Source organism: Sphingomonas sp. ATCC 31555, assembly GCF_000282895.1.
GTDB lineage: Bacteria > Pseudomonadota > Alphaproteobacteria > Sphingomonadales > Sphingomonadaceae > Sphingomonas.
This window is the reverse complement of record NZ_ALBQ01000009.1, coordinates 1-57671: the sequence shown is the minus strand read 5'-3', so window position 1 is coordinate 57671 and position 57671 is coordinate 1. Positions and strand designations below refer to the sequence as shown.

The 57671-nt window shown below is 66.7% G+C and carries 49 protein-coding genes (1 of these 49 running past the window's edge); 25 read left to right on the top strand and 24 right to left on the bottom strand.

Going from position 1 to position 57671, the window contains the following annotated elements; translation table 11 throughout:
• Nucleotides 1–727: the 3' portion of an MFS transporter gene (locus B215_RS0104025; RefSeq protein WP_019368341.1), read on the top strand. Its footprint begins 521 nt before the window's first position; 727 of the gene's 1248 nt are visible here — the last part of the coding sequence; its start codon lies off the left edge, out of view; its stop codon occupies nucleotides 725–727.
• Between the two features lie 19 nt (nucleotides 728–746).
• Here the strand turns inward: B215_RS0104025 and guaA are convergent, their stop codons facing one another.
• A complete protein-coding gene (guaA, locus tag B215_RS0104020) occupies nucleotides 747–2306 on the bottom strand; it encodes a glutamine-hydrolyzing GMP synthase (RefSeq protein ID WP_026008922.1) in 1560 nt (519 codons plus the stop codon).
• A gap of 193 nt (nucleotides 2307–2499) precedes the next feature.
• Between guaA and B215_RS21495 the strand changes: the two genes are divergently transcribed.
• The 3 genes from B215_RS21495 (at nucleotide 2500) to B215_RS0104005 (ending at nucleotide 3550) form a co-directional block, all read left to right on the top strand.
• Nucleotides 2500–2673 carry a hypothetical protein gene (locus tag B215_RS21495; protein ID WP_019368339.1) on the top strand — a complete coding sequence of 58 codons (174 nt, stop codon included), beginning with the start codon at nucleotides 2500–2502 and terminating at the stop codon, nucleotides 2671–2673.
• A gap of 43 nt (nucleotides 2674–2716) precedes the next feature.
• Nucleotides 2717–3004, top strand: coding sequence for a hypothetical protein (locus tag B215_RS0104010; RefSeq protein ID WP_019368338.1), 288 nt, complete (start codon nucleotides 2717–2719; stop codon nucleotides 3002–3004).
• 90 nt (nucleotides 3005–3094) lie between these two features.
• Complete coding sequence (locus B215_RS0104005) at nucleotides 3095–3550, top strand: hypothetical protein (protein WP_019368337.1); 456 nt, start codon at nucleotides 3095–3097, stop codon at nucleotides 3548–3550.
• Between the two features lie 21 nt (nucleotides 3551–3571).
• Here the strand turns inward: B215_RS0104005 and B215_RS0104000 are convergent, their stop codons facing one another.
• The 6 genes from B215_RS0104000 to B215_RS0103975 all read right to left on the bottom strand — a co-directional run bounded on the left by B215_RS0104000 (nucleotide 3572) and on the right by B215_RS0103975 (nucleotide 11069).
• Complete coding sequence (locus tag B215_RS0104000) at nucleotides 3572–5719, bottom strand: prolyl oligopeptidase family serine peptidase (protein ID WP_019368336.1); 2148 nt, start codon at nucleotides 5717–5719, stop codon at nucleotides 3572–3574.
• A gap of 180 nt (nucleotides 5720–5899) precedes the next feature.
• The gene (locus B215_RS0103995) at nucleotides 5900–6550 is read right to left on the bottom strand and encodes a DUF1013 domain-containing protein (protein ID WP_173644861.1); all 651 of its coding nucleotides are present in this window, start codon (nucleotides 6548–6550) and stop codon (nucleotides 5900–5902) included.
• A gap of 130 nt (nucleotides 6551–6680) precedes the next feature.
• Nucleotides 6681–7703 (bottom strand): glycosyltransferase family 4 protein, encoded by a 1023-nt coding sequence (locus B215_RS0103990; protein ID WP_026008919.1) that lies wholly within the window; start codon nucleotides 7701–7703, stop codon nucleotides 6681–6683.
• Between the two features lie 23 nt (nucleotides 7704–7726).
• A complete protein-coding gene (locus tag B215_RS0103985; protein ID WP_019368333.1) occupies nucleotides 7727–8605 on the bottom strand; it encodes a UDP-2,3-diacylglucosamine diphosphatase in 879 nt (292 codons plus the stop codon).
• Nucleotides 8606–8748: 143 nt separating this feature from the next.
• Complete coding sequence (locus tag B215_RS0103980) at nucleotides 8749–10410, bottom strand: flotillin family protein (protein WP_019368332.1); 1662 nt, start codon at nucleotides 10408–10410, stop codon at nucleotides 8749–8751.
• A 38-nt stretch (nucleotides 10411–10448) separates the two neighbouring features.
• Nucleotides 10449–11069, bottom strand: a complete 621-nt coding sequence (locus tag B215_RS0103975) for a YqiJ family protein (protein WP_019368331.1) — start codon at nucleotides 11067–11069, stop codon at nucleotides 10449–10451.
• Nucleotides 11070–11178: 109 nt separating this feature from the next.
• Here B215_RS0103975 and B215_RS0103970 point away from each other — a divergent pair, with 109 nt between their 5' ends.
• Entirely contained in the window at nucleotides 11179–11610 is a 432-nt protein-coding gene (locus B215_RS0103970) for a hypothetical protein (RefSeq protein WP_019368330.1), read from the top strand.
• Nucleotides 11611–11643: 33 nt separating this feature from the next.
• Nucleotides 11644–12066, top strand: coding sequence for a hypothetical protein (locus B215_RS0103965; RefSeq protein WP_019368329.1), 423 nt, complete (start codon nucleotides 11644–11646; stop codon nucleotides 12064–12066).
• On the opposite strand, the gene B215_RS0103960 is transcribed toward B215_RS0103965, so the two are convergent.
• Nucleotides 12067–13077 carry an NAD(P)H-quinone oxidoreductase gene (locus tag B215_RS0103960; protein ID WP_019368328.1) on the bottom strand — a complete coding sequence of 337 codons (1011 nt, stop codon included), beginning with the start codon at nucleotides 13075–13077 and terminating at the stop codon, nucleotides 12067–12069. It abuts the gene before it with no gap.
• Nucleotides 13078–13155: 78 nt separating this feature from the next.
• Here B215_RS0103960 and B215_RS20790 point away from each other — a divergent pair, with 78 nt between their 5' ends.
• Complete coding sequence (locus tag B215_RS20790; protein ID WP_082664393.1) at nucleotides 13156–13353, top strand: DUF1192 domain-containing protein; 198 nt, start codon at nucleotides 13156–13158, stop codon at nucleotides 13351–13353.
• Nucleotides 13354–13491: 138 nt separating this feature from the next.
• Nucleotides 13492–15813 carry an ATP-dependent Clp protease ATP-binding subunit ClpA gene (clpA, locus tag B215_RS0103950; protein ID WP_019368326.1) on the top strand — a complete coding sequence of 774 codons (2322 nt, stop codon included), beginning with the start codon at nucleotides 13492–13494 and terminating at the stop codon, nucleotides 15811–15813.
• An 81-nt stretch (nucleotides 15814–15894) separates the two neighbouring features.
• Here the strand turns inward: clpA and B215_RS0103945 are convergent, their stop codons facing one another.
• Nucleotides 15895–17016: a DUF418 domain-containing protein gene (locus B215_RS0103945; RefSeq protein WP_236704394.1), complete on the bottom strand. Its 1122-nt coding sequence runs from the start codon at nucleotides 17014–17016 to the stop codon at nucleotides 15895–15897.
• Nucleotides 17017–17201: 185 nt separating this feature from the next.
• On the opposite strand from B215_RS0103945, the gene B215_RS0103940 reads away from it, so the two are divergent.
• The 3 genes from B215_RS0103940 (at nucleotide 17202) to B215_RS0103930 (ending at nucleotide 20954) form a co-directional block, all read left to right on the top strand.
• Nucleotides 17202–18893 (top strand): GGDEF domain-containing protein, encoded by a 1692-nt coding sequence (locus B215_RS0103940; RefSeq protein WP_019368324.1) that lies wholly within the window; start codon nucleotides 17202–17204, stop codon nucleotides 18891–18893.
• Nucleotides 18894–18946: 53 nt separating this feature from the next.
• Nucleotides 18947–19153 carry a hypothetical protein gene (locus B215_RS0103935; RefSeq protein WP_050990130.1) on the top strand — a complete coding sequence of 69 codons (207 nt, stop codon included), beginning with the start codon at nucleotides 18947–18949 and terminating at the stop codon, nucleotides 19151–19153.
• Between the two features lie 121 nt (nucleotides 19154–19274).
• Nucleotides 19275–20954, top strand: coding sequence for a long-chain-fatty-acid--CoA ligase (locus tag B215_RS0103930; protein ID WP_026008915.1), 1680 nt, complete (start codon nucleotides 19275–19277; stop codon nucleotides 20952–20954).
• 40 nt (nucleotides 20955–20994) lie between these two features.
• On the opposite strand, the gene B215_RS0103925 is transcribed toward B215_RS0103930, so the two are convergent.
• Nucleotides 20995–21816 (bottom strand): glutaminyl-peptide cyclotransferase, encoded by an 822-nt coding sequence (locus tag B215_RS0103925; RefSeq protein ID WP_019368321.1) that lies wholly within the window; start codon nucleotides 21814–21816, stop codon nucleotides 20995–20997.
• A 208-nt stretch (nucleotides 21817–22024) separates the two neighbouring features.
• Between B215_RS0103925 and B215_RS0103920 the strand changes: the two genes are divergently transcribed.
• From B215_RS0103920 to B215_RS0103900, 5 genes are read left to right on the top strand one after another with little or no spacing between them, the layout of a single operon-like run.
• A complete protein-coding gene (locus B215_RS0103920) occupies nucleotides 22025–22900 on the top strand; it encodes a glycosyltransferase family 2 protein (protein ID WP_082664397.1) in 876 nt (291 codons plus the stop codon).
• Nucleotides 22875–23678 (top strand): ChbG/HpnK family deacetylase, encoded by an 804-nt coding sequence (locus tag B215_RS0103915; RefSeq protein WP_019368319.1) that lies wholly within the window; start codon nucleotides 22875–22877, stop codon nucleotides 23676–23678. The genes B215_RS0103920 and B215_RS0103915 overlap by 26 nt, the downstream gene beginning before the upstream one ends.
• Before the next feature lie 23 nt (nucleotides 23679–23701).
• The gene (locus tag B215_RS0103910) at nucleotides 23702–24259 is read left to right on the top strand and encodes an RNA polymerase sigma factor (protein ID WP_037513022.1); all 558 of its coding nucleotides are present in this window, start codon (nucleotides 23702–23704) and stop codon (nucleotides 24257–24259) included.
• Nucleotides 24249–25208, top strand: coding sequence for a FecR family protein (locus B215_RS0103905; protein WP_037513019.1), 960 nt, complete (start codon nucleotides 24249–24251; stop codon nucleotides 25206–25208). Before B215_RS0103910 ends, B215_RS0103905 begins: the two co-directional genes overlap by 11 nt.
• Nucleotides 25209–25236: 28 nt before the next feature.
• The gene (locus tag B215_RS0103900) at nucleotides 25237–27573 is read left to right on the top strand and encodes a TonB-dependent receptor domain-containing protein (protein ID WP_019368316.1); all 2337 of its coding nucleotides are present in this window, start codon (nucleotides 25237–25239) and stop codon (nucleotides 27571–27573) included.
• On the opposite strand, the gene B215_RS0103895 is transcribed toward B215_RS0103900, so the two are convergent.
• Both B215_RS0103895 and B215_RS0103890 read right to left on the bottom strand, forming a co-directional pair.
• Nucleotides 27557–28921: a sensor histidine kinase gene (locus tag B215_RS0103895; protein ID WP_019368315.1), complete on the bottom strand. Its 1365-nt coding sequence runs from the start codon at nucleotides 28919–28921 to the stop codon at nucleotides 27557–27559. The genes B215_RS0103900 and B215_RS0103895 overlap by 17 nt on opposite strands.
• Entirely contained in the window at nucleotides 28918–29619 is a 702-nt protein-coding gene (locus tag B215_RS0103890) for a response regulator (RefSeq protein ID WP_026008914.1), read from the bottom strand. The genes B215_RS0103895 and B215_RS0103890 overlap by 4 nt, the downstream gene beginning before the upstream one ends.
• A 111-nt stretch (nucleotides 29620–29730) precedes the next feature.
• Between B215_RS0103890 and B215_RS0103885 the strand changes: the two genes are divergently transcribed.
• From B215_RS0103885 to B215_RS0103875, 3 genes are read left to right on the top strand one after another with little or no spacing between them, the layout of a single operon-like run.
• A complete protein-coding gene (locus B215_RS0103885; RefSeq protein ID WP_236704393.1) occupies nucleotides 29731–30969 on the top strand; it encodes an efflux RND transporter periplasmic adaptor subunit in 1239 nt (412 codons plus the stop codon).
• On the top strand, nucleotides 30966–34136 hold the full coding sequence (locus B215_RS0103880; protein WP_019368312.1) for an efflux RND transporter permease subunit: 3171 nt from the start codon (nucleotides 30966–30968) through the stop codon (nucleotides 34134–34136). The genes B215_RS0103885 and B215_RS0103880 overlap by 4 nt, the downstream gene beginning before the upstream one ends.
• Nucleotides 34133–35566 (top strand): efflux transporter outer membrane subunit, encoded by a 1434-nt coding sequence (locus tag B215_RS0103875; RefSeq protein WP_019368311.1) that lies wholly within the window; start codon nucleotides 34133–34135, stop codon nucleotides 35564–35566. Before B215_RS0103880 ends, B215_RS0103875 begins: the two co-directional genes overlap by 4 nt.
• Nucleotides 35567–35572: 6 nt before the next feature.
• Here B215_RS0103875 and B215_RS0103870 read toward each other — a convergent pair whose 3' ends face one another.
• Together B215_RS0103870 and B215_RS0103865 are read right to left on the bottom strand one after the other, a co-directional pair.
• Entirely contained in the window at nucleotides 35573–36850 is a 1278-nt protein-coding gene (locus B215_RS0103870) for a YceI family protein (RefSeq protein ID WP_019368310.1), read from the bottom strand.
• A gap of 170 nt (nucleotides 36851–37020) precedes the next feature.
• Nucleotides 37021–37698, bottom strand: coding sequence for a c-type cytochrome (locus B215_RS0103865; RefSeq protein WP_019368309.1), 678 nt, complete (start codon nucleotides 37696–37698; stop codon nucleotides 37021–37023).
• 102 nt (nucleotides 37699–37800) lie between these two features.
• Here B215_RS0103865 and B215_RS0103860 point away from each other — a divergent pair, with 102 nt between their 5' ends.
• Entirely contained in the window at nucleotides 37801–38691 is an 891-nt protein-coding gene (locus tag B215_RS0103860) for a prephenate dehydratase (protein WP_019368308.1), read from the top strand.
• An 83-nt stretch (nucleotides 38692–38774) separates the two neighbouring features.
• On the opposite strand, the gene nudC is transcribed toward B215_RS0103860, so the two are convergent.
• The 3 genes from nudC to B215_RS0103845 are packed head-to-tail and all read right to left on the bottom strand — an operon-like array spanning nucleotide 38775 to nucleotide 41952.
• Entirely contained in the window at nucleotides 38775–39644 is an 870-nt protein-coding gene (nudC, locus tag B215_RS0103855; protein WP_019368307.1) for an NAD(+) diphosphatase, read from the bottom strand.
• Nucleotides 39641–40912 (bottom strand): serine hydrolase domain-containing protein, encoded by a 1272-nt coding sequence (locus tag B215_RS0103850; protein ID WP_019368306.1) that lies wholly within the window; start codon nucleotides 40910–40912, stop codon nucleotides 39641–39643. The genes nudC and B215_RS0103850 overlap by 4 nt, the downstream gene beginning before the upstream one ends.
• The gene (locus B215_RS0103845) at nucleotides 40909–41952 is read right to left on the bottom strand and encodes an A/G-specific adenine glycosylase (RefSeq protein WP_019368305.1); all 1044 of its coding nucleotides are present in this window, start codon (nucleotides 41950–41952) and stop codon (nucleotides 40909–40911) included. The genes B215_RS0103850 and B215_RS0103845 overlap by 4 nt, the downstream gene beginning before the upstream one ends.
• Before the next feature lie 28 nt (nucleotides 41953–41980).
• On the opposite strand from B215_RS0103845, the gene B215_RS0103840 reads away from it, so the two are divergent.
• From B215_RS0103840 to smc, 4 genes are read left to right on the top strand one after another with little or no spacing between them, the layout of a single operon-like run.
• Nucleotides 41981–42514 (top strand): DUF721 domain-containing protein, encoded by a 534-nt coding sequence (locus B215_RS0103840; protein WP_019368304.1) that lies wholly within the window; start codon nucleotides 41981–41983, stop codon nucleotides 42512–42514.
• Nucleotides 42515–42539: 25 nt separating this feature from the next.
• Nucleotides 42540–43214: a DsbA family protein gene (locus B215_RS0103835; RefSeq protein WP_236704392.1), complete on the top strand. Its 675-nt coding sequence runs from the start codon at nucleotides 42540–42542 to the stop codon at nucleotides 43212–43214.
• Between the two features lie 27 nt (nucleotides 43215–43241).
• Nucleotides 43242–44003 (top strand): thioredoxin domain-containing protein, encoded by a 762-nt coding sequence (locus B215_RS0103830; protein WP_019368302.1) that lies wholly within the window; start codon nucleotides 43242–43244, stop codon nucleotides 44001–44003.
• An 18-nt stretch (nucleotides 44004–44021) separates the two neighbouring features.
• On the top strand, nucleotides 44022–47429 hold the full coding sequence (smc, locus tag B215_RS0103825) for a chromosome segregation protein SMC (RefSeq protein ID WP_019368301.1): 3408 nt from the start codon (nucleotides 44022–44024) through the stop codon (nucleotides 47427–47429).
• 6 nt (nucleotides 47430–47435) lie between these two features.
• On the opposite strand, the gene B215_RS0103820 is transcribed toward smc, so the two are convergent.
• From B215_RS0103820 to truB, 4 genes are all read right to left on the bottom strand, one after another.
• Entirely contained in the window at nucleotides 47436–47873 is a 438-nt protein-coding gene (locus tag B215_RS0103820; RefSeq protein WP_152997727.1) for a hemerythrin domain-containing protein, read from the bottom strand.
• A gap of 159 nt (nucleotides 47874–48032) precedes the next feature.
• Entirely contained in the window at nucleotides 48033–50360 is a 2328-nt protein-coding gene (gene pnp / locus B215_RS0103815) for a polyribonucleotide nucleotidyltransferase (protein ID WP_019368299.1), read from the bottom strand.
• Between the two features lie 182 nt (nucleotides 50361–50542).
• The gene (rpsO, locus tag B215_RS0103810; RefSeq protein ID WP_010544825.1) at nucleotides 50543–50812 is read right to left on the bottom strand and encodes a 30S ribosomal protein S15; all 270 of its coding nucleotides are present in this window, start codon (nucleotides 50810–50812) and stop codon (nucleotides 50543–50545) included.
• A gap of 24 nt (nucleotides 50813–50836) precedes the next feature.
• Entirely contained in the window at nucleotides 50837–51730 is an 894-nt protein-coding gene (gene truB, locus B215_RS0103805; protein WP_026008911.1) for a tRNA pseudouridine(55) synthase TruB, read from the bottom strand.
• 216 nt (nucleotides 51731–51946) lie between these two features.
• On the opposite strand from truB, the gene B215_RS0103800 reads away from it, so the two are divergent.
• Complete coding sequence (locus tag B215_RS0103800) at nucleotides 51947–54205, top strand: TonB-dependent receptor (protein WP_019368297.1); 2259 nt, start codon at nucleotides 51947–51949, stop codon at nucleotides 54203–54205.
• Nucleotides 54206–54282: 77 nt separating this feature from the next.
• Here B215_RS0103800 and B215_RS0103795 read toward each other — a convergent pair whose 3' ends face one another.
• The 3 genes from B215_RS0103795 to infB all read right to left on the bottom strand — a co-directional run.
• A complete protein-coding gene (locus tag B215_RS0103795; protein ID WP_019368296.1) occupies nucleotides 54283–54867 on the bottom strand; it encodes a thymidine kinase in 585 nt (194 codons plus the stop codon).
• 57 nt (nucleotides 54868–54924) lie between these two features.
• The gene (gene rbfA, locus B215_RS0103790) at nucleotides 54925–55326 is read right to left on the bottom strand and encodes a 30S ribosome-binding factor RbfA (RefSeq protein WP_019368295.1); all 402 of its coding nucleotides are present in this window, start codon (nucleotides 55324–55326) and stop codon (nucleotides 54925–54927) included.
• 350 nt (nucleotides 55327–55676) lie between these two features.
• Nucleotides 55677–57671: translation initiation factor IF-2 (infB, locus tag B215_RS0103780; RefSeq protein WP_019368293.1), on the bottom strand; the 1995-nt coding region annotated here is incomplete at its 5' end.

The following is a 57671-nucleotide window of genomic DNA, read 5'->3' as shown; positions in this document are numbered from 1 at the left end:
CCTGGCGATCCTGGCCATCGGTCTGACCTTCCTGCGCTCGCGCATGCAGGAGTCGGAACGCTGGGAGGAAGCACAGGCCGCGCGCCGGGCAGGCACCGCCAGCATCGACTGGCGCGCGCTGTTCGCCCCGCGCTACCTGGGCGCGATTGCCTTCCTGGCGGGTATGTACGGCCTGTGGAACCTGTGGGCCGGCTATAACGGCTTCTTCACGCCCTATCTGATCGCGCAGAACCATCTTCCCGAATGGACAGCGACGATGCTGCCGGCGAGCTATTTCCTGATCGGCATGCTCTCGATCCTCGGCATTTTCATGACGCTGGCAGACCGGGTGAACCAGCGGCTGCTGTTCGGCATCTCGGCGGCCCTGCACGTGATCGGCATGGCGGTGCTGGCAATCTTCGGCTTTCGGCTTGAGATCGTGATCCTGCACATCGTCATCATGGGGGTAGCGGGCGGCTTCGGCGCGCAGAGCTTCTTCCAGCTCTGGTCGGCCGAGCTGTTCCCCACCGCGATCCGCTCGACCGCGCAGGGCCTTACCTTTGCGATCGTGCGCATCAGTCTCGGCATCTGGAGCCTCGCCGTGCCCAGCCTTGCCGCGCAGGATTTCACCACGCTCGCCTGGATCCTCACCGGCTTCCTGGCCGCTTCCGGCGTGATCGGCGTCGTCTGGGCCCCGCGCAACGAAGGCAAGTCGCTCGAAGCAATCGAGCGGGACCGGGCCGGCTAGGCGCTTGGGGGATTCGGGATCATTCCCACTCGATCGTGCCGGGCGGCTTGCTGGTATAGTCGTACGTCACCCGGTTCACGCCGCGCACCTCGTTGACGATACGGGTCGCCACGCGTGGCAGGAAGCCGCCGGGAAATTCGAACGCCTCGGCGGTCATGCCGTCGATCGAGGTCACCGCGCGCAGCGCCAGCACGCTGTCATAGGTACGCCCGTCGCCCATCACGCCTACGCTGCGCACCGGGGTGAGCACCGCGAAAGCCTGCCAGATCGCGTCGTAGAGCCCCGCGTTGCGGATTTCCTCGAGATAGATCGCGTCTGCCTTGCGCAGGATGTCGCAGCGTTCCTTGGTCACTTCGCCCGGGATGCGGATCGCCAGGCCCGGCCCCGGGAACGGATGGCGGCCGACGAACACGTCCGGCAGGCCCAGTTCGCGGCCCAGTGCGCGGACTTCGTCCTTGAACAGTTCACGCAGCGGCTCGACCAGCTGCATGTTCATCCGCGCGGGCAGGCCGCCGACATTGTGGTGGCTCTTGATCGTCACCGACGGCCCGCCGGTGAAGCTCACGCTTTCGATTACGTCCGGATAGAGCGTGCCCTGCGCCAGGAAATCGGCGCCGCCGATCTTCTTGGCCTCGTCCTCGAACACGTCGATGAAGGTCTTGCCGATGAACTTGCGCTTCGCCTCGGGATCGGTGACTCCGGCAAGGCCGTTCAGGAACAGCGTCTCGGCATTCACATGGACGAGCGGGATGTTGTAATGGCCACGGAACAGGCTGACCACCTGATCGGCCTCGCCGGCGCGCATCAGGCCGTGATCGACGAAAACGCAGGTCAGCTGGTCACCGATTGCCTCATGGATCAGCACGGCGGCGACGGCGGAATCGACACCCCCGGACAGGCCGCAGATCACCTTGCCGCTGCCCACCTGCGCGCGGATCTCGGCGATCTTGGCGGCGCGGAACTCGGCCATCGTCCAGTCGCCGGACAGACCGCAAACGTGCCGCACGAAATTAGCGAGCAGCTTGGCACCATCGGGCGTGTGGACCACTTCCGGGTGGAACTGCATCGCGTAGTAGCGGCGCTCGTCATTCGCGATCACCGCATAGGGCGAGCCGGGGCTGGTGGCGACCGGGCGGAAGCCGGGGGCGAGCTGGACGACCTTGTCGCCATGGCTCATCCACACCTGATGACTCTCGCTTTCCTGCCAGAGCCCGTCGAACAGCACGCAGCTGTCCTGAATCTCGATAAAGGCACGGCCGAACTCGCCGCTGTCGCCCAGCACGACTTCGCCACCGAGCTGGTGCATCATCACCTGCTGGCCATAGCAGATGCCGAGGACCGGCAGGCCGCTGTCGAAGATCTCCTGCGGCACCCGCGGCGAGCCGTCTTCCAGCACCGATGCGGGCGATCCGGAGAGAATCACGCCCTTGGGCTTCATCCGGGCAAAAGCCTCGGCAGCGGTGGTGAAGGGCGCGATCTCGGAATAGACCCCGGCTTCACGAACGCGGCGCGCGATCAGCTGGGTCACCTGGCTGCCGAAATCGACGATCAGGATTGAGTCGGTGTGCTGGAGCGTCATGGCCGGCGGATAGGGAGCCATCGCCGGGCTGTCAAAGGGGGTCGACGCCAGAAACAGTCATAGCCGCCGCACGCGGGGGTTACGCCGGCGCCGCTCAATCCCCATATCAAGCGTATCGCAGGCAAGACGGTTCCGTAAGCGCCAGCGGCTGAGAGACGGATGCGCTCCCGCTTACGCAAGCCGGAGACCCGTAATGGACCTCAACGATCTTCTTTCGCGCCACCAGACTTCGCTGATGCGGGCGGGCACCGCCGGATGCGTCGAGGCGCAGGCGGCGCACCGCGGCCTTGCCCGCGGCTATGCCGATCGCATCCGAGCGCTTCAGGCAAGAACGGGCACTGGCGGGGTGCTGCCCACACCGTTCTGATCGGCGCCCTGCCCCTGCTCCCCTCTGCCAAGGAACCTGCCGAATGACCGAACCGTCCGCCGACGTCCCGCAGTCGCTGCCCGCCAAGCCAACCCGGCAGGGCCCGTTCCGCCGCAAGTTCACCGCCGTGCGCCTGGCCCCGGAAAGCGCCGAGCGGCAAAGCCGCGTCGCGCTGCTCGCCTGGAACGTGCTGGGCGGCGAGCAGGCCATGGCGTTCCTGAACGCGCATGACGAAGCGCTGGGCGGCCGCCCGCTCGACCTCGCCGTGGCAAGCGCCGACGGGTGCGCCGCCGTGGAGCGCGCCATTGCGGCACGCGCGCCGGCTGGCTGAGGTCTGCGCCGATCTCTGCCCCCGGTACGGGACGAGTTCGCCCGTGCCCATGCTACGCTCTGCGCCGGTGCGGCCTTCTTTGCCGGATGGATGCTGGCGCAAGACGCACGTGCCGGGCAAGGCTGCCCACAGGCGCATCGCCGCCGATCGCGCGTGATCGCCAATGGCCTGCGCGAACTGGATCGATTTCTGAACATCCTGATCGACGAAGCCTGCTGGCGCCACGGCTTCGCCGCACAGCCCCGGCAGCGCAACACCGCCAACAAGCTCGCCGCCTTTCATGCGCAGCGAGGGCAGCGGCAGAACGAGCGGCCGCGGCTTGAGGCGCTGGCTCGCGCCCGCGACGCGCTGTTCCACTGCAACGGCATGGCGCTGCGGGGCGATCGGCGCGGCGGCGCGGTGCTCACGCTCGGCTGGCCCGCCGCGGCTGACGCTGCGAGCCTGGCGACGATCGCCGTCGGCGCGGCGATCGTCGTGACGGGGGGCGACATGGCCAGCGTCTGCGGCTATTACCGGCGACTGGCCGACGCCCTGCTGGAAGGCTGAAGCGCCCCCCGGTCGCTCGCCTCACGGCCGGATCGCCAGCCCCGTCCACTTCGCCGCGAACGCCCACAGGTCGGCGGTTTCCTCAATCACCTTGTCGGTCGGCTTGCCAGAGCCATGGCCGGCGCGCGTCTCGATCCGGATCAGGTGCGGCTTGTCGCCGATCTCGGCATGCTGGAGCGCGGCGGCGTATTTGAAGCTGTGGCCCGGCACGACCCGGTCATCGGTATCGGCGGTGGTCACCAGGATCGCCGGATAGGCGGCACCGCTCTTGATATTGTGATACGGCGAATAGGCGTAGAGCCGCTTGAAATCGGCTTCCTTCGCCGGATAGCCATAATCGTCTACCCAGTAGCGACCGGCGGTGAACCGATCGAACCGGGTCATGTCCATAACCCCCACCGCCGGCAGTGCGGCGGCGAACAGATCCGGCCGCTGGTTGGTGACGGCACCGACCAGCAGGCCGCCATTCGATCCGCCCTGGATCGCCAGTTGCCCCTTGCCGGTGATCCCCTGCGCGATCAGCGCTTCGCCGGCGGCGATGAAATCGTCGAACGCGTTCTGCTTGTTGGCTAGGCGCCCGCCATCGTGCCACGCCTTGCCATATTCCCCACCGCCGCGGATGTTCGCCACCACAAACGCTCCGCCCTGTTCCAGCCAGGCGAGCCGGCCGGCGGAGAAGCCCGGCGTGATCGGGATGTTGAACCCGCCATAACCGTAGAGGATGGTCGGCGCGGGGCCGGTCACGCTCTTCTTGCGGACGATGAACATCGGCACGCGGGTGCCGTCCTTGGAGGCGTAGAAGCGCTGCTCGACTGCATAGTCCTGCGGATCGAACGCCACCTTGGGGCTGGCCCAGGGCTGCGCCTCGCCGGTCTTCACGTCGTAGCGGAAGATCGTCGTGGGATAGTTGAAGCTGGTGAAGGCGAAGAAGGTCTCGCCCTTCTCCGGGTCGCCGCCGAAGCCGCTGGCGGTGCCGATTCCCGGCAGCGCGACCTTGCCGTCGGGCGTGCCATCGAGCTGATAGCGGCGCACTTCGGTGGCGGCATCGACCATGTAGCTCAGGATCAGCCGCCCACCGACGATCGATGCGCCGGCCAGCGTCTCCTTTTGCTCGGCCACCACTTCGTGCGGGGTGAGCGACGGATCGGCGAGATCGATCGTCACGACGCGCTGGCGCGGAGCCCCGGCATCGGTGGTGAACCAGAATTTGGTCCCGACATTGCCGATCGCCGACCAGTCATGCTCCAGCGTGCCGATCACCGTCTTCGCCTTCCACGCCGGATCGGCAAGATCGACGATATGGACGAGGTTCTTGTTGTCCGTCCCCTCGCTGGTGGAGATCACCAGATATCGGCCATCGTCAGTAATGCCGGCATAGTGGCTCTGCTTCGGCGCCGCGGGCGTTTCATAGACGAGGCGATCGGCCGACTGGTCGGTACCCAGCTTGTGGAAATAGACCTTGTGGTTCTCGGTCAGCGCCTGGAACTTGGCGTCGGCCGGCGGCTCGGGATAGCGCGAATAGAAGAAGCCGCTCCCGTCCTTGGCCCAGGAAAGGCCCATGGTGTATTTCGCCCAGTTCACCGTGTCGCCGGTTTCCTTGCCGGTCGCCACGTCGAGCACCTTCACCGTGCGCCAGTCCGTGCCGCCATCCTGGATCGAATAGGCGAGCAGCTTGCCGTCTTCGCTGGGCAGCCATTCGGCGAGCGCGGTCGCCCCGTCCTTCGACCAGCCATTGGGATCGAGCAGCACGCGCCCCTCGCCGTCCAGCCCGTCGCGCACGAACAGCACAGCCTGGTTCTGCAGGCCACTATTGTGCGCGTAGAAATAGCGGCTGCCCTTCCGCTCGGGCAGGCCGAAGCGCTCATAATCGAAAAGCTGCTTGATGCGCGCCTTCAGGGCGTCGCGGCCGGGCAGCGTCGCCAGATAGGCGTCGGTCACCTTGTTCTCGGCCTCTACCCAGGCAGCGACCTGGCTGTCGTTGCGCACGTCGTTTTCCAGCCAGCGATAGGGATCGGCGACCTTCACCCCGAATTGTTCGTCCACCACATCGACACGGCGGGTTTCGGGATAACGGATCTGGGTCATCGGCGCGGTGGTCTCCGGCGAGGTCTGGGCATGGGCGATGGCAGGTGAGGCGAGCAGGAATGGCAAAATGAAAGCGCGACGCATCAAGGAGAGCTCCTTCAGGATGCGCGGACCTTAGGCACGCCGGGGCCTGCGCTCAAGCGCGCGAAACCATTGATCTGGTAGGGGTCGAGCGCCGGCGTCGATCGGCGCGGATTGCAAACCGCCGCACGCGACCGGCGCCGGGCGAACCGGCGCTGCCACGCGCGGCGCAGAATGCGGCAATCAGCGCTTGAACAGATTCTCGGCCGTGCGCTCGATCGGCGCTTCATAAGCCTCGGGCGCGTGGCTGGCGGCGTCGCGCTCGGCGCGCAGCTGCTCGATCAGCGCCTCGCGATCGCCTTCCAGGCGAGTGTCGGTCGGGGCTTCGATCCCGGCGGCCTTGGCTGCCTTCGACACCAGCGCGTCCAGCTCGCGCTGCGAGCACAGGCCCAGCGTCACCGGATCCTTCGGCACGATGTTGCCGATATTCCAGTGGGTGCGGTCGCGGATCGCGGCGATGGTGGTGCGGGTGGTGCCGATCAGCTTGCTGATCGCGCCGTCCGAAACTTCGGGATGATTGCGCAGGATCCAGGCGATGCCGTCGGGCTTGTCCTGCCGCTTCGAAACCGGCGTATAGCGCGGCCCCTTGGTGCGGCGGACCTGCTCGGGGCCCTTCTGCATCTTCATCACATAGTTCGGGTTCTGCTGGCCTTTCTCGATTTCTTCCATCGTCAGCTCGTGTGCGCGAACGGGATCGCGGCCGGTGAGCTTGGTGGCGGCGGTGTCGTCGGCGATCGCCTGCACTTCGAGGATATGGAGCCCGCAGAACTCGGCGATCTGCTCGAACGACAGCGACGTGTTATCGACCAGCCAGGAAGCGGTCGCGTGCGGCATCAGCGGCTGGGCCACGGTCAAATCTCCGGAACTTGAAACAATAAGGGCCGCCCATCACGGGCGGCCGCATTGGTTCTTGATGTAGGCAAGGTTGCCCGCCGGAGCAAGCTTTTCCACAAACGCGTCCGTTTCAGGCCGCCGCCTTCTCGTCGCCGATCGGCACCAGCGCGTTCAGGAACTGGTGCGCGCTGGCCTCCCAGGTGAAGCTGCGGCCATAAGCGGCGCATGTCGCGCGATCGAGAGTCAGCGCGCGATCGATGGCGATACCCAGATCCTCGTCCATCGCTCCCGTCTCCGGGGTCAGCACGTCTACCGGACCGGTGACCGGATAGGCAGCGACCGGAACGCCGCAGGCCAGCGCCTCGATCATCACCAGTCCGAACGTGTCGGTGCGACTGGGGAAGACGAACACATCGGCCGCGGCATAGGCAGCGGCGAGATCCGCGCCGAACTGCGCGCCGAGGAACAGCGCCTCCGGGTAGCGCGCCTCCAGCGCCGCCCGCGCCGGGCCATCCCCCACCACCACCTTGGTGCCGGGCCGATCGACCTTCAGGAATGCCTCCAGATTCTTTTCGACCGCGACGCGACCGACATAGAGCATCACCGGTCCTTGCAGCGCCGCCATGCGCGGGTGCGGCGCGATGCCGGGGTGAAAATGGGCCAGGTCGACCCCCCGCCCCCAATGGCGGACCTGCGGCAGGCCATGATCGACCAGCGACTGGCGGATCGAGGCGGTGGAAGCCAGGATCGTCGAACTCGGGGCATGGAACCAGCGGATGTAGCGCCAGATCCATTCCGCCGGGACGCCCGAACGCGCCGAGACATAATCCGGGAACTGGGTGTGATAGGCGGTGGTGAACGGCCGCTTCTGGCGCAGGCACCAGCGCCGCGCCGCTACGCAGAGCGGCCCTTCGGTCGCCAGATGGATCGCGTTCGGCGCAAATTCTTCCAGCATCGCTCCCACGCTGGCGACGCTGGTGATTGCCAGCCGGATTTCCGGATAGGTCGGGCAAGGCAGCGAATAGAAACGGTCGGGGGAAACCACCATCACGTGATGGCCTTCGCGTTCCAGCACCCGCCGCACCGATTGGAGCGTGCGGACGACTCCGTTGACCTGGGGTTCCCAGGCATCGGTCACAATTGCGATACGCACGGCTTCGGTCCTCGCCGTTGCCGTCACGCCGCCGCCAGTCTGACCTCGGATGCTGCGCACGACTCGCGTGCCGCGATTTCCTCGGCCCAGTGGAGAATTTCCATGGACCCGTCGTAATGCTCCACCAGCGCGGTGCAACCCTCTACCCAGTCGCCGTCGTTATAATAAGCGATGCCATCGATCGCGCGGATCTCCGCCTTGTGGATATGCCCGGCGATCACGCCGTCCACGCCGCGTGCGCCGGCCTCGCGCGCCACGATTTCCTCGAACTTGGAAATGAAGGACACGGCGTTTTTCACCTTCTGCTTGGCGTATTTGCTCAGCGACCAATAGGGCAGGCCCATCCAGCGCCGTACCCGGTTCAACCAGCGGTTGAGCGTCATCATCATTTCGTAGGCAGCGTCGCCAAGGTGCGCGAGCCAGCGGTGCGACAAGGTGATCGCGTCGAACTCATCGCCGTGCAGCACCAGCAGGCGGCGACCATCGGCGGTGGTGTGGATCGCCTGGCGCTTGATCTTCACGCCGCCGAAATCGAGCCCGGTGAACTGGCGAAACATCTCGTCGTGGTTGCCGGGAATGTAGACGATTTCGGTGCCCCGCCTCGCCCGCTTCAGCACCCGCCAGACGATGTCGTTGTGGGTCGCCGGCCAGTAAAAGCGCTTCTTCATCGCCCAGCCGTCGATAATGTCGCCGACCAAATACATCTTGTCGCTGTCGACATGGTCGAGAAAGTCGATCAGCATCTCGGCGTTGCAGCCCCGCGTTCCGAGATGGACGTCGGAAATCCACACGGTGCGATACTTGCGACGACTGGTGATCGCCCGCTCCGGAATCGTCGGAGTTGATGCGTGAAAGTCCGCCAGACCGGCGACGTCGAAAGAAAGCCTGGTGATCGTGGCCATTGCCAACTTCCCGTGGATCGCTGTGCTTACCCGGGATTCGCCTATGGCCCAGCATTGTTACATTTCGAATCGTTCGCTTTTCACACGCTTGTCACACATATTCGAACGGGCTGTACCGAACGCGCCGACACAGCCCTGCTCGGTTACTCGGCCGCCGGGGCAACGGGTGCGGCCGGCGGGCTTGCCTGCGCCGTCGCGCCGGACACCAGCGTATCAAGCGTGCTGCCATCGAAGCCGAGTTCGCGCATCAGGCCATCGATAACCGGCGCTTGGGCACGGTAGCGCAGTGCCGCAGCAACGGCCGAATTGGCGAGATTGCGGTCACCATCTCCATCGTTGGCGGCACCGCCCGCCACGCCGCCGCTCCGGCCGTTCAGGCCATCGACCTGCACGATCTTGATCGAATCGATCGCCTCCAGCGGCCTCGCCGCTTCGCGCACCAGTTCGGGGAGCACATTGAGCAGCGCCAGCTTGGTCTGCAGCGAGACCTGATCCGACGAAAGCAGATTCGCTGCTTCGTTCACCGCCCGCTGGCCCGCCGCTTCGACTTCGAAGCGCACACGATCGGCCTCGGCCTTCAGCTTGGCGGCCTCCGCTTCGCCCTCCGCCGCCAGGCGAGCGGCTTCGGCGCGATCGGCAGCGGCCGCCTTCTCGGCCTCCGCCTGCACCTTAATGGCGATGGCGGCGCGCTCCGCCTCGCGTGAAGCGTCGATCAACTCGATCCGCTTGGTACGCTCGGCCACCTCGGCCTCGCGCGCGGTACGCACGGCTTCCTCGGCGACCACCGCCTCGGCGCGCGCCTTGTCCGCCACCGCCCTGGCCTGGCTTTCCTCGCGGCTTTTGTTCTGAACAGCGATCTGCTGTTCCTGCCGAGCGAGTTCGAGCGCCTGCGCCTGGGCGATCTTTGCTTCCTGGATCGCGCGATCGGCCTCGATCTGCTGCGCATCGATCTGCCGCTTCGCCTCGATCCTCGCCTGTTCGGCCTCGCGCTGCCGCGCCGCCTGTTCGCGGGCGACTTCGGACGCCTGTTCGGCGCGACGCACTTCCAGCTCGCGCTCCTGCTCCAGGCGGGCGAATTCGGTGTCCCGGCCGATCAGGAAGGATTGGCGCTGGGCTTCAAGGTTCTTGGTCTCGATCTGGACGCGGGTATCCTGCTCGATATCGTTGCGCGCCTTTTTGCGCAGCTCGATCTGTTCGGTCAGCTTGGTCAGGCCTTCGGCGTCGAACGCGTTATTAGCGTTGAAATGTTCGATCGAAGTCTGGTCCAGACCGGTCAGCGACACGCTTTCCAGCTCCAGCCCGTTCATCGCCAGATCGGCGGAGCTTACCTGCTGCACCTTCTGCACGAAATCGCTACGCTGTTCGTGGAGTTGCGCCATCGTCATGCCCGCAGCCACGGAGCGGAGCGCATCGACGAACTTGCCTTCCACCAGCTCCTTCAGCATGTCCGGGTTCATGGTACGCATGCCCAGCGTTTGCGCCGCGATCGCGATCGACTGGGCGTCGGGCTTTACCCGCACATAAAATTCTGCCTTCACGTCGATGCGCAGCCGATCGAGCGTGATCAGCGCGTCCGAATTCTTGCGCTCCACCGCCAGGCGCACGGTGTTGAGGTTCACCGGCATGGTTTCGTGGAATACCGGCAGCACCAGGGCGCCGCCGTTGATCACGACCTTCTCGCCCCCGGCGCCGGTGCGCACAAAACCGACTTCCTTGGACGCGCGCTTGTACAGCTTGGCAAAGGTGATGCCGATGATGATCAGCGCCAGCAGTGCCGCGCCCGCATAGGCGAAATAGGGCAGCATCGACGTGGCTCCTTGGGGAACAAGTGACTGCATGAGGTTCAGCCTTCGAGACGGGGCAGACGATGGTCGCCCCAAGATATGGCACGGAAGGTTTCACCCTCCCGCCGGACGAGCAGGATCTTCTCGCCCTGCTCGAAATATTGGCCGGCGCTATCGGGTTCGACCATGACGTAGTGGACCTGGCCATGTGCGTCGTGCGCCTGCGCCCGAGCCGGCGATCCGGGTGTCGCCCGGCCAATCACGATCCGGGCGGTAGTGCCGACAAGGCTTTCAATCGGAACGGCGGTGGTCAGGTCGCGCGGCAGAATGCGGCCGACGGCACGGGCCGCCACTGCCGTCAGCGGCAAGGACGCAAGCGCGACGCCCGGCACGACGATCCAGCCGTCCAACGGCGCGCCGAACCAGTCATGCGCCACCTGCTGCACGACGAGCCCCAGCACGCCGAACAGGGCGAGGAAGAGCACGATCAGGACAAGCATCGGCACTCGCCCGACGCCCAGCCAGCCGAGCACATCGACCGAGCTGTCGCCGTCGACCCCCGCATTAACCTCAGCCCAGTCCCCGCCCAGGCCAACCAATTGGACGGCGCCGATCAGCAGCATAAGCGCAAGCGCCGAGACGAATGCCATGCTGCCGGACGCGGTAACGACTTCGAGCAATGCCCCCTCCCCGAACCCTTGCAGGCTAGCCGCCTCGCGGCGCGGGTTGAAGCGAAATCGGAACGGCGAGTCACGTTTCGCCGTCTACAATGAAGGGCAAAGGACGCTCATGTCGCTCGACTCCCTGCGCCACCTTACCCGGGACATTCTGCAGATGATGGAGGAGATCCTCCGTTCCGGGGAGCCGCCGATCGACGTCGAGCAGCTCGCAGCCCTCAGAAAGAGGGTTGCGCTCGCGCACAGCCGCTTCTTCGTCGTACAGGAGCAGGCAGTGCTGCAGCCCCTGCGCCGGAGCAGCGACCCCGCGCTTGCCGCGCTTGCCCGATACTGCGTCGAGCGGGACCTGGAGGGGCGCCATCTGGGGCTCGCCCATCATCAGCGTTGGCCGCTCGCGCGGATCGCCGAAGATCCTGCCGGCTACCGAAGGGACGTGCGCAGATTCCTAAGGTGGCTCGAGGGGCGGGTGCAATTTGCCGAGGAATCCGCGTATCCCGCGCTAGCCAAGATCATTTCTTCGCCGGGACAACGCTCAGCGGACTGAAACATCGCTAGAATGTCCTCAGGAAGGATCCCGATGCAATTCACCGCGCTGTTCGCCTGTACCCAAGAACTGATCGATGCCGCGAAGGCACTGCTCCTGATCGACCCCCGGCCGAGTGCCCACGCACTGGAGGCAGCCCGCAGCCGCCTATTGGAGGCGATGCGGATCCATGGGATCACCAAGGACCGCCTGCTTCTTGCCACGCTACGCGAGAGCGACGATTGTGCGCATCTGGCGATGGCGCGCCGCACCACCGAACAGGATCTTGAATGGCGCCAGCGCACGCTCGACTATTTCGCCGCGTGGCCGCTGGGCGCGGTCCTGGCGAACCCGCCGGGCCACGTCCGGGCCGTGCATCGCCTTCTGCGGATGTTCGAACGCCGGGTCGCGCATCAGGAGCAGCTGTTGCTGCCAATGGCCGAGGAAGCGCTGGTGCAGCGCCCGCTGGCCGCCTGATCAGGCGCGGGCGTCGCCGATCGTCAGTACGATCTTGCCGATATGCTCCCCCGCTTCCATGCGCCGATGCGCGTCGGGCGCTTCTGCCAGCGGGTAGGTGCGATCGATCACGGGCTTGAGCCTGCCTTCGGCGACCAGCGGCCAGACGGTGCGTCGCAGTTCGTCGGCGACCAGCGACTTGAACTCGGTGGAGCGCGGGCGCAGCGTGGATCCGGTCAACGTCAGGCGGCGACGCATCACATCCCAGATCGGAATGGTGGCGGTGGCGCCGCCCTGCACCGCAATCGAGACATGACGCCCCTCTTCAGCCAGGCACTGCAGGTTGCGCGGCACGTAATCGCCGCCGACCATGTCGATCACGATCTCCACGCCCTTGCCACCGGTGAAGGCTTTTACCGCTTCAACGAAATCCTGCGTCTTGTAGTTGATCGCCAGATCGGCTCCGAGCGCGCGGGCCGCCGCGCACTTCTCGTCGGATCCGGCAGTGACCACGATCTTCAGATCGAACAGCTTCGCCAGCGCGATCGCCATGGTTCCGATGCCGCTGGTGCCCCCATGCACAAGTACCGTCTCGCCGGGCCCTGCCCAGGCCCGCTCGAACAGATTGGACCAGACGGTGAAAAGCGTCTCCGGCATCGCCGCGGCTTCCACCAGGGTAAGCGCCGGCGGCACGGGTAGGCACTGGCCTGCGGGGGCTATCGCGTATTCCGCATAGGCGCCGCCGGCAATCAGCGCGCACACCCGCTGGCCGAGCAGCGACTCGTCGGCCTTGCCGCCCAGCGCGACGACGGTGCCCGCGATTTCCATGCCGAGGATCGATGGTGCGCCCGGCGGCGGCGGATATTTGCCCTGCCGCTGCAAAACCTCGGGCCGGTTGACCCCTGCGGCCGCGACTCGGACGAGTACTTCCCCTTCCCCAGGCGTGGGGACCGGGCGCGCCACCGGCACCAGCACTTCGGGGCCGCCCGGCGCATCGGGATCGATGGCCAGCATCATTTCGGCTGCGATCATCGGTTCGTCGCTTTTTAACCTAAGGAGAAATCCGGCGCCTTATTGACATCGCACCGCACCGGGTCAACGTTTCGTCGCATGGACGCCGATGAAAATCTTCCGCGTCGTTCCGACGACCTCGCGGTGCAGCTGGCCAGGCAGGATCTCGATCCCTTCTCGGTCGCCGAACTCGAAGCGCGTATCCGTTTGCTGGAAAACGAGATCTCTCGATGTCGCGGAAAGATTCAACAGGCTGTTCACCACCGCGCAAGCGCAGACGCTCTATTTAAGAGATGAGCGTCACGGCACCGGAATTCGGGCGATACGCCACGATCCGCCGGTGCGGGGCCGCAGCGCTTGATGCAGAGCCCTGCCCTCCCGACATAAGGGAATACGGGCTCGGCACCCTTTCGGCCCGACTGGAGTTGTATCCGAATGCCTAGTTTCGCCTCCGCTCTTGAAGCCACTCTCCACAAGGCGCTCGAGGCAGCCTCTGCCCGCCGCCACGAATATGCGACGCTCGAGCATCTGCTGCTCGCGTTGATCGACGACGAACACGCCTCCAAGGTGATGAGCGCGTGTGGAGTGGATCTGGGCGAGTTGAAGACCACCGTGGCGCACTATCTCGATACCGAGCTGGAAGCGCTGAAGGTGGACAATGCCACCGATCCTTCCCCCACCAGCGGGTTCCAGCGCGTCGTCCAGCGCGCGATCCTGCACGTCCAGTCTTCGGGTCGCGACGAAGTGACCGGCGCGAACGTGCTGGTCGCGCTGTTCAGCGAGCGCGAGAGCTACGCGGTCTATTTCCTGCAGCAGCAGGACATGAGCCGCCTCGATGCCGTCAGCTATATCAGCCACGGCGTCGGCAAGGGCGGTTCCACGCCCACCGAGGCGAGCACCCCCAAGGGCGCTGCCGAGGACGACAAGTCGAACAAGCAGGAGGCGAAGACGGGCAAGGGTGAGAGCGCGCTCAAGCAGTTCACCGTCGACCTCAACGAGAAGGCGAAGATCGGCAAGGTCGATCCGCTGATCGGCCGCTCCGCCGAAGTCGACCGCACCGTCCAGATCCTGTGCCGGCGCAGCAAGAACAACCCGCTCTATGTGGGCGATCCCGGCGTCGGCAAGACTGCCATCGCCGAGGGGCTGGCGCGCAAGATCATCGAGGGCGAAGTCCCCGACGTGCTGAAGGACGCGGTGATCTACTCGCTCGACATGGGCGCCCTGCTCGCCGGCACCCGCTATCGCGGCGATTTCGAGGAGCGGCTGAAGCAGGTCGTCTCCGAACTCGAGAAGCTGCCCCACGCGGTGCTGTTCATCGACGAGATCCACACCGTGATCGGCGCTGGGGCTACCAGCGGCGGCGCGATGGATGCGTCGAACCTGCTCAAGCCGGCGCTGTCTGGCGGCACGATCCGGTGCATCGGTTCGACCACGTACAAGGAGTTCCGCAACCATTTCGAGAAGGACCGCGCGCTGCTGCGCCGCTTCCAGAAGATCGACGTCAACGAGCCGTCGGTAGAGGATACGGTGAAGATTCTGGCCGGCCTGCGCTCGGCCTTCGAGCAGCACCATTCGGTGAAGTACACCCCCGACGCGATCAAGTCGGCGGTGGAGCTGTCGGCGCGCTACATCAACGACCGCAAGCTGCCCGACAAGGCGATCGACGTGATCGACGAAGTCGGCGCGATGCAGATGCTGGTGGCGCCGTCGAAGCGCAAGAAGGTCATCACCCCCAAGGAGATCGAGCAGGTCATCGCGACCATGGCGCGGATCCCGGCCAAGACCGTCTCGTCCGACGACACCCGCGTGCTCGCCAATATCGAGCAGGATCTGAAGCGCGTCGTGTTCGGCCAGGACAAGGCGATCGAAGTGCTGTCCTCGGCGATCAAGCTCAGCCGTGCGGGCCTGCGCGATCCGGACAAGCCGATCGGCAACTATCTGTTCTCGGGCCCCACGGGCGTCGGCAAGACCGAGGTGGCGAAGCAGCTCGCGACGCTGCTCGGTATCCCGCTCCAGCGCTTCGACATGTCCGAGTACATGGAACGCCACTCGGTCAGCCGGCTGATCGGTGCCCCTCCGGGCTATGTCGGCTATGACCAGGGCGGCCTGCTGACCGACGCGGTCGACCAGAACCCGCATTCGGTGCTGCTGCTCGACGAAATCGAAAAGGCGCATCCGGACCTGTTCAACATCCTGTTGCAGGTGATGGACAACGGCAAGCTGACCGATCACCACGGCAAGACCGTCGATTTCCGCAACACCATCCTCATCATGACCACCAATGCCGGTGCGTCGGACATGGCGAAGGAAAGCGTGGGCTTCGGCGAACTGAGCCGCGAGGACGTGCAGGAAGAAGCGGTGAAGAACCTCTTCACCCCGGAATTCCGCAACCGCCTCGATGCGATCGTGCCGTTCGGCTATCTGCCGCCGGAAGTCGTCGCCCGTGTCGTCGACAAGTTCGTGCTCCAGCTGGAGCTGCAGCTCACCGATCGCGGCGTCCACATCCAGCTGGACGAGGAAGCCAAGGCGTGGCTCACCAAGCGCGGCTATGACAAGCTGTACGGCGCCCGTCCGATGGGCCGGCTGATGCAGGAGAAGATCAAGCAGCCGCTCGCCGAGGAGCTGCTGTTCGGCAAGCTCGTTCATGGCGGCGAAGTGAACGTGAAGCTGAAGGACAATGCGCTGGCGTTCGAAATCGTGCCGGCCGCACCCAAGAAGCCGAAAAAGGGCAAGAAGGCGGAACCCGCCGGTGCCTGATCCGGCACCGCGTCCGTCTGAACACAAAAGGCCCGGGGAGCTCTTCCCCGGGCCTTTTCTCTGTCGTCGCTAGGCTGCAGGTCAGGGTTGCGGGCTGGTCCGGCGGAACGGGATATCCGCACTCCAATAAGTCAGCGCGCGCCACACCCACTCGATCGGGCCATAGCGGAAGTGCGCCAGCCACCAATGCGCCGCCACGATCTGCACCGCGGCCGCCGCCAGGCCGACATATAAGCGGGTGGCCGCATCCCAATCGTCGTATAGGCCCAGCCCGTAGCCGTAGAAGAGCGGAACGAAGACCACCGATTGCAGGATGTAGAAGGTCAGCGTCAGCCGTCCGGGCGCCGCCAGCGGCCGTACCAACCATCGCGCGCGCCCGTCGTACAGCGCGATCACCAGCAGCGCCCAGAAGGCGGTGCCCGCAAGGTCGAGCCACATGTTGATCAGCGCCCAGAATGCCCGCTCGGCCGACGCGCCATAGCCCAAATCGGCGAATTCTAGCCGCAGCGGCTCCCGCATCAGGAACAAGCCGATGGCGAGCACGGCAACCCCGGGGAGCGCGATGCGGCGCCAGCCGCGGCTCCTGGCCAAATCTTCAAAAAAGCCGGTGCGGCCCAGCACCAGGCCGAGCAGGTAAAGACCAAGGATCTGCACCAGCCGACCATATTCCAGGAAGAACCAGAACTTGGATTGCTGGCCCTCCCAAAGATTGACCCGCAATACCTGCCAAAGCGTGCCGTGCAGATAGAGCGGCATGCCGGGATCGAACGACGACATCGCCGGGCCGGTGGCCCAGGCGGCACCGCTCGCGGCCGCGATCACTTGCGCGATCAGCGAAGGCCCCGCAAAGCAGAGGCACGCCGCTGTCAGCAGCAGCACGTTGCTGCGGATCCGGTTGACCAGCAGCAACACCAAGCCAAGCGCCGCCAGCGTCTGGATGATGTCGCCGCGATAGACCAGCGAGTGCAGGAACCCGATGCCGAACAGGATCAGCAGACGCCATGCGAACCGCCCGCTAAAATCCACCCCCCGCGCAGCCGCGCGATCCATCAGGATGAAGAAGCTGAACCCGAAGCACAGCGCGAGCAGCGAGAAGCTTTTGCCCATGAACAGGGTGAAGACGACGTCGGAGATGCGCCCGGGCTTTTCCACGGCCCAGAAAAGCTCGTAGCTTTCGATGATATGCACTAGAAACAGCGCCATCAGTGCGAAGCCGCGTAGAACGTCCACAACATCAAGGCGGATGGAAGAAGCTCGGGGTTGATTCATTCCGTGTCGCGATCAAACTCTCGAGGTGCCGTTGCGCCGCTCCCCCCGATCGGAGCGCCGGCAGGATGAACATGGCAAGAGCGCCTTTACGACTTGTTTGCCACACAAGCGTAGCGGGAATGACGATGCAAATCGCCTGTCTCCGTCGGCTGCTGAACATCGTGCTGGTCGCGATGCTCGGCTGTATCGTGCCACAGGCAGCCCTTGCCGAAGCGGGCGTTGCAGGTCAACCACTTGCCGTCTGCATCGCGCGGGATAGCGGGCAAACGGCGGAAGCGATGCTCCGCCAACCCGAGGCATTTGATTGCAAGACGCCCCAGCATCGCTTTGGCGCCGGCAGCTTCTGGGCGATCACCGCGCCGATCGATCGCCGGTCCACCTTCGCTACCCCGTTGGTATTGCGCTTCGCCAGCCTCTGGCAGGACGGGCTGTCAATCCATATCCAATATGCCGATGGCGCAGTACGCTCCTGGGCCAGTCCGGCCACGGGCATCACGCCGCTGATCCAGCTTGGCGCGATCGCCCAGACGCCGCTTCCCGTGCGCGAGCCGGCGATCACCCGCGTGCTGTTCCATGTCGATGGTGCGGCGAACGTACGCGGCATCATGATCGGCGTGCGCGTGGCGAACCAGGCGGATGCCGCGGCCGCCAATCTGGGGCTGGCGGCGTTGTATGCCTTTTTCTCCGGCCTTTCGCTCGCGCTGATCGTCTATAACTTTGCGCTATGGTGTGCGATGGGCCACCGCTTCCAACTGCATTATTGCATGCTGTTGGCGGCGCTGCTGGGCTATACCATCACCTCTTCCGGTGCCTTTGCCTGGGCGGCACCGCTGATCGCGAACAACGATCGGCTGCGCTTGAACTATCTGTTCATCGGCCTCGCCGGCGGTGCCGCGGCGCTGTTCACGCGCAGCTTCTTCGAAGAACAGCCGATGCCGCGCTGGCTCGACAAGGCGTCGCAAATCGTCGCCGCGGCGGTGCCCCTGTCCAGTTTCACCGTGGCAACCTTCGGCTCACTCGATCTGCGACTGGCCGACCTTCTGTACACGCTCGCATTCGGCGGGCTGCTCGCCATCGTGCTACCCACGCTCTGGGGAGCCTGGCGCCAGCGTTCCCACTTTCTGTGGCTGTTCGCACTCGCCTGGTGTGCGCCAATCCTGCTGGCGGCGGTGCGCGTCCTCGCATCGCTGCATCTGATCGGCTGGAACTTCTGGATCGACAATTCGACGATCGTCTCGATGGGTGCGGAGGCGCTGGTCTCCGCGCTCGCCGTTGCCTACCGGATCAAGTTCCTGCGCGACGAACGCGATGCCGCGCTGACCCGCGAAGTCGTGGCGCGGCGGCTGGCGGACATCGATCCGCTCACCGGACTGCTAAACCGCCGTGCGTTCCTGCGGAACGCCATCGGCCGTGCCGGCCAGCATCAGCTTCTCCTGATCGACATCGATCATTTCAAGCGCGTCAATGAGACGCTGGGCCATGATGGCGGCGACGATGTGCTGCGGCTTTTCGCCCGCGCGCTCCGCACCGCGCTCCCCGCCCAGGTGCTGATCGCGCGCATGGGTGGCGAGGAGTTCGCGGTGCTGACGCAAAGCGAACACCGGCTCGATGCCGAACAGTTGCTGTCGCGATTGCGCACGGTGCGGATGCCCTTCGATCTGCGCGTCACCGCAAGCATCGGCACCTGCGCCGGGCCGCTCGCCAACGATATCGATTGGAAGGCGCTGTATCGATCTGCCGACCGGGCCTTGTTCGAAGCCAAGGCGGCCGGGCGGGATCGGGTGCGCGCGCACGATCTCGCCTTGGCATGATCTTGCTGGCGGGGCCCGAACCGCGTATGAGGTCGGCAAGGGAGATCGGTCTGATGTCGCGGCACAAATGGTTGGCTGGCATTGCAGTCGTCGGGGCAGTCGCGTTGGTCGCTCTGCAGGCGGAGCGCCCGCGCGCCGATTTCCAGATACTCACTCATCGCGCGGGCGACATGGCGCCTCAGAAGGTGCAGGCAGCAATCGACATGGGCGTTGTCGCGGTTTCGGTGATCGTCACCTGGAGCCGCGCGCTCTCGCACTGAGACGTGCCGCTACGGCATCCTACGCCTCGGCACTGAACGGCCTGAAGTCGGGGTTTTCGACTGTAAAATACGCACAAAACCGTGCTTGCATGGCCCCGGCGGCCTGCTTACACTGGTGTCAATGATAGAGTCCGAACAGGTCTGGAAGACCGCTTATCGGCATCCAGGAGAGTGGGATCGCAGCTACGCGCCGCGGTCCATGGTAGACCTTTTCGAGGAGAGCGCGAATGCCCATCCGCAGGCCCCGCTGCTCGATTTCATGGGTCGCATCTACAGCTATGGCGAGGTACGCGGCGGCGCCGACCGGGTAGCTTGCGGGTTGCGAGCGCTGGGCTATGGCCCGGGCGACCGGATCGGCCTGTTCCTGCCCAACGTGCCGCATTACGTCGCTGCCTATTACGGCATTCTCAAGCTCGGCGCGACGGTGGTGAATTTCTCCCCGCTTTATTCGGTTGAGGAACTGGCCGCGCAGGTCGCCGATTCGGGCACCCGGCTGCTGTTCACCTTGTCGGCCACCGCCCTGTTGCCCACTGCGCTGAAAGTGCTCGAGAAAAGCGGGCTTGAACGGCTGGTAGTCGGCTCGGTCGCCGGTGCGCTGCCGACGGCCAAGTCGCTATTCTATCAGCTGTTCCGGGGCAGCGAAGTCGCCGTCCGGCCGCACGACCCGCGCATCCTCGCCTTTTCGAAGCTGATCGCCAATACGGGCGAGTGCCAGGCCCATGCCATCGATCCCGACCGCGATGTCGCGCTGATCCAATATACCGGCGGCACCACTGGCACGCCCAAGGGTGCGGTGCTCACCCATCAAAACCTTTCGGCCAATGCCCGTCAGGTGGCAGAGCTCGATCCCGACCTCGGGCATGCAGACGATTCGGTGCTCGGCGTGCTGCCCTTCTTCCACGTCTTCGCCAACACCTGCGTGCTCAACCGCACGGTAATCACCGGCGGGCGGATCGTGATGCTGCCGCGCTTCAATGCGCAGCAGGTGCTGGCGGAACTGCGCCGCACCCGCCCCCGCTCGCTCCCCGGCGTGCCGACCATGTACCAGGCGCTGCTCGATGCACCGGGCATGAAGTCCACCGACTTCTCATCGCTGCGCTTCTGCATCTCGGGCGGCGCGCCTTTGCCCGAACAGCTGAAGCTGAACTGGGAGAGCACGACCGGCGCGCATATCATCGAAGGCTATGGGCTGTCGGAAAGCTCGGGCGTGGTCTCCGCCAATCCCTATGTCGGGCTCAACAAGCCCGGCACCATCGGTCAGCCGATCGCCGGCACCCGCGTCCGCCTGGTCGACAAGGAAGATCCGCGCAAGCCTGCGCCGCCGGGCGAACCGGGCGAGATCGTCGTCCAGGGGCCCCAGATCATGCGCGGCTATTGGAACCGGCCGGAAGCGGACGCCGGCGTTTTCGTCGACGATCACTGGCTGCGCACCGGCGACGTCGGCCTCATCGATGAGGATGGCTATATCCGCATTGTCGATCGGCTGAAGGACATGATCGCCGTCGGCGGGTTCAAGGTCTTCCCCAGCCAGATCGAAGCGGTGCTCTACACCCATCCCGCGGTGAAGGAGGCGCTCGTCCTCGGCCTGCCCGACGCCTATCACGGCGAGTTGCCGCACGCCTATGTCGCGCTGAACGAAGGCGCCCATGCCGATGCTGTGGAGATGTGCGCCTGGCTGAACGCGCAGCTGGGCAAGCACGAGCGCGTCAAGGAAGTGGTGATCCGCGAGAGCTTGCCGAAGACGATGATCGGCAAGCTCAGCCGGAAGGATCTGCTGGCGGAGGTGCGGGCCGGCCTTTAGCCGCGCCCGCGCCAGTCCCGCTAAAGCATTATGACGCGCTCTAATTGGCGCAGGTGGTGAGCTTGGCCGCTTCTGCCGAGTCCCGCACCCGATCGCCTTCGCGCACCTGATAGAGCTGCGACCACAGCTTGCCGGTGACGAACAGCCGCTTGCCTTCGGCGTCATAGGCGATGCCGTTGGCGACGTCGTCCGCGCCGCGATTCTGCGGACCCAGTGCGGTGACGTCCAGGAAGCTCAGCACCTTGCCGCTCGTCGGATCGATCTTCGCAATCAGGTTGGTCTGCCAGATATTGGCGTAGATCGCGCCGTCCACCCATTCCAGCTCGTTGAGATTAGCGACCGGGCAGCCATTGGCGGTCACCCGCAGCGTCGAGGTAACCTGCATGGAACTGGGATCGAGAAAGCGGAGCACGGGAGTGCCATCGCTCATGATGATCGCCTTGTCGTTGCGGGTCAGGCTCCAGCCTTCGCCGGTATAGGAAAAGGTGCCGCGCGGCTCGAACTTGTCGAGCCCGTAGACGAAGCCCGTCTGGTCCTGCCAGGTCAGCTGGTACAGCTTGTCGCCCCAGGCGACGATGCCCTCGCCGAAATACGGGGCGGGCAACGCCTGTTCCTGCTGCACCTTGCCCGTCGCTAGATCGACCTTGCGGACGAACGATTCCCCGACGCGTCCGGTGCTTTCGTACAGCACGCCCTTGTCGATAAAGAGCCCTTCGGTGAACGCCGTTCGATCGTGCGGCAGCGTCTCCACCACATTCGCCCGGTACACCGGAACGCCGCCGGGCCGGATCTGGGTATAGGCGACGGCACCGCCCGCGATCAGCACGATCGCCGCCAGGATCACCAACAGGATACGCTTCATCGCTCGCTCTTCCACATAGGGGCCCGCCGCGCCACCAAGCCGAGCGGCGCGCGCATGTAAAGCCCTTAGCGACCCTTTGCGGCCGGAGAAAAATCGTCGTCGGCCGGTGCGGCTCGGCGGGGGACGCGACGTCTTTGGATCGAGCGGGGAAGTGCATCGGCATCGGCCGGCGCTGTCCCCGGCGCGCCTTAGGATGGGAAACGACCCGATGTACCTCGATCTTGCCGATGACGGGCGTTTCGACGCTTTCGGGGGCAGGCATGCTGCGCGCGACATTGGCTGGACCGTGCTGATCCCGTTCTTCAACGAACGCGCGCTGCTTGCGGCGACCATCGCAAGCCTGGCTGCCCAAACGGAGCCGTTCACGCTGGTGCTGGTCGACAACGGATCGACCGACGGCAGCGGCGCCGTGGCCGAAGCTGCCTGTCGCGCCCATCAGCTCGATTACGTGCTGATCGCCGAACGCACGCCCGGCAAGGTCGCCGCACTCCGCAGCGGCCTGCGCTGGGTGCGAACGCGCTGGATCGCCACGTGCGATGCGGACACGCTGTATCCGCCCCACTATCTTGCCACCGCCCAGGCAATCCTGATGCAGCCGGGCCATGTTGTCGCCGGCGCCTATTCCGTGCCGGTCCATAGCAGCGAGCCCGCGCGCTTCGCTGAATCCGCCCGGTTCCTGCTCGCAACCCGGCTGTTGCCACACCGATGCCATGCACGGGGTGCTGGCCAGGCCTTTCGCACCCAGTCATTGCGCGAAGCCGGCGGGTTCGACACGCTGCGTTGGAACTTCGTGTTCGAGGATCACGAGGTGATCCATCGGATGCGGCGCAAGGGGCGGATCGGCTATTCGCGCGAGCTGTGGTGCATGCCCTCGCCGCGCGAGCAGGATCGCGCCTCGGTCGGCTGGACGCTGCTCGAACGGCTGCTCTACGCGGTGGCGGCGCCCATCGCTCCCGACTGGTTCTTCTATTCCTTCCTTGCGCGCCGGTTGCAGCGCCGTCGCCTGCTCAGCAACCGGATGCGCGAACGGCGCTACCACCAGAACGAAGGGCCTGCGCTTGTCTCGTCTCATCCTGTGCGCTGACGAATTTGCCCTTTCGCCCGAAATCAGCAGCACGATCGTAACCCTGGCCCAGGCGGGGAAGCTGAATGCTGTCAGCTGCATGGCGGGCATGCCGGGCTGGCGCGAGGAAGCCCGCCGTCTTGCCGACTTGCCCGCGCATGTCGAGGTGGGGCTGCACCTGACGCTGACCGGCGAAGCGCCGCTGACCACCATGCCGCGGTTCGCGCGGGACGGCGTGATGCCGAGCATCGCTCCGCTCGCGCGCGCCGCCAGCCGATGGCAGGTGCCGCTTGGCGAGTTGGTCAGCGAGATCGCGGCGCAGTTCGATGCCTTTGCCGAAGCGACCGGCGGGCCGCCCGCCTTTGTCGACGGGCGGCACGAGGCGCATGCCTTGCCCGGCATCCGCGATCTGGTACTGGCCGAAAGCGCCGCCCGCGCACCCGGCGCCTGGGTGCGCAACTGCGCCGATCGGCTGACGGCTATGCTCGGCCGGCCCTTCGCGGCCACAGCGCTTCGCAGCAGCTGGCGATTCCGCGGCCTGGGTGCGGCAGCGCGCGCGGCGGGGCTGCGCACCAATGACAGCTTTGCCGGCCAGTACGATTTTGCCGGCGATTATCGCAGCCTGTTCCCGAAGCTTCTGCGGCACCCCGGCGAAATGCACCTGGTGGCATGCCATCCCGGCGCCGGCACGCGCGCGGGCGACGGGATCGCCGCTGCGCGGATTGTCGAAGCACAAGCCTTGCAGGATCTTCCGATCGCCGACATGGCAGCCAAACAGGGTCTGGCATTCCCCGCCTGATCCGGTTCGGGATCGACGCATTGGTGGCAGACGGCGGCCTGAAGGCAGTGTTCCTCGCGCAGCGGCCGATGCTGCTGCGCCTGCTGGTCGCGCGCCTTGGCAACCGCGAGGATGCCGAAGACGCGCTGCAGGATATGTGGCTGCGGATCGATCAGCTCGCCTCCCGGCCGATCGCCCAGCCGGCGGCGTTCCTGTACCGTGTCGCTGCCAATTTGGCGACCGATCGACGAATCGCGACGGTCCGGCGCGGTGCCCGCGATGCCGGCTGGCTCGATGTGCAGTCCGGCGACGTGGACATGCCTGATCCGGAACGGGTGGCGGTGGCGCGCAGCGAGTGGCAGACGGTGGAACGCGCGATCGGCGATATGCCCGAACGCATGGCGACCGCGCTGCGCATGTTCCGCCTGGAGGAACGGCCCCAGCGCGAAATCGCCGGGCAACTTGGCATCAGCATCAGCGGCGTCGAAAAGCTGCTGCAGCGCGCCTATCGAAAAATTCACGATCGACTTGAGCCGGAGGATGCGGATCGGCCCGCAGCATGTCGTCAGGACAGGGAAAGGGGTGCAGACCGTGGAAGCTGATGCAACCGACACGATCGACGCCGCCATTGCCTGGCACCTGCGCCTGGCCGATGCCGACGAAGCCGTCTGGGCGGCGTTTATCGCCTGGCTGGAGGAATCACCCGCGCACGCGGCTGCCTATGATGGCGTGGCGGCGCAAGACCGGCTGATCGCCGCGGTCCCGTTTCCGGCGCCCGTGCCCCAGCGTGCGGAACCCGAGCCTGCCCGCCTGTCGTCGTGGCGCCGCTGGGTTTGGCCGGCGGGCGGGGCGGCCGCGGCGGCAGCCATCGCCGCGCTCGCTGTGCCGTCGTTGCTCCCGCAGCGCAGCGCCCCCTATCAGGTCGCCACGCGTGACGGCGAAAGGCGTGTCGTCACTCTCGGCGACGGCAGCCGCATCGAACTCAGCGGCGGCACGCGCCTCACGCTTGATCGCAACGATCCGCGCACGGCATCGCTGGAACGGGGCGAAGCGCTGTTCCATGTCCGCCATGACGATCTCCGACCCTTCACCGTGCAGGTCGGCGCTGTCGCGGTGCAGGATCTGGGCACGGTGTTTGATGTCACCCATGGCGATGGCCAGTTGAAGGTCGCCGTCGCCGAAGGAGCCGTGCGCATCCAGCCGCGCGGCGCTGCCGTCACGCTCGGCCCCGGCGACGCCCTTTCGGCCCGCGCCGACGGCACCGGCCTAGTGCAGATGCGGATCGCGCCGCAACAGGTCGGCGGTTGGCGGCGCGGGCAGCTCGGCTTCGAAGGGCAGCCCTTGCGCGAGGTTGCGGCGACGTTGAAACGCCTTTACGGGCTGAACATTGCCCTGGAGGGCAGTTTGTCCGAACGGCCATTTACTGGCCTGGTACGTTTTTCCGGCCAGGCAGACCGCGACGTACCGCATCTGGCCGAACTGATCGGGGCTTCGTGGCGGCGTGACGGTGGGGGTTGGATTCTGTCGGGCGATCAGCCAGCCGCGTTCTAGAATCGCGCTTGCGCTGGCGTTCGCGCCTGTGCTCTTCCCTGCCGCACCGGTGCTTGCCCAGCGCAGCGCGGTGTCGGTGCCGGCGACCACGCTCGACACCGCCTTGCGCATCCTCGCCCAGCAGATCGGGGCGGAAATCGTCAGCACCGAAGCCGGGCTTGCCGCGATCCGCACGCCGCAGTTGCAAGGGTCAATGCCCGCGGAAAAGGCGCTGGCGCAGCTGCTGCGCGGCACCGGCTTTCGCGCCCGGGCGATCCGCGGCGGCGGCTACCGCATCGTTCGCGTGCTTCCTGCGCGCGGCGGCGAGCCCAGCCGCCCCGCGCCGGCCCGTCCGGCCGCAGCCCAGCCGCCCCCGCCGCCACCCGCGGAGATCGTCGTCACGGCGAGCAAGCAGCGCATCGCGCTGCTGCGCTATCCCGGCAGCCTCACCGCCCTGCCCGGCACGCCGGGCTCTCCCGCGCTGCCGGCGGGCACGCTCAGTGACGCGGTGCATCAGGTACCGATCCTGCAGAGCACGCAGCTTGGCAATGGCCGCAACAAGGTGTTCATCCGCGGTATCGCCGACAGCAGCTTCAACGGCAGCACCCAGTCGCCTACCAGCATCTATCTGGACGATGTGCAGCTCAACTACTCCGGACCCGATCCCGGCCTGCGGCTGTACGACATGGCCGCGATCGAAGTGCTCGAAGGGCCGCAGGGCACGCTCTATGGCTCCGGGGCATTCGGCGGTGTGATCCGCCTGACCTCGAACCCGGTCGATTTGCACAATGTCGCCACCGCGGCAACGGCGGGCATGACGCAGACGCGCGGCGGCGCGGCCGGGTTCGATGCGGCAGGCATGATCAACCTCCCGCTCATGCGCGATGAAGCGGGGCTGCGCATTGTCGGCTACACGGTCCATGATGGCGGGTTCCTTCGCGACATCGATCGCGGCGCGCGGAACGTGAACCGCGCGAACACGATCGGCGGGCGCATCGCAGTGCGTGCCGATGCGGGCGGTGGCTGGCAGATCGATGCCAGCGGTGTCGGCCAGCGGATCGATGCGCGCGACGGCAATTATGCCGAGCGGATCGACGGACCGCTGACCCGCCGGACGCTAATCGCCCAACCCTTTACCAATCGCCTGTTGTTCGGCCGGCTGGTCGCCACCAAGGAATGGGATACCGGCCTGCGCTTCGTCTCCGCATCGGGCATCGTCGGATATGATACGCGCGAGACGTTCGACGCCACCGCCCGCACGCCGAGCGGGGCGATCATCGGCCACCCGGCGACCTACCGCGTCAATCACGACAAGCGCCTGCTCAGCCAGGAGGCGCGCGTGTCACGCTCGCTGCCCAACGGCAACAGCTGGGTGGCGGGATTCAGCCTGGTAAGTGATCGAGACATTCTGTCCCGCACCGTCCGCGTTCCGGACCGTGATGTCAGCATCATCGGCGTCACCAACGTGACCAATGCGGGCTCCGCCTTTGCCGAAGCGACGATCGCGTTCACCGGCCGCTTCGCCCTTACCGGCGGCGGCCGCATCACCGCCGCCCGTACGGACGGCAATCCTTCCGCCACGCCACGCTCGGCAAACTTCTTCAAGGGCCGTCTGGCTCGCCGCATCGATCCCACGCTCGCCGCGTCGTGGCAGCTGGGGCCTAGCTTGGCGCTGTTCGCCCGCCTCCAGAGCGGTTTCCGCACGGGCGGCCTTGCGGTGGCGCCGGGGCTCGGGCGCGTAGCGAACTACAAGTCGGATGCGATCCAGGTGGGCGAGATCGGCTTCCGCAAGCTCCGCTCGGGCGCCACCGGCATCGCCTGGTCAGGCAGCGTCTCGGTTGCCCGCTGGACCGACGTGCAGGCCGATTTGATCACGCGTGCCGGCCAGCCTTATACCGCCAATATTGGCGACGCCGATATTCGGGCGTTGGAAAGCGATCTCGACTGGATTCCACTCACCGGCCTTCGCCTGCAGGCCGCGTTCCTGCTCACCGACAATCAGGTGCGCGGCGCGCTGGCCGATTTGTCTAGGCGGAACAATCGCCGCCTCCCCGAAACGCCGCCGCTCGCCGTGCATACCGGCCTTTCCTATGCATGGCAGCACAGCGCGCTGCGCCCGCGGATCGGCCTGTCGGGCGATTATACCGGCCGCTCCGTGCTCGGCACAGGCGACTTTCTCGACGTGAGCCAGGGCCGCTTCTGGACTGCGGACGCGTTCGCCGCGATCACCTGGCGCAAGTTGGAAATCAGTGTCACGCTGGACAACATCACCGATCGGCGGGCCAATCAATTCGCCTTCGGCAACCCCTTCAGCCTGAGCGCGCGCGACCAGATTACGCCGCTGCGCCCGCGCAACGTGCGGGTCGGGATTACGACGGGCTGGTAACGCCCGCCGCAGCCAGCGGAAAGCGCAGCGTGAAGCAGGTGCCCTTGCCTGGCTGGCTCTCCACGCCCAGCGTGCCCTGGTGCACCTCCATGATCCTCCGAACGATCGAAAGGCCCAGCCCCGCACCATCCGAACGGCGGCGGTCGGCGCGCCAATAGCGCTGCAGGGCCTGTTCGGGGTCAGACGCGGCGATACCCGGCCCGTCGTCGCGCACTGCGATGCTGCCGTCCTCCGCCACGATCACGCGAACTGTCGTGCCTGCCGGCGTGTGCCGCCCGGCATTGCCGATCAGATTGGCCAGCGCGAGCCCGGCGAGCACTCGGTCCCCCCGGATCCGCACCGGCCGCGCCGGCGGCTCGAGTGCGATCGTTTGCCCTCCGTCGAAAATGGCGGGTGCCTGCTCGGCGACCGCCGATCGCGCCAGATCAGCGGCATCGAACGTCACGAACTGGTCGCTCGCCACGCCCTCTAGAGTTGCTAGATCCTGTAGCTGGGCGACGACGTGCGCCAGCCGATCCGCCGATTCGCGCAGCCGCCCCCGCACCGCAGGGTCGGTCACCGCATCCAGTTCCAGCCGGTGCGCGGCAAGCGGCGTGCGCAGTTCGTGCGCGACGTTAGCGACGAATTCGGCTTGGTTGCGAAAGCTGGCCTGCAGCCGCGCCAGCAGGTCGTTGGTCGCCCGCGCCAGCGGCACGACTTCTAGCGGCAGGCCTCGTTCTTCCAGACGCGCGTCCAGCGTCTGCGCACCGATTGTCTCCGCCCGTTGCGACGCCGCGCGAACCGCGATCACGAGCCGGGTGATCAACAGGCTGTTGATCAACGGCAGCAGCAGCAGCACCGCGATCAGCACCGGATCGAACCGCTTGACGAAGGCGTGCATCACATCGTCCAGGATCGCACCGGGCCCGGCCTGGTCCTGCGTCACGATTACCCACAGCCGCTGGCGGCCTAACTTCACTGGTTCGCTGATGCCGACGAACGCGTCCGCGCGGAAGCCGGCGCTGCGATCGGCACGCGGCGCTCCCTGCCAAGGCAACTGCTCCAAATCCGGGCTGGCGGCGACCACGCGATCTGCGCCATCGACGACTACGAAGGCGCGCCCGTCGTAGGGGGAGGCATAGATACGGGCGAGTTCGTGCGGCAGCTGCAGCACCGTCCGGCTGCCGTACGCCCGCAGGTTGGCGGCGATCGCGGAGGCCTGATGCGTCAGGCTCTCGTGCTGGATCCGGTGCGCCTCGCTTTTCAGGAACCAAGTCAGCAGCATCGGCAGCACCGCCGCGACGATCACGATGGCGCCCAGCTCGAGCAGCAGGATGCGCGCTATCAGCGAGCGCGGCCACAGCTTCATGCCGGCGCAAGTCCCGCCGCCGGATCGGCCACCGCACGGATCATATATCCCACGCCGCGCACCGTTTCGATCCGCACCGTCGCACCCGCCGCGTCGAGCTTACGGCGCAGCCGGTGCGCCTGCACCTCCAGCGCATTGGAGCCGACCGGCTCGGTCAGCCCGTAAAGCTGGTCCTCGGCAAGCTGCTTGCTGACAACCTGTCCCGCGCGCCGCAACAGCAGCGCCGCGAATTGGCGCTCCCGGGCGGTCAGCACCACCGGCAGCTCGCCTACCACCAGATCGCCGGTAACGGTGTCGAACCGCAAATTGCCGATTCGCAATTCGGTGGCGACCAGCTGCCCCTGGCGGCGAAGCACCGCGTGCAGCCGGGCGACCAGTTCCTCGATATCAAACGGCTTTACCAGATAGTCGTCCGCCCCCGCGTTCAGCCCAGCGACTCGCGCATCGAGCGCGCTGCGGGCGGTGATCGCTAGCACGGGAGTGGCCTGCTGCTGCCCGCGCATCCACCGGATCAGCGACAGGCCGTCGCCATCGGGAAGGCCAAGGTCGAGCAGCACCGCCGCATAGTGCGCCGTCCCGATCATCTGACGGGCATCCTCGATCGAGCCCGCCAAATCGCTGTGGATGCCCCGCCCGCGCAGAGCCTCGGCCAGCGCCGTAGCCAGCGCGGGTTCGTCTTCCACCATCAACAGGCGCACGATGCTGCCATTCTGAAAGCTCCCCGTAAGCCGAACCCTCTAATGCCGCGCCGCACCATGAACGGCAATGCGCTCGCACTGTCCGGAAACAGGATCGCAGAAGGGACAAACGTGTCTGGAAACATCGCGGAACACACGGAACTGCCCGCCACCCCCCGCCTCCTCCCGCGGGCCCAGCTGCTGCTGCTCGCGGCGATCGTGGCCGCGGTAATCGTGATCGGGATTGCCGTGTTGAGTGTACAGGCGATGCTGGCGCCCAAGCCGGTGCCCGAAGCCAAGCTGCCCCCCGGCAGCTTCCGCCCTTCCGCAGAGCAGCTCGGCCAGATGGGTTTCGCCGTTGCTCGCGCCGGCGCAAATGCGGAGCTGGTGCGCGCCAGCGGATCGATCCTGCCCGATGGTGATCACAGCACCCCCATCATATTGCCCTTTACGGGCCAGGTTCTGCAGGTTCTCGTCGAAGCCGGCCAGCGCGTGACGCGCGGCCAACCGCTGCTGCGTCTCGCCTCGCCCGATCTGGTTGATGCCCGGAACGCGCTGCGCAACGCGGCCGCTCAGCGCGCCAGCGCGGAAGAAGCGCTGAATCTCGCCCGCGCGAACCTCGCTCGGCAAAAGGCAATCACCGAAACCGCCGGCGGCGCGATGAAGGACTATCTTCAGGCGCAAGCTGATTTCGTCGCCGCCCAATCCGCCGCGCGCCAGGCCGAATCGGCTCTACGTGCCGCGCAGGATCGCCTCGCGCTCTTCGGCAACGCCGGCGGCAGCGGCACGTCGGCTACGATCACCTATCCGTCGCCGGTTTCCGGGATCGTCGCAGACCGCGCGGTCGCTCCCGGCCAGTATCTCGGCACCGGCACAACCAACCCGGTGATGACGATCACCGATCCTGCGCGTGTGTGGCTCGTCGCACAGTTGCCCGAAGGTGAGGCAGCCGCCATCCGGCTCGGCGACCAGGTGACGGTCACCACGCCGGCGCTGCCCGGCCGCAGCTTCTCGGCCACCATCGATAATGTCGCCGCCGGACTGGACCCCGTCACGCATCGCCTGCCGGTGCGCGCGAGCATCGCCAATCCTGATGGTGCGCTGAAGCCGCAGATGTTCGCTGCCTTCACCATTCGACAGCCGATCGGCAGCGGGGCTCCGGGCGTGCTCGTGCCCGCCGTCGCGGTGATACATGAAGGCGATAGCGCGCGCATATGGGTGCGCGACGCGAGCGGCCTGCTGATCGGGCGGCCCGTGACCATCGGGGAGACCGAGGCTGGCTTCACCCGCGTGCTGAGCGGCCTGAAGCCGGGAGAACAGGTCGTCACCCATGGCGCGCTGTTCGTTAACGAGGCGGGCATCGATCAATGAACAAGCTTGTGGAACTGGCGCTGCGCCAGCGTATGCTCGTGCTCACCCTGCTGATCGGCATGATCGCGGCGGGCGTGCTCGGCTTCCTCAATCTCAATATCGAGGCCTATCCCGATCCGGTGCCGCCGATGGTGGAGTTGGTGACGCAGAGCGACGGCATCTCCGCCGAGGAGATGGAGCGCAACGTCACCACGCCGATCGAAGTGGCGATCGCCGGCCTGCCCCACCTCACGGCGGTGCGCTCAATCTCGCTGTTCGGCCTGTCGGACGTGCGGATCCAGTTCAGCTATGACGTGACGCACGAACAGGCGCAGCAGATGGTGCTCGGCCGCCTGTCGCAGCTCGGCACCCTGCCCAACAATGCCCAACCGCTCATCTCGCCGACCAGCCCAATCGGCGAAATCTATCGTTATCGCCTCACCGGCCCCAGCGGCTATTCGGTGATGGACCTGAAGACCATTCAGGATTGGGTGCTGCAGCGCCGGTTCAAGCGGATCCCCGGCGTGATCGACGTGACCGGCTGGGGCGGCAAGCTGCGCTCCTACGAGGTCCGCCTTGATCGCGACAAGCTGCTCGCACAGGGCGTCACCGTGCCGCAGGTGCTAACGGCAATCGGCAAGAGCGATGCCAATGTCGGCGGGCAGACGGTAAATTTCGGCGAACAGGCGGCGATCGTCCGCGGCGTGGGGTTGATCCAGTCGGTCGATGCCATTCGGAACGTGCTGGTCGGCACCGCAGGCGGGTCGCCGGTCCTGCTGCGCGACGTCGGCACCGTGGGCATCGGCAACCTGCCACGCCTGGGCATCGCTGGCGAAGGCCAGGATAACGATGTGGTAATGGGCATCGTGCTGATGCAGCGCGGCGCCCAATCGCTGCCGACGATCAACCGCGTCAAGGAAGAGATCGAGACGATCAACGCCAGCGGCGTCCTGCCGCCCGGCGTGAAGATCGAGCGGATCTATGATCGCTCCGATCTGATCGCCGTCACCACCCGCACGGTGATGCACAATCTGTTCGAGGGCGTGCTGCTGATCTTCATCCTGCAATGGCTGTTCCTCGGCAATCTGCGCAGCGCGCTGATCGTCGCGATCACCATTCCGTTCGCGCTCTCGGTCGCGGTGCTGATCCTGGTGATCCAGGGCGAATCGGCCAATCTGCTGTCGCTCGGCGCGCTCGATTTCGGCCTGGTCGTCGACGCGGCGGTGATCATGGTGGAAGCGGTGTATCGAAGGCTGGCGGAGCGATCGCATGCGATCTCCGAAGGGCGGATCCATGCGACGCCGGCCAACCGCTTCTCGGCAATCCTGCACGCCTCCAGCGACGTCAGCCGCGGCATCTTCTTCGCCGCCGCGATCATCATCGCCAGCTTCCTCCCGCTGTTCACGCTGACCGGCGTCGAAGGGCACATCTTTGGTCCGATGGCGAAGACCTATGCCTATGCCATTGCCGGCGGCCTGCTGGCGGCGTTCACCGTCTCGCCGGTGCTGTCGGCGCTCCTGCTGCCGGACAAGCTGCGTGAAGTGGATACCTGGGTGGTCCGCCAGATCCGCCGGGTGCTGGAGCCGGCGATCGCCTTTGCCGTCACCAATCGCCTGCTCACCTTCGGCTTGGCTGCCCTGCTGGTGCTCGGCGCGTTCGGCACGGTGCGCGTGCTCGGCGTCGAGTTCCTGCCGCATCTGGAGGAGGGCAATCTCTACATCCGCGCGACGTTGCCGGCTTCTATTTCGCTTGAGGGAGGTAAGCCTATCGTCAACGGCATCCGCAAGATCATCGCAGCCTATCCCGAAGTGGATCGCGTGACCTCAACCCATGGTCGCCCGGACGACGGCACCGATCCCACCGGCTTCTTCAACGCGGAATTCTACACGCCGCTGAAGCCTGCCGAAGATTGGCCGGCGGGGATGACGAAGGAAAAGCTGACGGCGGAGCTGCAGGCCAAGCTGCAGGCGCGCTATCCCGGCGTCGAGTTCGAATTCTCGCAATATATCGAGGACGGCGTGGAAGAAGCATCGTCCGGCGTGAAGAGCGCGAACTCGCTGAAGATCTATGGAGCCGATCTTGCCACGCTCGAGACGATCGCCAACCAGATCAAGGCGCAGATGGCGAAGGTGCGGGGAATCACCGACCTCGGCATTTCCGATTCGCTGGGCCAGCCGACCGTGCGGATCGATATCGATCGGGCCGCGGCCGCACGCTATGGACTGACGCCCGACGACATCAACGCCACCGTTTCCTCTGCGATCGGTGGCCAGTCGAGCGGCGACCTGTACGAGAAGTCGACGGATCGGCATTTCCCGATCACCGTCCGCCTGGATGCCACCCAGCGAGGAGACGTGGAGGCGATCCGACGCATCCCGATCGGTGCGCCCGCACCCACCGGAAACGGCCTGATCCAGGTGCCGCTGTCCGAAGTGGCGCAGGTGCACCTCACCACCGGCGCATCGTTCATCTATCGCGAGCACCAGGAACGCTACATGCCGATCAAGTTCAGCGTGCGCGGACGCGACCTGGGCGGCGCGATCGACGAGGCAAAGGCCCGCATCGCCAAGAACGTGCAGCTGCCGCCCGGCTATCACCTGGAATGGGCGGGCGAGCTCGGCAACCTGACCAGCGCGGTGGCACGGCTGGAAGTGGTGGTGCCGATCAGCCTGGCGCTGATCCTGGTGCTGCTGTTCGCCAATTTCGGCTCCGTTCGCGACACGCTGCTCGCCTTCAGCGTGATTCCAATGGCGATGGTGGGCGGCGTGCTGGCGCTGGCGCTGACCGGAACGCCGTTCAGCATCTCCGCGGCGATCGGCTTCGTCGCGCTGTTCGGCATCGCCGTGATGGACGGCATCCTCGTTGTCAGCACCTTCAACCAGAATGTGAACGAAGACAGGGACCATGACGCAGCCATGGCACTGACGGTGCGGCACAGCCTGCGGCCGGTGATCATGACCTGCCTCGCCGCCGCCATCGGCCTGCTGCCCGCGGCGCTTTCCAACGGGATCGGCAGCCAGGTGCAGAAGCCGCTGGCCCTGGTGGTGGTAGGCGGCATGTCGCTGGCGCCGCTGTTGATCCTGCTGGTGCTGCCGCCGCTGATCCTCCACTTCTCGCGCCATCGCGGCGCCCATGGCCATACCGTTCGCCGGCACCATGCCGACGGCACTCCGATGGAGCAGGCATGATGCGCCCGCAGTCCTTTCTCCCGCTCGCCCTGCTCGCCGGCTGCACCGCCGGGCCGCACAATCTGGCCAATCCGGTGCCGCTGCCGCCCGCCCGGGCAGAAGCGACGATCACCCCCCAAAGCGGGACACCGCAGCAGCTGGTCGGCGGACCGGCACAGCTGCCGAACTGGTGGCAGAGCTTCGGCAGCGCGAGGCTCGATGCGCTGGTCGCCCGAGCGCTAGCCCATAATAACGATCTCGCCTCCGCCGAAGCCAATCTGCGCCAGGCGCAGGAACTGGCGCGCGCGGCGCAGGGCAGCACCGGCCCGCAGATCGACGCCGGCTATCAGGCGCAGCGCACCCGGATCTCGCGCACGCTTTCCGGTCCGCTCGCGGACGAAGACGTCAGCTTGTACACGCTGCATACCGCGCAGCTCACCGTCGCCTATCCGGTCGATCTGTTCGGCGCGGGCCGCAACAAGGTGCGTTCGGCGCGCGCCGCGGTGGAGGTGGCCGCGCACCGGCTGCACGCGGCGCAGGCCAGCGCCATCGCCAATCTGGTGCTGGCGGTGATCCAGCACGCCGCCTTGGCGGCGCAGATCGACGCGACCCAGACGGCGATCCACGACAACCGCGATCTGGTAGCGCTGCTCGCCCGGCGGCGGGCATTGGGCGATGTCGGCGAAGCCGATGTCGGCGCCCAGCAGACCGCGCTGGCGACGATCGAGGCTACCCTGCCGCCGCTGGAGCGCCAGTTGCAGCACCAGGCCGGCCTGATCGCGACGCTGACCGGCGACGCCCCCGGTACCGCAGTCGAGCTTCCGGACCTGGCCGATCTTCGGCTGCCCACAACACTGCCGATCGCGTTGCCGGCAGAGATCGTCGCCAACCGGCCCGACCTGCGCGCCGCCGAGGCGCAGGTGAAAGGCGCGGCCGCCGATGTCGGCGCGGCGATCGCCGCCCGGTTGCCGTCGATCACGCTCACCGGCAATGCAGGCGGATCGGCGACGAAGTTCCTCGACATGTTCGCAACCGGCAATCCGTTCTTCTCGCTCATCGGCGGCATCACCCAGCCGATCTTCCATGCCGGCCAGCTGAAGCACCAGCAGCGGGCATCCGAGGCGGCACTGGATGTCGCCAAGGCGCAGTACCGCGCCACCGCATTGCAGGCATTTCTCGATGTGGACGATGCCATTGCCGGCCTGCGCAGCGATGCGGAGGCGCTCGACGCCGCAGCCCGCGCCGATGCCGCCGCGAGCCGGACACTGACGCTGACCCGCCGTCAGGTCGAACTGGGTGCGCTCGGCACGCTACAGCTGCTCAACGCCTCCTCGGCGGCGGCGCAAAGTGCAGTGCAACTCGTCCAGGCGAGGGCGGCGCGGCTGAGCGACAGCGTGGCATTGTACCTCGCATCGGGCAGCACGCCCGCGGATCTGGCGACCGCGCGCTGACCTGGATCAGCGCGCGGCAGCGTCGAAGCGGAAGCTGACCGCGACCGCATCGGCAATGGTCGCAGCATCGCTCCACTGCCCCTTGCCGACACCGAAGGCCAGGCGCTTCACCGTCGCCGATCCGCTGGCGCGCGCACGATCGCCATCGATCACCAGCGTGAAGCGTACCGGCACCGGCAGGCTGACGCCGGCCAGCGCCAGCGTTCCATCGGCGACATAGCCCGTCCCCTGCTTGCGGATGCGCGACGCGGTGAAGGTGGCGCGGGGATGCGCCGCCACTCCGAAAAAGTCATCGCCGCGCAGCGTATCGTCGCGCTCCGAATCGCCGGTGACAGCCGAGGCCAGATCGATGTTCACGGCAATCCGCGAGTTCGGCAGGTCTTCCGGGCTGAACTGGATATCGGCCGTCCACCGCGTGAAGCGGCCGTTGATCGCTTCGCCGCTATAGTCCGTGCGGAACCCCAACGTTCCGCCGGGCAGCACGCGCCAGCGCCGCACCGCCGTGCCGGGGACCGTTGGCGTGGGCGCAGGCGCAACGCTGGGCGACGGCGACGGCGACGGCGACGGCGAGGGCGATGACGGCAAGAGCGTGGGAGCGGCATCCGGTGTCGCCGCTGCGTCCGGAGAGGGGCTGGCGACCACGGGCGGCGCTTCGGCAGCACCGGCGCCGCGATAGCTGGCCGAGCCGGCGAAGAACGCCGTGGCGCATGCTGCCAGCGCCGCGACCACGGCCACCGATAGCACAGGACGACGCGCCAGCGCGGCGGGCATCATCCGCCCGATCAGATCGTCGCGCAGCAGATGGTGGCGGAGCGCCCCCGCGACGTGCAGCGCGAAAAGCCCGGCGAGCAGCCAGCCGATCAGGCCGTGAATCACCTCTGCCGGCGCGTGCATCCCCATGGCGGCCGGCAGGTGCGGCAGCGGAATCAACCCGAACAGCAACGTCGGCAGCTTTACCCGCGCCGTGGAAACGAGGATCCAGCCCGAGATCGGCCCGACGATCATGATGCCATACAGCAGGACATGCACCGCGCTGGCCAGGGCACGCACCGCCGGGCTGCCTTCCGCCGCCGCCGGGCGCTGCACCGTGAGCCGCACCGCCAGCCGGGCGAGCGACAGCACCAGGATCAGGATGCCCACCGATTTGTGGAACTGGAACGCGGCGAACCGGGTGGAGCGGGGCAGGTCCTCCAGCGCCCAGCCGAGGCCGAGCTGGAACAGCAGCAACAGGGCGAGTGCCCAATGCAGCGCGATCGCTGCGGTGCTATAGCGTTCCGGGCGCATTTCCACGAACCTCCCCACAGATACGGCGCCTCCCGGACAGGCCGTCCGGGCCCCCGGCAATCATGCCGGGGCCGTAACAGGAGGACAGTGCACAAGGGCCCGAAGTTCGGCAAGGGGCATGGCGCCGCGTGCCGACAGGCTACGCACCCGCGGAGGAAGCCCGGCCGGACTCAGCGCTTCTTTTCGGCCTGGATCGCAGCCTGCGGGTCGCGCGAGGGTGCGCCTTCGGCCGGCGTCGCCTGGCTGACGTTCACCGAAACATCCGCCCCTTCCACGGCGCCGTTGCTCTGTACCCCGGCATTGTCGGCCTGCTCGCCGGCGGCAGGGGCAGCCGGAAGCGGCAGGTTCGAACCCTGCTTGTTGAGATACAGGATCACGTCAGCGCGCAGCTGCGGGTCCGAAATGCCGGCAAAGGTCATCTTGGTACCCGGCGCGAACTTGCGCGGATTGGCCAGCCAGGCATCCATCTTTTCCAGATCCCAGGTGCCGCCCACGCCCTTCAGCGCGTCCGAGAAGGCGAAGCCGCCCTTGCCCTGGGCAATCGGCTCGCCCAGCGTGGCATAGAGATTGGGGCCGATGCCGTTCGCGCCACCCTGGGTGATGGTGTGGCACGAGGCGCACTGCTTGAACCCGGATTCGCCCTTGGCGGCATCGCCGCTCGCCAGGCGGACCGGCAAGGGTGCCGCCGCAGCGGCGCCACCGCCGCCTTCTTCCACTGCCTCGACATAATAACCGGGCTTCTCGGGCGCTTCAGAATGGAAGATCTTCGCGCTAACGATCGAAAGTCCCAGGGCCGCAATGCCCCCCGCCAACGCCCAACCTGCGATCGTATTGAAGCGATCTTGCATTATCCGCTCCCGCCTGTGCTTTGATTTCATCTTTAGAGCGCTGCCGCGCCCGAAAGCAAGCGGACTTGCGGTGCGATCGCACGAAGGCTAGCGCGCGCCTCCATGGAGAATTTCGCCGCCCCCGCACGCCCCATCGTCGCCCGGATGCTTGCCGATGCCGCCGCCGCGCCGGATCGTGCCGTGGCGTTCCAGGGCGCACCGGGCGCGAATTCGCACGTCGCGGTGCGCGAGGCTTTCCCCGATGCCCTGCCGCTCCCCTGCTTTTCGTTCGACGACGCGATCGATGCGGTGAAGGAAGGCCGGGCCGATCGCGCGATGATTCCGATCGAGAATTCCCTGCACGGGCGCGTCGCCGACATTCATTTTCTTCTCCCCGAATCCGGCCTGTCGATCATCGGCGAGCATTTCCTGGCCATCCGCCACACGCTGATGGGCATCGGCGGGATCGACGGCATCCGCGAGGCGATGAGCCATCCCCAGGCGCTCGGCCAATGCCGCCACTGGCTGAAGGCGCACGGCATCGCACAGGTCGCCTATCCCGATACGGCCGGCGCCGCGGCGATGGTGGCAGAGCTGGGCGATCCCAAGGTCGCCGCGCTCGCACCGGCCCATGCGGCCGAGCTGTACGGGCTCAACGTGCTGGCCAGCGACATTGCCGATGCGGCGCACAACATGACGCGCTTCGTGGTGCTCTCGCGCGACGCGCCGGGAATCACCGGCGAGGGTCCGTTCATGACGTCGCTGATCTTCGAGGTGAAGAACATCCCCGCCGCGCTCTACAAGGCGCTGGGCGGGTTCGCGACCAATGGCGTCAACATGACCAAGCTGGAAAGCTATCAGCGCGAGGCGAGCTTCTCGGCGACCGAGTTCTATGCCGATATCGTCGGCAGCCCCGAGGACGCGGGCGTGATACGCGCGCTGGAAGAACTGGGGTTCCACTCGAAATGGGTGCGGCTGCTGGGGACCTATCCGCAGGCCAGGGCGCGGCCCTGAGATCCACCCCGCCTTCGCGGGATGACGCCTATGTTGGACATAGGCGATAGCAGCGCCTTCGCGGGAGAGGATTGCGGCGGAGCCTACACCCCCTCGGCCCAGGCCTTTAGCAGCGTATAGGCGATCGCATATCCCGGCGGCGCGAGGAACGGCGCCCCCGGATCGCGCGCCAGTGCCTGCCGCACCTGCGCGCGATCGAACCAGGCCGCATGTTCCAGCTCGTGCGCGTCGATCGAGATTTCCTCGCCGAGCGCCTCACCGATGCACGCGATCATCAGCTGCGACGGGAAGGGCCAGGGCTGGCTCGCGACATAGCGCACCGCCCCCACCCGTACGCCCGATTCCTCCAGCGTCTCGCGGCGCACCGCGTCCTCGATGCTCTCGCCCACCTCCAGGAAGCCGGCGAGCGCCGAATAGCGGCCCGGCGGCCAGCTTGGCTGGCGGCCGAGCAGCACCCGGTCGCCACGCTCGGCGAGCATGATCACCACCGGGTCGACCCGCGGATAATGCTCGGTCGCGCAATGGGGGCAGAGCCGTCCCCAGCCGGCGCGGAAGATGTTCGTCGGCGTGCCGCAGCGCGAACAGAAGCCGTTGCGGGCGTGCCAGTCGATCAGGCTGCGCGCCGCCGCATAATTGGCGGCATCCTCCGCCCGGAACGCGTCGAGGATCGCGGAGAGCTCGGGCGGACGGCCCGGGGGCAGCGGGGCTCCGGGCGGCAGCGTCTGCACGAAGCGCGGCTCGCCCTCCAGGAAGCCGAGGAACAACAGCGGTTCGCTCGCGGCATCAAGGCCGGTCCAGACCAGCCGCCCCGCCTCGTCCAGCTGCGGCACCAGCCCGTCCATCACCAGCAGCCGCGCGCGCGGATCGGCGAGCGCGGCCGCCAGCAATTCGGGTTCGTGGCGGACGCGATCGTCTCGGTCCAGCGTGCCGCCGGTAAAGCCGGGCGCGATCACCTGGCGAGATCGGCGTAGACGGCGGCGCGCATCGGCACTTTCAGGTTCAGCTCGGCAAGCAGGATGTTGACCATCATCGTCGCGCGCACCTGGTTCTTGGGATCGACCCAGGCGAAGGTGCCCGCCGCGCCCGACCAGCCGAACGTGCCCTTGCCCGCGCCGCCGGGCTGATCGGCGAGGAACACCGATCCGCCGGCGCCGAAGCCCATCGGCACGGCGGTGTCGCGCGCCATCACCGCCAGCATCGTCTTGTCGACGCCCGCAGGCAGAAGATCCGACATGGCGAGCGCCGCCGTCTCGGGCTTCAGGATGCGCACGCCGTCGAGCGTGCCGCCATTCTGCAGCATGTGGAGGAAGCGATCATAGTCGCGCGCCGACATGGCCAGGCCGGCCCCGCCATAGGGGAAGCTCGGCTTCTTGAGATAGACGGACGTGGCGCCCGGATCGATCGGGAAGCGGTTCGCGCCCGCCACTGCATATTCGGTGGCGAGACGGCCCGCTTCGTCGGCCGGCACCGTCCAATAGCTGGAGGTCATCTTCAGCGGCTGGAGGATGCGGGTGTTGACGAAGCTGTCGAACGGCACGCCGCTCGCCACTTCGATGACGCGGCCGAGTATGTCGAGGCTGATCGAATAGCTGAACTTGGCGCCCGGCTCGGCGATCAGCGGCAGGGTGGCGGTGCGGTTGGCGAATTCCTCGAGCGTCGCCGGACGCGCCGGCCGCGCCGTCGCTTCGAACGAATCGCTCACCTGCGCGGGATTGATGCCGAGGCGATTATATTCGTTGAGCAACGGGCCCTTGGTGATGATGTTGTAGCCGAGCCCCGCCGTGTGCGTCAGCAGGTTGCGGACGGTGATCGGGCGGGTCGCGGGGCGGCTGGTCAGATCCTTGGTGGGATCCACCAGCACCTTCATGTCCTTGAAGGCGGGGATGAAGTCGCTGATCGGCTGGTCGAGCTTGAGCTTGCCTTCCTCGATCAGGATCATCGCGGCGATGCCGGTGATCGGCTTGGTCATCGAATAGACGCGCCACAAGGTATCGGCGTTGACCTTGGGCGCGCTCGGCTCTTCGGCCATGCGGCCCTCGGCCACCACCGTCATCGGCCCCTGGCCCTTGGCATAGGTGACGACGATGCCCGGCACCTTGCCCGAAGCGACGGTCTGCCGGGCGAAGCTGTCGACCGCGCTCGGCGCCGTCTGGGCCTGCACGATCGGAGCCTGCAGCAGCGCGAGCGCCCCGATGAGTCCAAATGTCCGCTTGCCCGTCATCGCAATCTCCGTATCGCCTTTGCCGCCTTGGCGAAAACCGTGGGCAGACCCGCCGACTCGATGTCGCCGATCGGCCACCACTCGCCGGGGGGTGCGACTGCATGGCGGCTGATTGTTGCAGTCGCAAGCGCGACCTCGAGCTCGAAATGCGTGAAGCCGTGACGCACCGTTTCGCCCACCATCCGCCAGTCGGCGGGCAGGGGCGCATCCACAAGGCCCGGCGGCGATTCGACCCAGGGACCCGTGGGCAGCGCGCGCATGCCGCCGAGCAGGCCCTTGTCCGGGCGACGGACGATCAGCACCTGCCCTTCCCGCTCCAGCCAGAACATCGTGCCGTGGCGCTGCGGCTTGGGTGCCTTCTTCGCCTTGACGGGATAGGTCTCCGGATTCCCGGCCGCGCGCGCCGTGCAGCCGAACGCGATCGGGCAAACCAGGCATTTGGGCGCGCGGACCGTGCAGATACCGCTGCCCAGATCCATCATCGCCTGGGCGAAATCGCCGGCGCGGGCATCCGGCGTGATCGTGTCGGTCAGCCGCCGGATCGCGGGGCGCGAGCCCGGCAAGGGCTCTGCGAGCGCGAACAGCCGCGTCACCACCCGCTCGACATTGGCATCGACCACCACCGCCCGCCGGCCAAAGGCAATCGCAGCGATTGCAGCCGCGGTATAGTCGCCGATGCCGGGCAGCGACCGCAGCCCCGCCTCGGTATCGGGCAGGTCGCCCAGCCGCGCCACTTCGCGGGCGCAGGCGAGCAGATTGCGGGCCCGCGCATAATAGCCGAGCCCGGCCCAGGCGGCCATCAGGTCGGCATCCTCGGCCGCGGCCAACGCTTCGAAGCTCGGCCAGCGCGCGGTGAACGTTTCGAAATAGGGGATGACGGTGGCGACCTGCGTCTGCTGGAGCATCACCTCGGAAAGCCAGACCCGATAGGGATCGGTGACATTGGCGCCGGGCGGCGCGCGCCAGGGCAGACGGCGGGCATGGGCGTCGTACCAGGCAAGAAGTGCAGGGGCGATCGATTCAGGAACATTGTCGGGCACGCCCCGCCTATGGCATGGGGGAGCCACAATGACGAAGCCCCCCCGTGCCACCACCCGCCAGCCACGCCCCGAGCCGCAGCGCTCGAACCGCGTGCGCGCGGTGTCCGAGCTGCTGCCGGACGTGGGCGGCGCCGCCTTTCGCAAGTTCGGCTTCGTCCAGTCCGCCATCGTCAGCCGCTGGGGCGAGATTGTCGGCGATCGCTATGCTCGCGTCTCGGCTCCAGAATCGATTCGCTTCCCGCGCGGCAAACGCGAGGCGGGCGTGCTGGCACTCACGGTTTCAGGCGCCTTCGCGCCGATGATGCAGCATATCGCACCCGAGATCATCGAGCGGGTAAACCGCTTTTTCGGCTATCCCGCCGTCGCCAAGCTGGCGATTCGCCACGGCGATCTGCGCCCGGCCCCCAAGCCCGCGCCGCCACCCAGCCTGAAGCCCCTGTCCCAGGCAATGGGCGACAGCCTGCGCGGCATCGCCGATCCGGAACTGCGCGCGGTACTTGAATCGCTCGCCGCCGGCGTGGCGGCGCAGGACGAAGCCCCCGGATTTGGCCGGATCGATTGAGATGATGCAGCGATTCCTTCTTCTGATGCTCGCGCTCGTGCCGCTGTTCGCGCTCGGCGCCGCCCCCGCACCGCAGCCCAACTGGATCGCTACCGTCGCGGCCACGCCCGAAGGTGGGTACCGCCAGGGCAATCCGAACGCTCCGGTCAAGCTGATCGAATATGGATCGCGCACCTGCCCGACCTGCTATCAGTTCGCCGAACAGGGCGTGCAGCCGCTGCGCGACCAATATATCGCGACCGGCAAGGTGAGCTATGAGTATCGCGACTTTCTGGTGCACGGCGCGCCCGATTTCGCCCTTGCGCTGCTGAACCAGTGCGTGCCGGTGCAGCGCTTCTTCCCGGTGCTCGACGCGATCTATGCCAACCAGCCCGAATTCGAGAAGCGGATGATCGCGCTGGAAAAGACATCGCCCGACAAGATCAAGGCGTGGCAGAAACTGCCGCCGGGCCAGATGGCGACGCGCTTCGCCGAAGCGCTGGGCATGATCGCCTTCATGCAGCGCCACGGCGTTCCCGAAGCGCGTGCCCGCCAGTGCCTTGCCGATCCCAAGGCCGGCGCCCGCATCGCCAAGACCTATGCCGATGGCGCCAAGGTTCACGGTGTCGACGGCACCCCGAGCTTCTTCGTCAACGGCCGGCGCACCCGCGCCTTCAGCTGGCCCTATCTCGAACCCGAACTGCGCGCCGCCGGCGCCTGAGCCGATTACATCCGGAGACTGAATCCCATGCGCTTCGCCCTCGCCCTTCTTCCCTTCCTGGCGCTCGCCGCGTGCAACGGCGGCGATAAAGCCTCTGGCGGTAACGGCAGTGCGGCCGTGCAGACCACCGCTCCCGTCGCCGCCGTGCCCGCGCCGGCCGGCAAGCAATGGGCCGATGTGGTGGAGAAGACGGCCGACAATGGCTTCCGCCAGGGCAACCCCAACGCGCCGATCAAGCTGGTGGAATATGGCTCGCGCATGTGCCCCTTCTGCGCGCAGTTCGGCACCACCGGTGTGGAGCCGCTGCGCGAGAAATATGTCTCAACCGGCCGGGTCAGCTATGAATATCGCGATTTCCTGATCCACGGCGCGCCCGATCTGGCGCTGGCGCTGCTCAACCAGTGCGTGCCCACCGACGCCTTCTTCCCGATGCTCGATCAGATCTATGCCGGCCAGGAAGGTTTCGAACAGAAGATCATGAGCCTGCAGCAGACCAATCCGCAGATCCTCGACCAGATCCAGCGCATGTCTCCGCCCCAGGCGGCGGCCGGCTTCGCCCAGGCGCTCGGCATGGTCGATTTCATGAAGCAGCACGGCCTGCCCGAGGCCCAAGCCAAGGCGTGCCTGGCCGATCAGAAGAAGATCGAGGAGATCGCCAAGGTCAATGCCGATGGCGCCAATGTGCACGGCGTGAACTCCACCCCCACCTTCTTCATCAACGGCACCAAGACCGACGTGAACACCTGGGCCGATCTGGAGCCGCTGCTCCAGAAGGCCGGCGCGCGCTGATCGCGCGCGCCTGACTCCATGCAGATCAAAAGGCTGCGGCTGACGGGCTTCAAGAGCTTCGTCGACCCAGCCGATCTGCGGATCGAACCGGGGCTGACGGGCATCGTCGGCCCCAATGGCTGCGGCAAATCCAACCTGCTCGAAGCGCTGCGCTGGGTAATGGGCGAGACCAGCGCCAAATCCATGCGCGGCGCCGGTATGGAAGACGTGATCTTCGCCGGCACCGCCACCCGGCCAGCGCGCGACTTCGCCGAAGTGGCGATCGTAGCCGATCTGCCGGACGCGCAGGACGAGCTGGAGATCATCCGCCGCATCGAACGCGGTGCCGGATCCGCCTATCGCATCAACGGCCGCGACGTGCGTGCCAAGGATGTGTCGCTCGCCTTCGCCGATGCCGCCACCGGCGCGCATTCGCCCGCGCTCGTCAGTCAGGGGCGGATCGGGGCGATCATCGCCGCAAAGCCCGGCGAGCGCCGCGCGATGCTGGAGGAAGCGGCAGGGATCGCCGGCCTGCACGTTCGCCGCCGCGATGCCGAACAGAAGCTGCGGGCGACCGAAACCAACCTCACCCGCCTCGACGAACTGATCGGCGAGCAGGAACAGCGCGCCGCCGCGCTGAAGCGCCAGGCACGGCAGGCAGAACGCTATCGCGCGCTGTCCGATCGCATCCGGGTGGCCGAAGGGCGGATGATCTTCGCCCGCTGGCGTGACGCGGCGATGGCGGCAGATGCGGCCCGCAGCGAAGCGGCGGAGGCGGACGCGCTGGTCGCCGATCGCAGCACCGCACAGCTTGCCGCCGAAGCCGCACAACATGCAGCGGCAGAGGCGGTGACGACGCTTCGCGCCGAGGCGCTGCGGCTTCGCGATGCCGCCAGCGATGCCCAGCACCGGCTGCAGACGCTGCGCAGCGCTCGCCACGGCGTCGAACGGCGGATTGCCGAGCTGGCGGAGGCAAGCCGGCGACTGGAGACCGACCGATCGCGCGAAGCCGCCCTCGCGCGCGACGCCGCCGAGGCGATCGAACGGCTGACCGCCGAACAGGCGGCGCTGGAAACGCGGATCGCCGAGACGGGAGCGCGCGTGCCGCTGCTCGACACGGCGCTGGCCGATACCGAACGGGCCGCCCGCGATGCCGAGGTCGCGCTGTCGCAGGCGCTGGCGCAGCAGGCGAGCGAAGCGGCCGAGGTGCGCGTCGCCGATGCCGCGCTTTCCGCCGCGCGCGGCCGGGTGGACCGCAGCCAGCGCGACCAGGCGCGGATCGAGGCGGAAGTCCGCACCCTCGGCGATGCCGCACCGCTCCACGCCGAACGGCAACGGGCACATGCAGCACGGGCGGACGCCCAGCACCAAGCCGAATCGGCGCGCGATGCCCTCACCCGCGCCGATGCCGAGGAACGCGCCGCGATCGAGGCGCGCAACGGCGCACAGGCGGCGCGGGCGGCGGCGCATGCCGAGCTCGCCCAGATCGACAGCGAAGCGACCGCGCTCGCCAAGGCGACCAAGCCCGCGGGCAAGGATCGGCTGCTCGACCGGGTGACCGTCGCTGCCGGCTATGAGCGTGCGCTCGCCGCCGCCCTGGGGGACGATCTCGAGGCCGGGCTGGATGCGAGCGCCGAGCGCCATTGGGGCGATGCCGAGTCGCTGGCAGGCGATCCCGCCCCACCCGCCGACACCACTCCGCTGTCGCAACACGTCACCGCCCCCGCCCAGCTCGCGCGGCGCCTGGCACAGGTGCTGGTGTGCGAGGCCGATACCGGGCAGCCGCTCGCCGCAGGGCAGCGGCTGGTGACGCGAGAGGGGGTACTGCGCCGCTGGGACGGCTATCGCGCGCGCTCGGGCGGGGCTGCCGCGGCGGAGCGGCTGGAGCGGGTCAACCGGCTCGCCGCGCTCGAACGGGCGCGCCCGGCGGCGCAGGCGGCGCTCGAAGCGGCGGCGGCAGAGCTCAGCCGGATCGAAGCCCGCATCGCCGATGCGCGCCGCAGCGCCGCCGAGAATCGCCAGCGGCTCGACCAGGCCGATCTCGCCGCGCGGGAAGCGTCGCGCGCCGAGGATCGCGCCGCGAACCAGATCGAACGACTGGAGGCGCAGCGGGCCGATCTCGACATCCGCCGCCGCCGCATCGCCGCCGAAGCGGAGGACGCCGGCGCCGAGTTCGGCCGTGCCGAAGCGGCCAAGGCGGCGCTGCCCGATGGCGCGGAAACGCGGGCGAAGGTGGCGGCGCATTCCCGCGACGCCGACGCGGCACGCGCTGCGGTGGCGAGCGCGCGCGCCGAGCGTGCGAGCCTCGACCGCGACCTCGCCCAGGCACGCGAGCGGCTCGCCGCCGCTGGGGCGGAAGCGAGGAGCTGGGGGGCGCGCGCCGCCGACGCTACCCGGCGCACGGCCGAAATGGACGCGCGCGCCGCTACGCTGGCGCAGGAACGCGAGGCGATCGCCACCCGCCCTGCGCAGATCGCGGCGCAGCTTGCCGAAGCCGAAGCCGCCGACGCGGCGATGAAGCGCGACTCGGCCGCCGCGCAGACCGCCGAGCGCGACGCCGAAGCCGCGCTGCGTATCGCCGAGGCGGCGCTGCGCAAGGCGAGCGAGTTGCTGTCGGAGGCCCGGGAGCGCCGTGCCGGGGCCGCCGCCCGCGCCGAAAGCCAGGATCTGCGCCGGGTGGAAATGGGCCGCGTTTCCGGCGAGCGTTTCGAATGTCCGCCGCCGCTGCTGCCGCCGCGCCTCGGCTTCGATGCGGAAAGCGTCGGCAGCCCGCAGGAGGAGGCGAGCGCGCATGAGAAGCTATCGGTCGAGCGCGAGCGGCTGGGGCCCGTGAACCTGGTCGCCGAAGCCGAACTGGCGGAACTGGAAACCGCGTTTGGCACCAACGCGCGCGAACGCGACGAGCTGGTCCAGGCGGTTCATCGGCTGCGCGGATCGATCGGCACGCTCAATCGCGAGGGGCGCCAGCGCCTGCTCGCCGCCTTCGAGGCGGTGGACGGCCATTTCCGCACGCTGTTCACCACGCTGTTCAATGGCGGTCAGGCCCATCTGGCGCTGATCGATTCGGACGATCCGCTGGAGGCGGGGCTAGAGATCCTGGCGCAGCCGCCGGGCAAGAAGCTGCAATCGCTGACGCTGCTGTCCGGCGGCGAGCAGGCGTTGACGGCCGTGGCGCTGATCTTCGCGCTGTTCCTCACCAAGCCCTCGCCGATCTGCGTGCTCGACGAAGTGGATGCGCCGCTGGACGACGCCAATGTCGATCGCTTCTGCGATCTGCTGGAACGGATGACACGCGAAACCCGCACGCGGTACCTGATCGTCACCCACAATGCAGCGACGATGGCGCGGATGCACCGCCTGTTCGGGGTGACGATGGTCGAGCGCGGGGTCAGCCGGCTGGTGTCGGTCGACTTGGGCGGCGCGACGAGCTTGCTGGCGGCGGAATAGCCGCGCTCAGCGGAAGTTGGAGACGCTCGGCTCGCCCTGCAGCGCGGCGGCGACCAGCAGGCTGTCCTCCAGCTGCACGCGGTTGCGCAGACGGGGCAGCATCGCGCGGGTCGCCTGGACGAAGCCGTCGCGATCGGCAGCGATCTGCTCCGGCGTCCACTGCACCAGATAGTCCCGCCAGTTGCACTTGAGCCGTTCGAACTCGTCGCGAACCTGGTCCACCTTGCCGCGCGAGATGCCCGGCTGGGCCGAAAGGGCAAGCGTGTAGATGGTGGCGTCTTCGCGATCGAGGTGATCGGCAACCGCGTGGAGCAGATGATCGAGCGCGACGGACAGCGCCTGCGGTTCCGCCGGGCCTTCGATAAGACCCGAAAGCCGCCGTGCCAGGACATCGATCGTCTCATGATCGCGCCGCAGATCGGCTATCGTCGTATTGGCCATCATCGCCATCCTCCTGTCCGCAGTGGGTTGCGATCCTACAGCTACGATACCTGACACATACGTAGTGGCAATTTCATAAAAGTTAAACACACCGGCGTGCGGAAGCAAAAAAGGGGCCCGGCAGTGCCGGACCCCTTCATTTCTTGCGCGAAACGCCTGTGATCAGTCGCGATCACCGGTCAGGAACGCCGGCAGGCCGATGTCACCGCCATCGTCCTTGGCTTCGCTGCGCTCGCTGCGCGGCTTGTCCCCACGGTCCCGGCGGGGGCCACGCTCACTGCGCTCGCCGCCACGGCCGCCCTCGCGACGGCGGTCGCCGCCGCGGTCGCCGCGGTCACCACGATCGCCGCGCGGTTCGCGCGGTTCGCGGGCCGGACGCGAGTCTTCCAGCTCGGCGCCGGTCTCCTGGTCGACGACGCGCATCGACAGGCGCACCTTGCCGCGCGGATCGATCTCCAGCACCTTGACCTTGACTTCCTGGCCTTCCTTCAGAACGTCCGCGACCTTTTCGACGCGCTCGTTCTTGATCTCGGAGACGTGAACCAAGCCGTCCTTGCCGCCCATGAAGTTCACGAACGCGCCGAAATCGACGAGATTGACGACCTTGCCGTCGTAGATCTTGCCGACTTCCGGTTCCTCGACCAGGCCCTTGATCCACTTGACCGCGGCTTCGATCTGCGCCGGATCCGACGAGCTGACCTTGATCACGCCCTCGTCGTCGATATCGACCTTGGCGCCGGTGGTAGCGACGATCTCGCGGATCACCTTGCCGCCGGTGCCGATCACTTCGCGGATCTTCGACTTGTCGATCGTGAAGGTCTCGATGCGCGGTGCATGCGCGGAGAGCTCGGCGCGGACTTCGCCCAGCGCCTTGTTCATCTCGCCCAGGATGTGCGCGCGACCGGCCTTGGCCTGGTTGAGCGCCGCCTCGAAGATCTCCTTGGTGATGCCGGCGATCTTGATGTCCATCTGCATCGTGGTGATGCCCTCGGACGTGCCGGCGACCTTGAAGTCCATGTCGCCCAGGTGATCTTCATCGCCCAGGATGTCGGACAGGATCGCATAGTCCTTGCCCTCGAGGATCAGGCCCATGGCGATGCCCGAGACCGGACGCTTGATCGGCACGCCGGCGTCCATCATCGCGAGGCTGCCGCCGCACACCGACGCCATCGACGACGAGCCGTTCGACTCGGTGATGTCGCTGGTCAGGCGGATCGTGTAGGGGAAGTCCTCCTTCGACGGCAGCACCGGGTGCAGCGCGCGCCATGCCAGCTTGCCATGGCCGACTTCACGACGGCCCGGCGCGCCGAAGCGGCCCACTTCGCCGACCGAATAGGGCGGGAAGTTATAGTGCAGCATGAAGTTCTGGTAGCTGAGGCCGTTCAGGCCATCGATCATCTGCTCGGCGTCCTTGGTGCCGAGGGTGCAGGTAGCGATGGTCTGGGTCTCGCCGCGGGTGAACAGCGCCGAGCCGTGTGCACGCGGCAGGAAGTGCGTCTCCGCCTCGATCGGACGGATCTGCGTGGTGGTGCGGCCGTCGATGCGCTTGCCGTCCTTGAGGATGGCGGTGCGGACGATTTCGGCTTCCAGCTTCTTGGTCAGCTTGATGCCGGCCATGACTTCCTGCGGGCTCAGGCCGTCCTCGGTGAACTGCGCCTTCGCCTTGGCACGCGCCTCGTTGAGCGCGTTCGAGCGGGCCGACTTGTCGGTCAGCTTGTAGGCGGCGGCAATGTCCTTGCCGATCAGCTTCTTCAGCTTGTCCTTGATCTTGGCGTTGTCGTCCGACGACGCCATTTCCCAGGGATCCTTGGCGGCCTGCTCGGCCAGCTTGACGATCGCCTTGACGATTTCGCGGCAGGCATCGTGCGCGAACAGCACGGCGCCGAGCATGACCTCTTCCGAAAGCTCCTTGGCTTCGGATTCGACCATCATCACCGCGTCATAGGTGGCGGCGACGACGAGATCGAGCTCGCCTTCGGCAACCTGCGCGTCGGTCGGGTTCAGGATGTACTCGCCGTTGATGTAGCCGACGCGGGCAGCGCCGATCGGGCCCATGAAGGGCACGCCCGAGAGCGTGAGCGCTGCCGAGGCGGCGATCATCGCGAGGATGTCGGGCTCGTTCTCGCCGTCATAGCTCAGCACCTGAGCGATGGCGTTGATCTCGTTGTAGAAGCCTTCCGGGAACAGCGGGCGGATCGGGCGGTCGATGAGGCGGGAGACCAGCGTCTCCTTCTCGGTGGCGCCGCGCTCGCGCTTGAAGAAGCCACCCGGGATGCGACCGGCGGCCGAGAATTTTTCCTGATAGTGGACGGTCAGCGGGAAGAAATCCTGGCCTTCCTTCACCGACTTGGCAGCCGTGACGGCGCACAGCACCACGGTCTCGCCGAGGGTCGCGATCACCGCGCCGTCGGCCTGGCGGGCAACCTTGCCCGTTTCGAGAGTCAGCGTCTTACCGCCCCACTCGATCGATACAGTCTTCTTGTCGAACATGTCGTTTCCTTCACTCCCCGGTGCCAATCACGCGGGGGGCCTATGCGTGAGCCGTATGTGGCTCGTGGGACCGACCGTATTGCCGGGTCCCCCGTTTCGATCCCGACGCCATTCGCCGGGGATCACCGATGCAGTATCGCACCGGAATGACAAAAAGGCGACCCGAAGGTCGCCTTTCCGTGTTACTTGCGAAGACCGAGCTTCGCGATGAGATCTGCGTAGCGCGCCTGGTCCTTCTTCTTCAGATAGTCCAGCAGGCTGCGGCGCTTGTTGACCAGCATCAGCAGACCGCGGCGCGAGTGATTGTCCTTCGCGTGGGTCTTGAAGTGCTCGGTGAGGTTGGCGATGCGCTCCGAGAGGATCGCGACCTGCACTTCGGGGCTGCCGGTGTCACCCTCGTTGCGAGCGTGTTCCTTGACGAGCGCTTCCTTGCGCTCCTGCGTGATCGACATGCATTTTTTCCTTCGACATCGAAGCTACAGGTTGAAGCCGCGTACGACCCGGATGCTTCCGGCTTCCGCCTCTACCAGCGCGACGGGTATGTCCCCGAGCAGCGCGAAATACAGGCCATCGTCCTTGGCAATCCCGACCAAGACCCGCCCCTGGCGGAGCAGCCCTGCCTGATCGGGGGTGAGGGAAAGAGCCGGGATGTCGTCCAGCCCCGCCCTCAGCGGCAGGCAAATGTCTTCAAGGCGCCGCTCCTTAGCGGCATCCGCCAAAGAGTCCAGCGAAATCGCTTGATCCAGGGTAAAGGGCCCAGCCTTGATCCGACGGAGATAGGTGACGTGGCCGACGGTGCCAAGGGCGTGGGCGATATCGCGGGCGAGGCTGCGAATGTAGGTGCCCTTGGAGACATGGGCGCGGAGGGTGGCGAACTGCGCGCCATCCCCGTTCTGCCAAGATAGATACTGCAGATCGTGGATCGTGATCCGACGAGTCGCCAATGTAACTTCCTGACCCGATCGCGCGAGGTCATAAGCCCGCTCGCCATTGACCTTCAGTGCGGAATAGGCGGGCGGCAGTTGGTCGATCTCGCCTAAAAACTGCCCGAGAACGTCCTCGACGTCCGCGCCGTCGACGAACGCCTCGGACGTCGCAATCACCTTCCCCTCGGCATCGAGCGTATCCGTCTCCACGCCGAACCGGATGGTGAAATCATACACCTTGTCGCTGTCGAGCATGCGGCCCGCGAGCTTGGTCGCTTCGCCGAGCGCGATCGGCAGCACGCCGCTCGCCAACGGATCGAGCGTGCCGCCATGGCCCACCTTCACCTTGGCATAGCCGCCTTCGCGCAGCGCGCGTTTCACCGCGCTCACCCCCTGGGTAGAACCAAGGCCCAGAGGTTTGTCTAAAAGGATCCAGCCGTGCATCGCCGCGCCATAGGTGCGCTTGGGCGCCGGCGCAAACCACGACAAAATTGCAACAGGTGGAAGGGAACCGTGGTCACGAACCACGGCCTCACTTGATGGCGATGACGTTTTCGCTACAGGCCCGCGAAAAATCGGTGACACCAGCGAACAACAAGCGCGACGTCATACGGGAGAGGATGCCCCATCATTGCACGGGGACTCGATTCCGCCATGACTATGCATTCTTTCCTGCGCACCCTGCTGCTCGCCAGTGCCGCGCTCGCGACACCATCGGCGCTGGCCGCCACGCATAACGAAACGCCCGGCCCGGTGCAGGGCGCGCAGCCCGACGAGACCGCGCAGCAGACCGGCGAGATCGTCGTCACCGCGCAGCGCCGTACCGAGGCCGCCAAGGACGTGCCCGTCGCTGTCACCGCGATCAGCGGCGAGAAGCTCGATGTGCTCAATTCCTCGGGCCTCGACATCCGCTTCCTCGCGGCGCGCACGCCCAGCCTGCAGATCGAAAGCTCGTTCGGCCGCACCTTCCCGCGCTTCTACATCCGCGGCCTCGGCAACACCGATTTCGATCCCAACGCCGCCCAGCCGGTGTCGGTGGTGTACGACAATGTCGCGCTCGAAAACCCGATGCTGAAGGCTTTCCCGGCGTTCGACCTCGCCCGCGTTGAAGTCTTGCGCGGCCCGCAGGGCACGCTGTTCGGCCGCAACACGCCAGCCGGCGTGGTGAAGCTCGAATCGCAGCGCCCTACCGACCAGTATGAAGCCAAGGGCAGCGTCAGCTGGGCGACCTACAACACGGTCAACGCCGATCTCGCGCTCAACGCCCCCCTCGGCGGCGGCTTCAGCCTGCGCGTCTCGGGTCTCGTCCAGCGCCGCGACAACTGGGTGGTGAACGAAAGCACCAGCAGCCTCAACGTCGCCAGCCGCAAGCTGGAAGGCTATACCGATCGCGCCGGCCGCGTGCAGCTCGCCTATGCCAATGGCGACTTCAACGCGCTGCTCAACGTGCATGGCCGCGACCTGGAAGGCAGCCCGCGTGTGTTCCGCGCCGGCCTGTTCCAGCGCGGTTCGAATCATTTCTCGGCGGGCTTCGATCCGGAGCGGGTCAAGCTCGATGGCTATACCAGCCAGTGGCTGGAGCAATGGGGCAGCAGCCTGCAGCTCGACTATCATTTCGACGGGATCGGCACGCTCTACTCGATCACCGCTTACGAACGCGCCAAGGTGCAGAGCACCGGCGATGTGGACGGCGGCGACAACTATGTGTTCCCAGCGCTGGGGCTGAACAACGCACTGTTCCCGTCAAACACCGGTGGCATCACCAGCCCGAAGGAGTTCAGCCAGGAACTGCGCTTCGCAACCGACCAGTTCGGCGCGTTCCGCGGCCAGGCCGGCATCTACTATTTCGACCAGAATCTCGACTATAGCGAATACGGATATAATCTGGGCGGCGGGCCGCAGACCCAGAATATCGGCCATGTGAACGTCAACGAAAATTACGGCGTGTTCGCATCGGGCGAGTTCAAGGCGACGGATGCGCTCACGCTGCGCGCGGGCATTCGCTATTCGCATGACCGCAAGAACGACGTGATCACCGGCTTCGGTCCGTTGACTCCCGGCCTTACGCTGCCGCTGCAGACTAAGGTGACCGGCGAGGCCGTGACCTGGGACGCCAGCGCCACCTATGCGCTGACGCCCGACGTCAACGTCTATGCGCGGTTCGCCACCGGCTATCTCGGCCCGGCGATCCAGGACCGCGTGACCTTCGGCTCGGTGCCGACCACCGCGGGCAAGCAATTCACCAAGTCCGCCGAAGCGGGCGTCAAGGGCGCGCTTCCCGCCCATGGGCTGAACTATGCGCTGACCGGCTACTGGTTCCGCACCGACGATCTGCAGCTGACCGCGGTGGGCGGCGCGAGCAACGCCAACCAGCTGCTCTCGGCCGATCACGTCAACGGCTATGGCGTCGAGGCGGAGTTCAGCTATCGCCCGGTGCGCGGCCTCGATCTCACCGCCAGCGGCAGCTACAACTTCACCCAGATCCGCGATCCCGATCTGGTCGTGGCGGCGTGCGGTTCGCTGTGCACGATGACCGACCCGACCTTCACCGTCGGCACCAGCACCTTCGCCCGGATCAACGGCAACCGCCTGCCCCAGGCGCCGCGCTTCGTGCTGAACGCGACCGCCCGCTACGGCGTGCCGCTGGCCAATGGCGGCGAGGTCTATGCCTATACCGACTGGGCCTATCGCAGCTCGATCAACTACTTCCTCTACGAAGCCCGCGAGTTCCGCGGGCGCGCGCTGGTCGAAGGTGGCCTGCGCGTCGGTTATCGCGCGCCGCAGGGCTATGAGGTGGCGGTGTTCGCCCGCAACATCCTCAACCAGATCCGCGCGGTGAGCGCGATCGACTTCAACAACCTGACCGGCATGATCAACGAGCCGCGCATCATCGGCGGCGAGATCCGGTTCCACTTCTGAGGCACGCACGGGGGACATCCTCCGGGCGCTTCATAGCGGGAGGGCGTCGTGGGGAGACCCGCGGCGCCCTTTCCGCATCAGCCGATCGCGCCGCGCCGCTCGACGAAATGGCGGCGGCAAAGCGCGACATAGCGATCGTTGCCGCCGATCTCGCGCTGCTCACCCTCGCGCACCGCCCGCCCTTCGGCATCGACGCGCAGGTTCATCGTCGCCTTTCGCCCGCATTCACACACCGACTTGATCTCGACGAGCGAGTCCGCGAGCGCCAGAAGTTCCGCCGCACCTTCGAACAGCACCCCGCGGAAATCGGTCCGCAGACCATAGCAGAGCACGGGCACTTCATCCTCGTCGCACACGGCGGCGAGCTGGCGCACCTGCCCGGCGGAGAGGAACTGGGCCTCGTCCACCAGCACGCACGCAAGCGGCGCGGCGAAATGCACATCCTGGACGATCGCGCGCAGGTCGGTCTGCGCTTCGAAGGGCACGGCATCGGCGTGGATGCCGAGGCGCGAATCGATCACCCCATGGCCACCGCGATTATGGACCCCGGCGGTGAACAGCAGCGTGCGCATGCCGCGTTCGCGATAGTTGAAATCGGCCTGCAGCAGCGTGGTCGATTTGCCGGCGTTCATCGACGCGTAGTAGAAATAGAGCTTGGCCATCGGCGCATCACACCAAAAGGGCGGCCAATGTCCAGTGCGCGCTTCGGCGCGGCGGCCTCAGTCCTGCTCGCCCTCGCTCAAGTCGCGCGCCACGTTCGGCGCGCGGAGCAGCTGGTCGATATGGCTGCCTTCGTCGAAGCTCTCGTCCGCCAGGAACTTTAGCTTCGCCGCGTACTTCATCTTCACCCGGTGGGCGACTTCGCGCTGGAGGAAGGCGGTATTGGTGCGCAGCGCCTTGAGCACCGCGTCTTCCTCCTTGCCGAGCAGCGGCTTCACGAACACCGTCGCGTGGCGCAGGTCCGGCGACATGCGCACTTCCGTCACCGAGACCATATGCTTCGCCAGCACCTCGTCATGCACGTCGCCGCGCTGGAGGATCTCGCTGAGGATATGGCGCACCTGTTCGCCCACGCGCAGCACGCGGACGGAGCGGGTTTCATCGGTGTCGTTCTGGCGCATCTTGTGATTCTGACCGGTTTTCGCTATTTGTTACGGACTGCAGTCGATTCCTGTGCAATCGATCACTTCCTGAGCCCGGGTGTTCCAGCGCCCGGGCTCAAATCCTGTTGGGCCCCCGGCGTTCCAGCACCGGGAGCCCGCACTGGGTTCCTTGCGGCTCAGCTCAATCAGCTTCACCACCAGCCCGAGCAGCGCGACGATAAACATCGCTACGCCCAGAACCAGAACTGCCGTCGAATCTTGTGCCAATAAGACCACCTCCTTCCCGGCCGCAGGTGCAGTCGGGAAGGAAGCGTATCACAGGTCAGGCCGTCGAGGAACAAAAGGTGTACATCGATAGCCTTGGCCCCTTACAGCGTACGTTCGCGCAGCTCGACTTCGTAGGTTTCGAGATAGTCGCCGGCCTTGATGTCCACAAAGTTCTGCGTGAACGTCACGCCGCATTCGAGGCCCGCGCGCACTTCGGCGACATCGTCCTTGAACCTGCGCAGCGATGCAATCTCGCCGGTGTAGATGATGACGTCGTTGCGCGTGATGCGTGCCTTGAGCGCCTTGCGGATGAAGCCGTCGACGACCAGCAGACCGGCGGCCTTGCCGTGCTTGCCCGCCGAGAAGACTTCCTTGATCTCGGCGCGGCCGACGACCGTTTCGAAGGCTTCCGGACCCAGCTCGCCCGCCATGCCGGCGCGGATCTCGTCGGTCAGGTCATAGATGACGTCATAGTATTTGAGCGCCACCTTGTTGCGATCGGCGATCTCGCGCGCCTTGGCATTGGCACGGACGTTGAAGCCGATGATCGGCGCACCGCTGGCCGCTGCCAGCGAAACGTCGCTCTCGGTGATGCCGCCCACGCCCGAGTGCAGGATGCGCACGCGGATGTCGTCGTTGCCCAGCTTGCTGAGCGCACCCACGATCGCCTCGGTCGAACCCTGCGTGTCGGCCTTGACCACCACCGGATATTCGATCGCCTGCTTGTCCTTGAGCGCGGAGAACATGCTCTCCAGGCTTGCCGGTGCCTGCGTCGTCCGCTTCTGGAGCAGCACGCCCTGGCGATATTCGGCGACCTCGCGGGCACGCGCCTCGCTCTCGACCACCTGCAGCGGATCGCCCGCCGACGGCACGCCCGAGATGCCGAGCACCTCGACCGGCATCGCCGGACCGGCTTCCTTGATCTGCCGACCCTTGTCGTCGATCATCGCACGAACCTTGCCGCTTTCCGCGCCGACGACGAACACGTCGCCCACGCGCAGCGTACCGCGGTTGACGAGGATCGTCGCGACCGGGCCGCGACCCTTGTCGAGCTTCGCCTCGATCACGGTGCCTTCGGCCTCGCGATCGGGGTTGGCGCGCAGTTCGAGCAGTTCGGCCTGGAGCTGGATCTTCTCGATCAGCTCGTCGAGACCGATCTTCTTCAGCGCCGAGACTTCGACGTTCTGGACGTCGCCGCCCATTTCCTCGACCACCACTTCATGCTCGAGCAGACGCTCGCGCACCTTTTGCGGATTGGCGCTGTCGAGGTCGACCTTGTTGATCGCCACGATCATCGGCACGCCGGCCGCCTTGGTGTGATTGATGGCTTCGATCGTCTGCGGCATCAGCCCGTCGTTCGCCGCCACCACCAGCACGACGATGTCGGTGACATTGGCACCGCGTGCGCGCATTTCGGTGAAGGCCTCGTGGCCCGGCGTGTCGAGGAAGGTGATCTTCGACTTGTCCTTCAGCGTGACCTGATAGGCGCCGATATGCTGGGTGATGCCGCCGGCTTCGCCCTTCACCACGTCGGTGCCGCGAAGGGCGTCGAGCAGCGAGGTCTTGCCGTGATCGACATGGCCCATGATCGTCACTACCGGCGGACGCGGCTGGAGCATCTCCTCCGGATCGCCTTCGGTATCGATCTGCAGGTCGATGTCGCTTTCGCTTACGCGCTGCACATTGTGGCCGAATTCGGTGACGAGCAGTTCGGCGGTATCCTGGTCGATCGACTGATTGACCGTAACCATCATACCCATCTTGAACAGGGCCTTCACCAGGTCCGCACCCTTTTCGGCCATGCGGTTGGCGAGTTCCTGCACGGTGATCGCCTCCGGCACCACCACGTCGCGGACCTGCTTGATCTGCGGTTCGCGCGGGCCGCCATAGGAGCGGCGATGCTCCTTCTCACGCGCGCGCTTCAGCGCCGCGAGGCTGCGTGCACGCGCACCATCGTCGCCGCCCAGGGCGCGTGTGACGGTGAGCTTGCCCGACTGGCGGCGATCGTCGCCCTTGCGGTCGCGCGAAGGCTTGGCCGGATCGGCACCCGGGCGGCGCGGCGCGGCGCCGGCCGGTGCCGGGCGCGGTGCACCACC

Coding starts and splice junctions, on each gene's coding strand:
- guaA (WP_026008922.1), bottom strand. CDS start 2,306: ATGACGCTCCAGCACACCGACTCAATCCTGATCGTCGATTTCGGCAGC.
- B215_RS21495 (WP_019368339.1), top strand. CDS start 2,500: ATGGACCTCAACGATCTTCTTTCGCGCCACCAGACTTCGCTGATGCGG.
- B215_RS0104010 (WP_019368338.1), top strand. CDS start 2,717: ATGACCGAACCGTCCGCCGACGTCCCGCAGTCGCTGCCCGCCAAGCCA.
- B215_RS0104005 (WP_019368337.1), top strand. CDS start 3,095: ATGCTGGCGCAAGACGCACGTGCCGGGCAAGGCTGCCCACAGGCGCAT.
- B215_RS0104000 (WP_019368336.1), bottom strand. CDS start 5,719: ATGCGTCGCGCTTTCATTTTGCCATTCCTGCTCGCCTCACCTGCCATC.
- B215_RS0103995 (WP_173644861.1), bottom strand. CDS start 6,550: ATGCCGCACGCGACCGCTTCCTGGCTGGTCGATAACACGTCGCTGTCG.
- B215_RS0103985 (WP_019368333.1), bottom strand. CDS start 8,605: ATGGCCACGATCACCAGGCTTTCTTTCGACGTCGCCGGTCTGGCGGAC.
- B215_RS0103980 (WP_019368332.1), bottom strand. CDS start 10,410: ATGCTGCCCTATTTCGCCTATGCGGGCGCGGCACTGCTGGCGCTGATC.
- B215_RS0103970 (WP_019368330.1), top strand. CDS start 11,179: ATGTCGCTCGACTCCCTGCGCCACCTTACCCGGGACATTCTGCAGATG.
- B215_RS0103965 (WP_019368329.1), top strand. CDS start 11,644: ATGCAATTCACCGCGCTGTTCGCCTGTACCCAAGAACTGATCGATGCC.
- B215_RS0103960 (WP_019368328.1), bottom strand. CDS start 13,077: ATGATCGCAGCCGAAATGATGCTGGCCATCGATCCCGATGCGCCGGGC.
- B215_RS20790 (WP_082664393.1), top strand. CDS start 13,156: ATGGACGCCGATGAAAATCTTCCGCGTCGTTCCGACGACCTCGCGGTG.
- clpA (WP_019368326.1), top strand. CDS start 13,492: ATGCCTAGTTTCGCCTCCGCTCTTGAAGCCACTCTCCACAAGGCGCTC.
- B215_RS0103945 (WP_236704394.1), bottom strand. CDS start 17,016: ATGGCGCTGTTTCTAGTGCATATCATCGAAAGCTACGAGCTTTTCTGG.
- B215_RS0103940 (WP_019368324.1), top strand. CDS start 17,202: ATGACGATGCAAATCGCCTGTCTCCGTCGGCTGCTGAACATCGTGCTG.
- B215_RS0103935 (WP_050990130.1), top strand. CDS start 18,947: ATGTCGCGGCACAAATGGTTGGCTGGCATTGCAGTCGTCGGGGCAGTC.
- B215_RS0103930 (WP_026008915.1), top strand. CDS start 19,275: ATGATAGAGTCCGAACAGGTCTGGAAGACCGCTTATCGGCATCCAGGA.
- B215_RS0103925 (WP_019368321.1), bottom strand. CDS start 21,816: ATGAAGCGTATCCTGTTGGTGATCCTGGCGGCGATCGTGCTGATCGCG.
- B215_RS0103920 (WP_082664397.1), top strand. CDS start 22,025: ATGTACCTCGATCTTGCCGATGACGGGCGTTTCGACGCTTTCGGGGGC.
- B215_RS0103895 (WP_019368315.1), bottom strand. CDS start 28,921: ATGAAGCTGTGGCCGCGCTCGCTGATAGCGCGCATCCTGCTGCTCGAG.
- B215_RS0103880 (WP_019368312.1), top strand. CDS start 30,966: ATGAACAAGCTTGTGGAACTGGCGCTGCGCCAGCGTATGCTCGTGCTC.
- B215_RS0103875 (WP_019368311.1), top strand. CDS start 34,133: ATGATGCGCCCGCAGTCCTTTCTCCCGCTCGCCCTGCTCGCCGGCTGC.
- B215_RS0103870 (WP_019368310.1), bottom strand. CDS start 36,850: ATGCGCCCGGAACGCTATAGCACCGCAGCGATCGCGCTGCATTGGGCA.
- B215_RS0103865 (WP_019368309.1), bottom strand. CDS start 37,698: ATGCAAGATCGCTTCAATACGATCGCAGGTTGGGCGTTGGCGGGGGGC.
- B215_RS0103860 (WP_019368308.1), top strand. CDS start 37,801: ATGGAGAATTTCGCCGCCCCCGCACGCCCCATCGTCGCCCGGATGCTT.
- B215_RS0103850 (WP_019368306.1), bottom strand. CDS start 40,912: ATGACGGGCAAGCGGACATTTGGACTCATCGGGGCGCTCGCGCTGCTG.
- B215_RS0103840 (WP_019368304.1), top strand. CDS start 41,981: ATGACGAAGCCCCCCCGTGCCACCACCCGCCAGCCACGCCCCGAGCCG.
- B215_RS0103835 (WP_236704392.1), top strand. CDS start 42,540: ATGCTCGCGCTCGTGCCGCTGTTCGCGCTCGGCGCCGCCCCCGCACCG.
- B215_RS0103830 (WP_019368302.1), top strand. CDS start 43,242: ATGCGCTTCGCCCTCGCCCTTCTTCCCTTCCTGGCGCTCGCCGCGTGC.
- smc (WP_019368301.1), top strand. CDS start 44,022: ATGCAGATCAAAAGGCTGCGGCTGACGGGCTTCAAGAGCTTCGTCGAC.
- B215_RS0103820 (WP_152997727.1), bottom strand. CDS start 47,873: ATGATGGCCAATACGACGATAGCCGATCTGCGGCGCGATCATGAGACG.
- pnp (WP_019368299.1), bottom strand. CDS start 50,360: ATGTTCGACAAGAAGACTGTATCGATCGAGTGGGGCGGTAAGACGCTG.
- rpsO (WP_010544825.1), bottom strand. CDS start 50,812: ATGTCGATCACGCAGGAGCGCAAGGAAGCGCTCGTCAAGGAACACGCT.
- truB (WP_026008911.1), bottom strand. CDS start 51,730: ATGCACGGCTGGATCCTTTTAGACAAACCTCTGGGCCTTGGTTCTACC.
- B215_RS0103800 (WP_019368297.1), top strand. CDS start 51,947: ATGCATTCTTTCCTGCGCACCCTGCTGCTCGCCAGTGCCGCGCTCGCG.
- B215_RS0103795 (WP_019368296.1), bottom strand. CDS start 54,867: ATGGCCAAGCTCTATTTCTACTACGCGTCGATGAACGCCGGCAAATCG.
- rbfA (WP_019368295.1), bottom strand. CDS start 55,326: ATGCGCCAGAACGACACCGATGAAACCCGCTCCGTCCGCGTGCTGCGC.